At 49.7% G+C, this 57671-nt stretch carries 52 protein-coding genes and 1 pseudogene (1 of these 53 running past the window's edge); 40 read left to right on the top strand and 13 right to left on the bottom strand.

Features of this window, described 5'->3' with window-relative positions; genetic code table 11:
- From nuoK to NT002_13590, 6 genes are all read left to right on the top strand, one after another.
- Positions 1-217, top strand: the 3' portion of a protein-coding gene (gene nuoK, locus NT002_13615; protein MCX6830297.1) for an NADH-quinone oxidoreductase subunit NuoK. 86 nt of this gene lie to the left of the window's left edge; 217 of the gene's 303 nt are visible here — the last part of the coding sequence; the start codon falls outside the window, past its left edge; the stop codon is at positions 215-217.
- 1 nt (position 218) lies between these two features.
- Positions 219-2285 carry an NADH-quinone oxidoreductase subunit L gene (gene nuoL, locus NT002_13610; GenBank protein MCX6830296.1) on the top strand — a complete coding sequence of 689 codons (2067 nt, stop codon included), beginning with the start codon at positions 219-221 and terminating at the stop codon, positions 2283-2285.
- A gap of 17 nt (positions 2286-2302) precedes the next feature.
- Complete coding sequence (locus tag NT002_13605; protein ID MCX6830295.1) at positions 2303-3784, top strand: NADH-quinone oxidoreductase subunit M; 1482 nt, start codon at positions 2303-2305, stop codon at positions 3782-3784.
- A gap of 13 nt (positions 3785-3797) precedes the next feature.
- Positions 3798-5261 (top strand): NADH-quinone oxidoreductase subunit N, encoded by a 1464-nt coding sequence (locus tag NT002_13600; GenBank protein ID MCX6830294.1) that lies wholly within the window; start codon positions 3798-3800, stop codon positions 5259-5261.
- A 91-nt stretch (positions 5262-5352) separates the two neighbouring features.
- Entirely contained in the window at positions 5353-5994 is a 642-nt protein-coding gene (locus tag NT002_13595) for a DUF502 domain-containing protein (GenBank protein ID MCX6830293.1), read from the top strand.
- Between the two features lie 7 nt (positions 5995-6001).
- Positions 6002-6907 (top strand): PTS sugar transporter subunit IIA, encoded by a 906-nt coding sequence (locus NT002_13590; protein ID MCX6830292.1) that lies wholly within the window; start codon positions 6002-6004, stop codon positions 6905-6907.
- A gap of 47 nt (positions 6908-6954) precedes the next feature.
- Here the strand turns inward: NT002_13590 and NT002_13585 are convergent, their stop codons facing one another.
- From NT002_13585 to NT002_13555, 7 genes are all read right to left on the bottom strand, one after another.
- Positions 6955-7950 (bottom strand): TerC family protein, encoded by a 996-nt coding sequence (locus NT002_13585; protein MCX6830291.1) that lies wholly within the window; start codon positions 7948-7950, stop codon positions 6955-6957.
- A 102-nt stretch (positions 7951-8052) separates the two neighbouring features.
- Positions 8053-9135: a hypothetical protein gene (locus NT002_13580; protein ID MCX6830290.1), complete on the bottom strand. Its 1083-nt coding sequence runs from the start codon at positions 9133-9135 to the stop codon at positions 8053-8055.
- Positions 9136-9203: 68 nt separating this feature from the next.
- Positions 9204-10088 (bottom strand): hypothetical protein, encoded by an 885-nt coding sequence (locus tag NT002_13575; protein ID MCX6830289.1) that lies wholly within the window; start codon positions 10086-10088, stop codon positions 9204-9206.
- Positions 10089-10153: 65 nt separating this feature from the next.
- Positions 10154-10843, bottom strand: coding sequence for an ABC transporter ATP-binding protein (locus NT002_13570; GenBank protein ID MCX6830288.1), 690 nt, complete (start codon positions 10841-10843; stop codon positions 10154-10156).
- A 25-nt stretch (positions 10844-10868) separates the two neighbouring features.
- The gene (locus NT002_13565; GenBank protein MCX6830287.1) at positions 10869-12116 is read right to left on the bottom strand and encodes an ABC transporter permease; all 1248 of its coding nucleotides are present in this window, start codon (positions 12114-12116) and stop codon (positions 10869-10871) included.
- 3 nt (positions 12117-12119) lie between these two features.
- Positions 12120-13355 carry an ABC transporter permease gene (locus tag NT002_13560; GenBank protein ID MCX6830286.1) on the bottom strand — a complete coding sequence of 412 codons (1236 nt, stop codon included), beginning with the start codon at positions 13353-13355 and terminating at the stop codon, positions 12120-12122.
- Positions 13356-13370: 15 nt separating this feature from the next.
- Positions 13371-14459: an efflux RND transporter periplasmic adaptor subunit gene (locus NT002_13555; GenBank protein ID MCX6830285.1), complete on the bottom strand. Its 1089-nt coding sequence runs from the start codon at positions 14457-14459 to the stop codon at positions 13371-13373.
- 187 nt (positions 14460-14646) lie between these two features.
- Here NT002_13555 and NT002_13550 point away from each other — a divergent pair, with 187 nt between their 5' ends.
- The 21 genes and pseudogenes from NT002_13550 (at position 14647) to rplS (ending at position 34244) form a co-directional block, all read left to right on the top strand.
- The gene (locus NT002_13550) at positions 14647-15009 is read left to right on the top strand and encodes a DUF4430 domain-containing protein (protein ID MCX6830284.1); all 363 of its coding nucleotides are present in this window, start codon (positions 14647-14649) and stop codon (positions 15007-15009) included.
- 19 nt (positions 15010-15028) lie between these two features.
- Positions 15029-15850, top strand: coding sequence for a 3-deoxy-8-phosphooctulonate synthase (kdsA, locus tag NT002_13545; protein MCX6830283.1), 822 nt, complete (start codon positions 15029-15031; stop codon positions 15848-15850).
- A gap of 2 nt (positions 15851-15852) precedes the next feature.
- The gene (locus tag NT002_13540) at positions 15853-16392 is read left to right on the top strand and encodes an HAD hydrolase family protein (protein ID MCX6830282.1); all 540 of its coding nucleotides are present in this window, start codon (positions 15853-15855) and stop codon (positions 16390-16392) included.
- A gap of 9 nt (positions 16393-16401) precedes the next feature.
- Positions 16402-17361 carry a KpsF/GutQ family sugar-phosphate isomerase gene (locus tag NT002_13535; protein MCX6830281.1) on the top strand — a complete coding sequence of 320 codons (960 nt, stop codon included), beginning with the start codon at positions 16402-16404 and terminating at the stop codon, positions 17359-17361.
- Positions 17362-17367: 6 nt separating this feature from the next.
- Positions 17368-18291, top strand: coding sequence for a hypothetical protein (locus NT002_13530; GenBank protein ID MCX6830280.1), 924 nt, complete (start codon positions 17368-17370; stop codon positions 18289-18291).
- The gene (gene lptC / locus NT002_13525; protein ID MCX6830279.1) at positions 18278-18853 is read left to right on the top strand and encodes an LPS export ABC transporter periplasmic protein LptC; all 576 of its coding nucleotides are present in this window, start codon (positions 18278-18280) and stop codon (positions 18851-18853) included. Before NT002_13530 ends, lptC begins: the two co-directional genes overlap by 14 nt.
- Positions 18854-19147: 294 nt before the next feature.
- Positions 19148-20377 carry a DUF1028 domain-containing protein gene (locus tag NT002_13520; GenBank protein MCX6830278.1) on the top strand — a complete coding sequence of 410 codons (1230 nt, stop codon included), beginning with the start codon at positions 19148-19150 and terminating at the stop codon, positions 20375-20377.
- Between the two features lie 398 nt (positions 20378-20775).
- Positions 20776-22743, top strand: a complete 1968-nt coding sequence (locus NT002_13515) for an FG-GAP-like repeat-containing protein (GenBank protein ID MCX6830277.1) — start codon at positions 20776-20778, stop codon at positions 22741-22743.
- Between the two features lie 227 nt (positions 22744-22970).
- Entirely contained in the window at positions 22971-23855 is an 885-nt protein-coding gene (locus NT002_13510; GenBank protein ID MCX6830276.1) for a DUF4388 domain-containing protein, read from the top strand.
- A 228-nt stretch (positions 23856-24083) separates the two neighbouring features.
- Positions 24084-24518, top strand: coding sequence for a hypothetical protein (locus NT002_13505; GenBank protein MCX6830275.1), 435 nt, complete (start codon positions 24084-24086; stop codon positions 24516-24518).
- A complete protein-coding gene (locus tag NT002_13500) occupies positions 24508-24756 on the top strand; it encodes a hypothetical protein (GenBank protein MCX6830274.1) in 249 nt (82 codons plus the stop codon). Before NT002_13505 ends, NT002_13500 begins: the two co-directional genes overlap by 11 nt.
- A 247-nt stretch (positions 24757-25003) precedes the next feature.
- Positions 25004-27502, top strand: a complete 2499-nt coding sequence (locus NT002_13495) for a TIGR03960 family B12-binding radical SAM protein (protein ID MCX6830273.1) — start codon at positions 25004-25006, stop codon at positions 27500-27502.
- Between the two features lie 3 nt (positions 27503-27505).
- Positions 27506-28873 (top strand): 16S rRNA (cytosine(967)-C(5))-methyltransferase RsmB, encoded by a 1368-nt coding sequence (gene rsmB / locus NT002_13490; protein ID MCX6830272.1) that lies wholly within the window; start codon positions 27506-27508, stop codon positions 28871-28873.
- 32 nt (positions 28874-28905) lie between these two features.
- Positions 28906-29706: a PASTA domain-containing protein gene (locus tag NT002_13485; protein ID MCX6830271.1), complete on the top strand. Its 801-nt coding sequence runs from the start codon at positions 28906-28908 to the stop codon at positions 29704-29706.
- 37 nt (positions 29707-29743) lie between these two features.
- Positions 29744-30451, top strand: a complete 708-nt coding sequence (locus tag NT002_13480; GenBank protein MCX6830270.1) for a ribulose-phosphate 3-epimerase — start codon at positions 29744-29746, stop codon at positions 30449-30451.
- A gap of 94 nt (positions 30452-30545) precedes the next feature.
- Positions 30546-31880, top strand: a complete 1335-nt coding sequence (ffh, locus tag NT002_13475; protein MCX6830269.1) for a signal recognition particle protein — start codon at positions 30546-30548, stop codon at positions 31878-31880.
- 18 nt (positions 31881-31898) lie between these two features.
- A pseudogene (gene rpsP, locus NT002_13470) lies at positions 31899-32147 on the top strand (30S ribosomal protein S16).
- Between the two features lie 184 nt (positions 32148-32331).
- Positions 32332-32562 carry a KH domain-containing protein gene (locus NT002_13465; GenBank protein ID MCX6830268.1) on the top strand — a complete coding sequence of 77 codons (231 nt, stop codon included), beginning with the start codon at positions 32332-32334 and terminating at the stop codon, positions 32560-32562.
- Complete coding sequence (gene rimM / locus NT002_13460; protein MCX6830267.1) at positions 32563-33090, top strand: ribosome maturation factor RimM; 528 nt, start codon at positions 32563-32565, stop codon at positions 33088-33090. It abuts the gene before it with no gap.
- A gap of 20 nt (positions 33091-33110) precedes the next feature.
- On the top strand, positions 33111-33860 hold the full coding sequence (gene trmD, locus NT002_13455) for a tRNA (guanosine(37)-N1)-methyltransferase TrmD (GenBank protein ID MCX6830266.1): 750 nt from the start codon (positions 33111-33113) through the stop codon (positions 33858-33860).
- Positions 33861-33875: 15 nt separating this feature from the next.
- On the top strand, positions 33876-34244 hold the full coding sequence (gene rplS / locus NT002_13450; GenBank protein MCX6830265.1) for a 50S ribosomal protein L19: 369 nt from the start codon (positions 33876-33878) through the stop codon (positions 34242-34244).
- Positions 34245-34561: 317 nt separating this feature from the next.
- On the opposite strand, the gene NT002_13445 is transcribed toward rplS, so the two are convergent.
- Both NT002_13445 and NT002_13440 read right to left on the bottom strand, forming a co-directional pair.
- A complete protein-coding gene (locus NT002_13445) occupies positions 34562-36865 on the bottom strand; it encodes a dockerin type I repeat-containing protein (GenBank protein ID MCX6830264.1) in 2304 nt (767 codons plus the stop codon).
- Positions 36866-37240: 375 nt separating this feature from the next.
- Positions 37241-39520: a dockerin type I domain-containing protein gene (locus tag NT002_13440; protein ID MCX6830263.1), complete on the bottom strand. Its 2280-nt coding sequence runs from the start codon at positions 39518-39520 to the stop codon at positions 37241-37243.
- Positions 39521-39754: 234 nt separating this feature from the next.
- Between NT002_13440 and pgsA the strand changes: the two genes are divergently transcribed.
- The 6 genes from pgsA to NT002_13410 all read left to right on the top strand — a co-directional run bounded on the left by pgsA (position 39755) and on the right by NT002_13410 (position 44454).
- Entirely contained in the window at positions 39755-40336 is a 582-nt protein-coding gene (gene pgsA / locus NT002_13435) for a CDP-diacylglycerol--glycerol-3-phosphate 3-phosphatidyltransferase (GenBank protein MCX6830262.1), read from the top strand.
- Positions 40333-40797, top strand: a complete 465-nt coding sequence (locus tag NT002_13430; protein MCX6830261.1) for a phosphatidylglycerophosphatase A — start codon at positions 40333-40335, stop codon at positions 40795-40797. Before pgsA ends, NT002_13430 begins: the two co-directional genes overlap by 4 nt.
- A 24-nt stretch (positions 40798-40821) precedes the next feature.
- Positions 40822-42063, top strand: coding sequence for a competence/damage-inducible protein A (locus NT002_13425; GenBank protein ID MCX6830260.1), 1242 nt, complete (start codon positions 40822-40824; stop codon positions 42061-42063).
- Complete coding sequence (gene thpR, locus NT002_13420) at positions 42063-42626, top strand: RNA 2',3'-cyclic phosphodiesterase (GenBank protein MCX6830259.1); 564 nt, start codon at positions 42063-42065, stop codon at positions 42624-42626. Before NT002_13425 ends, thpR begins: the two co-directional genes overlap by 1 nt.
- Positions 42627-42825: 199 nt before the next feature.
- A complete protein-coding gene (recA, locus tag NT002_13415) occupies positions 42826-43845 on the top strand; it encodes a recombinase RecA (GenBank protein ID MCX6830258.1) in 1020 nt (339 codons plus the stop codon).
- Between the two features lie 147 nt (positions 43846-43992).
- A complete protein-coding gene (locus NT002_13410; GenBank protein MCX6830257.1) occupies positions 43993-44454 on the top strand; it encodes a transposase in 462 nt (153 codons plus the stop codon).
- Between the two features lie 197 nt (positions 44455-44651).
- Here the strand turns inward: NT002_13410 and NT002_13405 are convergent, their stop codons facing one another.
- Complete coding sequence (locus tag NT002_13405; GenBank protein MCX6830256.1) at positions 44652-45584, bottom strand: DNA/RNA non-specific endonuclease; 933 nt, start codon at positions 45582-45584, stop codon at positions 44652-44654.
- A gap of 531 nt (positions 45585-46115) precedes the next feature.
- Between NT002_13405 and NT002_13400 the strand changes: the two genes are divergently transcribed.
- Positions 46116-46268 (top strand): hypothetical protein, encoded by a 153-nt coding sequence (locus NT002_13400; GenBank protein MCX6830255.1) that lies wholly within the window; start codon positions 46116-46118, stop codon positions 46266-46268.
- Positions 46269-46284: 16 nt separating this feature from the next.
- The gene (locus NT002_13395) at positions 46285-48054 is read left to right on the top strand and encodes a dockerin type I repeat-containing protein (GenBank protein ID MCX6830254.1); all 1770 of its coding nucleotides are present in this window, start codon (positions 46285-46287) and stop codon (positions 48052-48054) included.
- Between the two features lie 201 nt (positions 48055-48255).
- On the opposite strand, the gene NT002_13390 is transcribed toward NT002_13395, so the two are convergent.
- Positions 48256-49239, bottom strand: coding sequence for an HD domain-containing protein (locus tag NT002_13390; protein ID MCX6830253.1), 984 nt, complete (start codon positions 49237-49239; stop codon positions 48256-48258).
- 136 nt (positions 49240-49375) lie between these two features.
- Positions 49376-49996 (bottom strand): hypothetical protein, encoded by a 621-nt coding sequence (locus tag NT002_13385; GenBank protein MCX6830252.1) that lies wholly within the window; start codon positions 49994-49996, stop codon positions 49376-49378.
- Between the two features lie 471 nt (positions 49997-50467).
- Here NT002_13385 and NT002_13380 point away from each other — a divergent pair, with 471 nt between their 5' ends.
- Both NT002_13380 and NT002_13375 read left to right on the top strand, forming a co-directional pair.
- Entirely contained in the window at positions 50468-50899 is a 432-nt protein-coding gene (locus NT002_13380) for a hypothetical protein (protein ID MCX6830251.1), read from the top strand.
- Between the two features lie 367 nt (positions 50900-51266).
- The gene (locus NT002_13375; GenBank protein MCX6830250.1) at positions 51267-52517 is read left to right on the top strand and encodes a hypothetical protein; all 1251 of its coding nucleotides are present in this window, start codon (positions 51267-51269) and stop codon (positions 52515-52517) included.
- A 103-nt stretch (positions 52518-52620) separates the two neighbouring features.
- Here the strand turns inward: NT002_13375 and NT002_13370 are convergent, their stop codons facing one another.
- A complete protein-coding gene (locus NT002_13370; protein MCX6830249.1) occupies positions 52621-53379 on the bottom strand; it encodes a porin family protein in 759 nt (252 codons plus the stop codon).
- 309 nt (positions 53380-53688) lie between these two features.
- Here NT002_13370 and NT002_13365 point away from each other — a divergent pair, with 309 nt between their 5' ends.
- The 3 genes from NT002_13365 to NT002_13355 form a co-directional block, all read left to right on the top strand.
- Positions 53689-54111: a hypothetical protein gene (locus NT002_13365; GenBank protein MCX6830248.1), complete on the top strand. Its 423-nt coding sequence runs from the start codon at positions 53689-53691 to the stop codon at positions 54109-54111.
- Between the two features lie 155 nt (positions 54112-54266).
- A complete protein-coding gene (locus tag NT002_13360) occupies positions 54267-56420 on the top strand; it encodes a hypothetical protein (protein MCX6830247.1) in 2154 nt (717 codons plus the stop codon).
- Positions 56411-57671: sodium:proton antiporter (locus tag NT002_13355; protein ID MCX6830246.1), on the top strand; the 1261-nt coding region annotated here is incomplete at its 3' end. The genes NT002_13360 and NT002_13355, both read left to right, overlap by 10 nt.

Below are 57671 nucleotides of genomic sequence, written 5' to 3'. Positions count from 1 at the left end.
CCTGATGTCTCTGGAATTGATGTTTAATGCGGCCAATATCAACCTGGTCACTTTTAATAAATATATCGGCCCGGATAATCTGACCGGTCAGATTTTTGCGACATTTATCATTGCGGTGGCGGCGGCGGAGGCGGTGGTCGGACTGGCCATTGTCCTGCTGTTGTACCGTAACTGGCACGGCATCGATGTCGACCGGATTAATATAATGAAGTGGTAATATGCTTGAGACTGCTTATTTCATACCGTTCTATCCGCTTCTGGCGTCTTTGCTGATAATATTCTTCACCCGCTGGAACGAGAAACTGTCGTCATATCTGTCGATTGGGATGGTGCTAACCGGCTTTGTCCATGCCATTTTTGTCATGGCGGCCATGCTCTCCCGGGGCGGGCTCCCACTGGAAAAGATTATTCCTTTCGTTTCGCATCCGTCACTGACCCTGGAGCTGGGAATGTATATCGACTCGCTCACGGCGGTGATGCTTCTGGTGGTGACCATTGTCAGCGGTTGTGTGCAAATCTATTCCATTGGATATATGCACGGCGACCCGCGGTACAGCCGGTACTTTGCCTATTTATCGCTGTTCACTTTTTCGATGCTTGGTCTGGTTATCGCCAACAACTTTTTCATGATATTCATTTTCTGGGAACTGGTCGGTCTGACAAGTTACCTTTTGATCGGCTTCTGGTTCGAGAAAAAGTCGGCCTCCGATGCCGGTAAAAAAGCTTTTATAACCACGCGTGTGGGGGATCTGGGATTTATCGTCGGCATTCTGATTCTGGCCTCATATGCGGGAACTCTGAATTACCAGCAGGTTTTCGAGAAAGTATCTTCGGGGGCACTTGCGCCGGGGATGATTACGCTGGCGGGCATCTTTATCTTCTGCGGTGCGGTCGGTAAATCGGCCCAGTTCCCGCTGCATGTCTGGTTGCCCGATGCCATGGAGGGCCCGACCCCGGTTTCGGCCCTGATTCATGCCGCAACCATGGTCGCGGCCGGTGTTTATCTGGTGGCCCGCGCCATGTCGCTTTTTGTCGGTTCGGCCGAGGCTTCAATGGTCGTGGCCATTATCGGTGTCATCACTTCACTCATGGCGGCAACCATTGCACTCGTGCAAAATGACATCAAGAGAGTACTGGCCTATTCAACCGTCAGCCAGCTTGGATATATGATTATGGCGCTGGGCCTGTACGGCGTTGATTTTGCGCATGGGCATCATTCGGCGGGATTTACCGCCGGGACATTCCACCTGATGACCCACGCCTTCTTCAAGGCCCTGCTTTTTCTCGGCGCCGGTTCGGTGATTCACGCCGTCCACACGAATGACATTCAGGAAATGGGCGGCCTGTCGAGAAAAATGAAAATTACGTCTATTACATTCTTCATCGCTTCACTTTCCATCGCCGGGATTTTCCCGCTTTCGGGATTCTGGTCAAAGGATGAGATCGTGGCGACCACGCAGGGACATCCGATTTTTATGGTGCTGACTCTGCTTATCGCCTTCATGACCGCTTTCTACATGTTCCGCCTCTGCTTTTTGACTTTCACCGGCCGGCCGCGCAATGAGGAAAAATATCATCACGCCCATGAATCGCCGCGGAGCATGACCTGGCCGCTGATGTTTCTGGCCTTTCTGGCGATATTCGCCGGCTGGGTCGGGCTTCCCTGGCTCTCGCACGGATTCTCCTCGTTTGTTTTTCATGAGGAAGTGCATCATGCCGGCCCGCAGTACCTGTTGATGCTGATCTCAACCATCGTGGCTGTTTCCGGCATCGGGCTGGCTTATCTTATCTATTACCGAAAACAGATTTCGGCTGATGCTCTGGCCGAGAGGTTTAAGCCGATTTATACCACCCTTTATAATAAATATTATATCGATGAAATCTATGATGCCGTCATCATAAAGCCACTTCTTGGTTTGACCAATGTTCTCTGGTGGTTTGATGCCAACATTATCGACGGGCTGGTTAATTTTGCCGGCTGGCTAACGGTCAAATGGGCCGATCTCAAACAATGGTTTGATCAATATATTGTCGATGGCGCGGTCAACGGAGTCGGCTATGTCTGCATGGCCGGGTCATGGTTGTTCCGCTATCTGCAGAACGGTTCGGTGCAGTTTTATACGCTGGTTGTTATCGCCGCGGCGATCGGTACGGTCATTTACCGCGCCACCCCGACTGGATTCTATTATTATCTGGCGGGTCTTGTGATCGTCGCTCTGGCGAGACTTCTGCCCAGAATTTTTGATATCCGCGATATTGATACCGAGCCGAAAGCTGAAAATTAGGAGGATGGAGTAAATATATGAGTTTGCTGAGTTATACGATATTCCTGCCGATGGCGGGATTTCTCGCGATACTTTTTATTCCAAAGGAAAGGGTCTGGGCGGTCCGCTGGACGGCGGCGATATTCTCGTTTGTGCCGATGATTCTTTCTTTTATTCTGACCTACGACTATTTCTTCAATTATGCTTCCTCCTCCGCAATGGCTTTTGTTGAGGGTCCGTTTGAGTGGATTTCGGCCATTGATGCGCAGTATTTTCTGGGCGTTGATGGTATTTCGGTCCCGATGATATTTTTGACGGGACTGCTCTCATTCCTTTCGATTATCGCTTCGTTTAATATCTCCAATCGCGTAAAAGAATATTTTGCCTTCTTCCTCCTGCTGGAAACCGGCATGATGGGCGTGTTCAGCGCTCTCGACTTCTTCCTTTTCTATGTTTTCTGGGAAGTGATGCTGGTTCCGATGTATTTTTTGATCGGCATCTGGGGCGGGCCGCGTAAAGAGTACGCGGCGATCAAGTTTTTCCTGTATACCCTCTTCGGCTCCGTCTTCATGCTGGTGGCGATACTGATTCTCTATTTTACGAGCAATCCGCACACCCTCAATATGATGGAACTGATCAAAACCGCTCCGGGTATGACTCATACGCTGCAGATAATGAGCTTTGTCTTTTTCTTCATAGCCTTTGCCATCAAAGTGCCGGTCTTCCCGTTCCATACATGGCTGCCGGATGCGCACGTTGAGGCGCCCACGGCCGTATCGGTTATTCTGGCGGGCGTTCTGTTGAAAATGGGAACATACGGTATGCTCCGCGTATCCTGGCCGATGTTCCCCATGGCCGCTCGATACTTCGCCATACCGATCGCCATCCTCGGCCTGATAGGTATTATCTATGGTGCGCTGGTCTCGATGGCCCAGAAGGATTTGAAAAAGCTGGTGGCTTATTCCTCGGTTTCGCATATGGGATATTGCATGCTGGCGCTGGGCGCTTTTGGTTCGGTGACCGCTCTTACCGGAGTGATGTTCCAGATGGTCAGCCATGGTCTGATTACCGGGGCGCTATTCCTTATGGTGGGCATGCTCTATGACCGGGCCCACACCCGCGAGATTGCGGCCTTCGGTGGTCTGGGTGTCAAGATTCCGATCTATACCGGGCTGATGGTGCTTTTTTCGATGGCTTCGCTGGGCCTGCCCGGAATGTCCGGCTTTGTGTCCGAATTCATGGTCTTTGTCGGCTCGTTCGGCAGTTTCAAGATCATCACCGCCGTGGCCGTTTTGGGCGTGGTGTTGACCGCCGCCTACATGCTCCGCATGGTGCAAAAGATGTTTCTCGGTGAATTTAATATGGCCAAATGGGGTGCATTGACGGAAATCAATGTCCGCGAAATTTTGACCGTTGCGCCGCTGGCGGTGTTGACCATTATCATCGGGATTTATCCTTCGCCTCTGTCCAACCTGATGCGGGCGACCCTGGAAAACCTGGTTAACTTGATGGCGCGATAGGCATAGAGATATTATGACCGATGTAAATCTGAGAATATTGATTCCGGAAATTTTCCTTTTCCTCTGGGCGCTCTTTATCATTACCTATGATCTGGGGACCAAACGGAAGAATCCGGGACAAATCGGTTATCTTACTCTTTTCGGCATCGCCGTGACCGGCGTGCTGCTGGCCCTTTTCCACGGCGGCAATTCATTCAAGGCGATGTTTCTATCGGATGAACTGGCCCTCTTCTTCAAAATCATTTTTCTCGGGTCGGCGTTCATGGCTGTCGGTTCTTCCTTCGAAATCGCTTCCGACAAGATTCGCCATCACCGGGGGGAGTACTATGGATTGATCATGCTCTCGACCGTGGGAATGATGTTCCTGTCATCGGCCGGTGAACTGCTGACTCTGTATGTCGGGCTGGAATTGACAACCATACCTTTGTATGTGCTGGTGGCTTATTTTAAGGATGATCGCCTTTCGGTTGAGGCGGGGCTGAAATATTTCATTGTCGGCGCTTTTTCCTCGGCCATCCTGCTTTATGGTCTCTCGCTTCTCTACGGTCTGACCGGAACCACCGACATTGTCCTTATGAAAATAAACCTCTCGCTGGTCTTTCTGTCCAACGGAAAAATCGGGCCGGGATTTATTCTGGCCACGGTCATGGTTATTGCCGGAATCGGCTTCAAACTGGCGCTGGTGCCGTTTCATATGTGGGCGCCCGATGTCTATCAGGGGGCGCCGACCCCGATTACCGCTTTCCTTTCGGTCGGTTCGAAAGCGGCCGGAATTGTCGCCTTTTCCCGAATCTTTGTCAACGGCATGATCGGCTTTGCCACCGATGTTATGAAACCGCTGGACTGGGGTATAATCGTGGCGGTGCTGGCCGCCGCGGCCATGATTCTCGGAAATATAACCGCGCTGCGGCAGAAAAATATCAAGCGTATGCTGGCTTATTCCTCCATCGCACAGATTGGTTATGTTATGGTGGGGATGGTGGCCGCCTCCGAGCGGGGTATTACCGCCGTTGCCTATTATATGTTTATCTATCTGTTCGCCAACATGGGGGCTTTTGCAATCGCCACCGCGTTCAATGAAAGAACCGGCTCGGACGGTATAATCAGTTACTCCGGGCTTTCAAAATCCTCCCCCACTTTTGCCGCCTGTATGGCGATATTTTTGCTCTCGCTTGCCGGGATTCCTCCCCTGGGTGGTTTTGCGGCCAAGTATCTGGTTTTTGCCGCCGGTATTCAGGCCGGGTACACCTGGCTGGTCATTCTAGCGCTTCTTACGGCCGTGGTGTCACTTTACTACTATGCCAATGTCATAAAGATGATGTATTTTGCCCCGGAGACACCGACCCTTAAGATTAATCCTTCCTTCCCCGCCAAGTTGGTTCTCCTGCTGGGCGCCGCGGGTGTCATAATATTCGGCATTTTTCCCGGGCCGATTCTCAATATGGCCGGAGAGGCCGCCAAACTTTTTGCCTTCTAAGGCAGGCCACCCACCAAAACTATTGACAGAAACGACTTATCAGAGTATATAATCTCTGCTTGAAGCCGGTGTTTTATTTGGCTGGAGAAAGATGTCTATTTTAAGAGTCATGCGGGATATCATCAAACGGCAGTTTCTTTCGGGGGTCCTGGTCGTTGTCCCTCTGATTCTGACTTATCTGGTCCTCCGTTTCCTGTTCGAAACTGTCGATGGCATTCTTTCCCCGCTGATCTTCAAGCTTCTCGGCTATTCCATACCGGGTCTGGGGATTATTGCCACAGTTCTGATCATCCTTCTTATGGGTATTGTGACACGCAATCTGGTCGGGGCCAAGCTATATGGCTATGGTGATAAGATGCTCACGAAAACGCCGCTTATTCGCATCATTTACTCGGCTGCCAAGCAGCTTATTGAGGCGGTCTCGGTCCCCAATATCAAGACCTTTAAAGAAGTGGTTATGATCGAATATCCCCGCCAGGGGCTTTATGCGGTCGGATTCGCGACCGCCAAGATCAAATTCCAGGGAGGAAAGGACGGCGACAAGAAACTGGTCGGCGTTTTTATCCCCTCCACGCCGACCCCGATGACCGGCATGGTCGTATTTATTGCTGAGGAAGATGTTATTTGCATGGATATCACGGTGGAAGAGGGAATCAAGCTGATAGTTTCCGGGGGCATTGTCTCGCCGCAAACCATTAATCTTCACGCACGTCGTACCATCGGGGAGGCTTAAGAAGATCATGCGTCTGGCCAATATGCTGAAAGAATCATTTATTCTGGATGATCTTAGGGCGACCACCAAAGAAGGCGCCATTGACGAGTTGCTGGAGCTCCTGAAAAAGGAAGACCCATCGGTCAATCTGGAGGTTATTAAAGAGCTCATTATCGAACGGGAGGAAATCGAAAACACCTCCTACGGTCGCGGTTTTGCCTTCCCCCATGCCCGCACTGATGAGGTTGATGACATGCAGATTCTTCTGGGAATTTCCAAGGTCGGTCTCAGGGACAGGACCCCCGATAATGTTCCGTTGGCGGTCATTGTCCTGCTTCTGACGCCGTCGAATATTTCCCGGTTGTATCTCCAGACTCTTTCGGCTCTTGCCACCTTCGCCCGGATAGAGGGCAATCTCAAGAAACTCACCGGGGCCAGGACCAATGTCGAAATGGTTGATATTATTTGGCAGAGCGGAGTGAGGGTAGAGAAAGAACTGCTGGTAAAAAATATGATGCGGCGGGATGTCGTGAACGTGACCGCGGAAGATTCGCTCAAGAAAGTGGCCAATTTGATGTTTAAAAATCGTCTTTCGGCGCTGGCCGTGGTTGACGACACCGGATATCTTCTGGGCCAGATTACCGACAAAGACCTGATTCAGGCCGCCCTTCCCGATTACCGTGCCATGATGGAAAACCTGAACTATACCATGGATGTGGAACCTTTCGAAGAACTTTTAAAACAGGAAGAAAAAATCAAGGTTTCTCAACTTTACAAAACCGACCATGTCACGACTTCCATGGAGACAAAACTGGTCGATGCAGCGGCGCTGATGATATATAAAGACCTGCGGCAAATTTTCGTGACCAAGGATGGTAAGCTTGTCGGCATTCTTGTCCGCAAAGATATTGTCAACATGATCATACGCGGCTAGGAGAGCCGCGCTCGCGATCTCACCCCATTCCTCCCGGGGCAAATCCTTCAATTTTTCTTGGGAGCTTTATCTATGGAAGCCGCCGGCCGGTCAAGAGCGCTGTTCGCCGGTTCGCCGCGGCGGAATATCAGCGAAAGAACGATGGCCAGCACGAAAATTCCGGCGATGATAATCAGGGCGAGGGCGGATGAGATATTGATGATATCGGCGAAAAGCATTTTTAATCCTACGAAAGCCAGAATCGCCGACAGAGCGTACTTCAGATAATAAAAAAGCTGCATCAGCCCGGCGATGGCAAAATAAAGGGCGCGTAACCCCAGAATGGCAAAAACATTGGAAGTGTAGACAATGAACGGGTCGAGCGTGATGGCGAAAATTGCCGGGATGGAATCAAGTGCAAAGACCAAATCGGTGGATTCCACAACCAGCAGCACGATCAAGAGAGGCGTTCCGTAGGTTCTCCCTTTCCTGCGTACCAGAAAATGCCCTTTCTCATAATTTTCGGTAATCGGCAGGAATCGACGCACCAGTTTCAAAAGCGGATTCTTTTCCGGCTGAATTTCTTTCTCTTTCCCGATTGCAAGTTTGATTGCCGTGATGATCAGAAAGGCGCCGAAGACATACAGTATCCAATGGAACTTGGCGATAAGGATGGTTCCGAGAACAATGAACAAACCTCGCAGGATCAACGCCCCCAGAATGCCCCAGAATAGGACCCGGTATTGATATCGTCCAGGAACCTGAAAATAGGTAAAGACGACCAGAAATACGAAAATATTATCGATGCTGAGTGCCCGCTCTATGAGATAGCCGGTCAGAAACTGCAGGCCGGAGTCATGCCCTTTCCAGAGATAGACGACAAGATTAAAAGCCAGGGCAACGAAAATCCAGATCCCGCTCCAGATAAGTCCTTCTCTGACCGTAATGACATGATCCTTGCGATGGAATATCCCCAAATCGATAGCCAGCAGAATCAGAATGAAAATATTGAAACCGACCCAGAGAATGATTTTGCTTGAAATAATTGTGGCGAGAAGCATCATAAGCTAAAATTTACTCTTCCTGATTCTCATCATTTTTGGAAATATAGCGGCGAGGTGTCATTTGTCAAGAAAATGTCCATGGCAGATGGCGGCAAGCTGAAATTATTTTTTTGAGGAACGAATCAGGAGGTCCTTTGTTTCGCCGTTTCTCACAATCACCAGAAAAACGCCGGTGGCGCCAAGCCCTTCAATCATTTTATCCGTGAGTTGGCGGGCATTGGTCACTCTTTCCCCATTTACGGTCTGAATCTTATCTCCGATACGGAGCCCGCCGATAAACGCCAGCCTGGTGGAATCGATGGAAATTACCTTGAGCAGTCCATCCGGATCTTTCGTCACGGTCAGACCGAGGCGCCCGCCTACTCCAACCGCGGAACTTTTCTCTCCCGTGGGTGCGGTGGCCCCGGCTTCTTCTTCGAGTGGAGCCGTGACCTCAATCAAAGGTGAATTGGGAGGCACTTCGGCCAAATAGGCCAGCAGGGGCTTTTCGGCAGAGAGTTTCCATTGCTGTCTGAAGTTGCTTCTGTAAATTTCCCAGCCGGGATTATAGCGGCGCCATTCATCCGAGGCAAAGATAACCCTGAGGGTATCAGCCGGGATGAATTTTTCGGCGCAGGCGACGGCCAGTGTCATGACCATAATATCCAATCGGAACGGCCCCGGTTCCATCAAGGGATGTTTCGATTCCTCCGGCTGCACGAGTCGGGGACAATCTGTTTGAAGAAGATTTCGTCCGCAGAGCACCTGTATTAATTTCAGCAGTTGATGTAAACCGGATGGTGCGGCAATTATGGCCGTTCCCTCCTTTATTCCTTCCACCGGCAAGACGGCTGGCTCATATAGAAGCGATACCGGAAGGTATTTCAGCAGATGCACCTTGATTCCCGGCTCCACCCAGCTGATACCGGATAGGTCGCTGATAGCGGTCATGATGGAATCCCCAAGAACACTCCACATCGCCACCAGGGGGCCGGCTTTTGAGTCTGTCATCATGATATCCTGACCGATTTCAAACCGTCCCGGATCATAATCAGGATAAAATGCTTTTGTCAGATAGTAATTATCTGAGGTAAACCTGACTATTGGCAGTGTCGAATCAACATCTTTCGGGGAGAGCGGCGCCGCTTCTGTTAACGGCTCCTGAGCCGAAGCAAATCCGATTATGAGAAAAAGCGGAATAAGCAAAGAAATAACTCGCATACCAATAGAATTTGGCGATAGTCAGCCTGAAAATCAAGTGATAAATGCAGAAGTCAGGAAATGAGGTCGGACGGAACCGGAACTGTTGCGATTGGCTGGTATGGAGTCAGCTTTCGCAATTCGAGATAAAAGAGTGTGAAAAAGGAGCTGAGCATCGCCCCGAAATAGCCGGTGACGACGATGGCCACGGAAATAAAAACAGGAACTTCAACAATCAAAAGAATTACCGCCGTGGTTGCCGAACCGAAACTTCCGAAAATCAGCGGCAGGGCAAAAACCAGCACCAGCATGGCATTCAGGGTGAAGAGGATCAATCCTATCGCAAGCGATATCAGGAAAACGACCAGATTCTTGCCGGGATGCGCCTTAAACAGATGAAAGCCCTCCATTATGGCATCGGCAATATCGCGGCCGCCGATGATTAGCTCCCGTTGAGAGAGGCCGTAAACAGAGGTAAACGCATAAAGGGCGACCATAAAAATCGGGATGACAAGAGCAAGTATCAGGAAACCGACTACTACCGAGGCGGCAAATATAACGGCCACTGGTACGGCCAGAAGGGCAATAATGGCGATCATGGTAAACAGGGCAATGAGCCACAAGCCGCCGAAACTCCAGAAATAGTGCGCCCCCACTTTGAAAGATTCCTTAAGACTGCATCGGGCTTCCCTTTCCACTTTCACCACGGCATCGGTCAGGCCGGCGGCGCAAATAAGGTGCATAATCAAGAAGAAGAAAACGAGAAGGAGAGCGTAAATAAGGATGATCATAATGAGATAGGGATGATCGCTCACCACACCGGCGACTTTAGCCTGATGCTCCTGGCTGATAAACATGCTGCTGCCGCCGAAAAATGAAGCGAAAAATCCGAGCACCCAGAGTAATTTGAATTCCCAACTGATGCTGAAAGAGCGGTTGAGTAGCTTTCCGTAATCCATATCTACCATTTATAGATTAAAGGACCGGGAATCAACAAAAAAATCCGAAGCGGCTGACTCCTTGATTATTTCGCCGAATGGCCGTTTCCATTCCCGTCATCGATTCGGCCGTCTTTCAGCCGGATTGTCCGTTTCGTCTGCCGGGCGATATTCGAGTCATGGGTGATGATAATAATGGTATGCCCTTCTTCCCAGAGCCGCATAAACAGCTTGATGATTTCGCCGCCGGAAAGGCTGTCAAGGTTGCCGGTTGGCTCATCGGCCAGAATCAAATTCGGTTTGTTGGCCAGCGCCCGGGCGATTGCCACCCGCTGCATTTCGCCGCCCGACATCTCGGTCGGCTTGTTGGCCATTTTATCGGCCAGGCCGACACTGGCCAGAAGCTCCACCACCCGCTCGCGGCGTGCTTTCCCCTTCATGCCGGCGAAAAGAAGCGGAATTTCAACGTTCTCGAAGGCGGATGCGTAGGGGAGAAGGTTAAAAGACTGGAACACAAATCCGACCTTTTGATTTCTGATTTCCGCCAGTGCGTTCGAGGAAAGGGTTCTGATATTGATCCCATCGAACAGATAATCCCCCGTCGTGGGGACATCAAGGCAGCCCATGATATTCATGAGGGTCGATTTCCCCGAGCCGGAAGGCCCCATGATGGACACAAATTCATTGCGCTCCACGGTGAGATCGATACCCTTAAGCGCCTCGAATTCCACCTTGCCGGTTATATATTTCTTTCGCAGCAGTTTCATTTGTATCATAAATTGAACCTCGTCATCTGATTTTCTATTCATAGCGGAGCGATTCCACCGGATTGACCGAGGCCGCCTTGGCCGCCGGAAAAATCCCCGAGACGAATCCGATGACGCCGAGCACGGCAACGACGATGAGACCGATTTCCGCCGAGACGGTGGGTCGGCCCATGAAATCGAGGACGTCGCTCTGAATCGGTATTCTTTTGAATGCTTCGGTCAGTATGTAACTGAGCGACATGCCGAAGAAGCCGCCGACCGCCGTGATGGAAAGCGATTCCACCAGAAACTGAATCAGAATGTACTTTCGCTTGGCGCCGACAGCCATCTTGATGCCGATTTCGCGTGTCCGTTCTTTAATCGAGACATACATGATATTGGCGACACCGACTCCGGCGATAAGAAGCGACATCCCGCCGATTAATCCCAGGAATATCTGGATTCCCATCATGATGTTACTGAACTCACGCGCCTCCTGGGCCACATCCCAGATTGAAAGAGCCCGTTCATCTTTCGGGTCGAATTTATGTTTGGCTCCCATCACCTCGTAAACGCGGGTTTCAACCGCCGCAGAAGTGGAGATGTCTTTCGGCTGGTATATCATGAGACTGAAATATTGATAGCCATAAATGGCCGCAAAAGTGGTCGCCGGGATGCTGGCGCAAGCCGCATCCGGGCCGTTATACATGGACATCTGGTTCTTCTTTTGCATCACTCCGATTACCATGAAGGGAATGGAATTTATCAGCACCTGCTTCCCGACAGCATCTTCGGCGCCGAACAGTTTTGTTTTCAATTCATCGCCCAGAAAAACCACTCGCCGTTTCTGCTCCATGTCAAGATTATTGATAAATCGCCCGCCCGACATCGGATAATGGGTGCGGATGTCTTCATAGCAGGGATAGACACCCGTCACACGTTCGGAGAAGATCTTATCTTTGTATTTGATATTTGTTCCCCAGGCCGTATATTCACCGGCAACATGGCGCAATTCCGGCATGCGCCGCTGGAGATACTCGACATCATCGGAAGTAAAACGGATCGGCCGCCCCTTGCCTAATCCCTGAAATGGAATCGAGGTTTGCCCGCCCCACATTATTGAGATCCCTTCTCCAAGGCCGCGCTGGTTATTCAGCATCTGACTCTTAAGCCCTTCACCGAAAGCCAGCAGGAGCATGATCGATATCGATCCCCAGGCGATGGCCAGGATCGTCAGCGTCATCCGCTTTTTCTGTTTGCGGAAATCGCGCATGAAAACGTTATATAGAAGTTTTGGATTCATATCTCAATACAGTTTCAGGGCCTGCACCGGTTGAAGATTGGCCGCCCGCCGGGCCGGGAAATATCCGGAGATCAGGCCGATTATGCCCAGCACACCCACCGCTACCGCCGTCCCCAGTACATCAACTTCGGGGATACCTATGAAGTCATCAAACTTGAAAAGTGGAACTATCTTTATTATCCCGATACCGATTAAATATCCGGCCAGCCCGCCGACCGTGGTCAGGAGCAGCGTCTCGAAAACAAATTGCAGCTTTATCATCGCTTTTTTCGCCCCCAACGCCATCTTGATCCCGATTTCCTTGGTCCTCTCCTCCAGTACCACATTCATGATATTGGAAACCCCGATGCCGCCGGTAATGAGAGTCGCCACGCCGATGCCGATCAGAAAAATTCTGAAAGCCCAGAAGAAAGTGCTCAGGAACTTCATCCCTTCGGTCGTGTCCCAAATCGACAGTGCTTCCTTATCGGAAGGGTCAAAGCGGTACTTATTTCCCAGCAGAGTGTATATTTCATCCTTCACGCTTTGCATGGAGCTGGTTTCTTTATGCTGCACCACAAAGTCGTTCAGATACCGCCGTGAGTACATCCCCTGGAAAGTGCTGGAGGGAATAACCCCTTTGTTATTATCGCGGCCGCTGTAGGAACTGTCCTGCTTTTTTGGTTTGAGGACGCCGATGACCTGAAAAGGAACATTGTTGACGAGAATATATTTCCCGATAGCCTCATCGGTTCCAAAGAGTTGTTTTTTCAGTTCATCACCGATGAAAATTACTCTTCGCTTCAAGCCGATATCATATGCGTTGATAAATCTTCCGCCGCTATCGGGAATCAGGTTGCGCATCTCACCGAATTCCGGCCACACGCCGATTATATTCTGAATCACTTCGTTCCGACCGTACTTAAGCCGTACGCCCCACTTGGAATATTCCGGCGAAATATAATTGATGCTGCCGATGCGGGATTTCATCAGGGCAACATCCTCTTCGGTGAAATTGATGTTCCGGCCCCGGGGCAGGCCCTGCCATGGCTTTGAGGTGATGTTGGGCCAGACGATGGCGATATTTTCACCCAGGCCGCGCTGGGACTTCATTTGTTGTTTGTGGATCCCTTTCCCGAAGCCGAAAAGAAGGACTATCGCCAGTGTGCCCCATAGAACTCCGCCCATGGTCATAAAGGTGCGAAGCTTCTGATTGCGCATGTCGCGCAGGAATTGCTTTACCGAAAGAAGAGGAATCATCGAAAGGCCATTTCCCTACTTTATTTCCTTGGGAGGACGTTCCACCAGCAATTCCCCTTCCGCCAACCCCTCGACAATCTCAATGTTGATTCCATCCGAGAGGCCGGTCTTGACATTTCTGGGACTAATAATTCCGGCAGAATCCTGCACCTCTACGGTTGAGGAAGTGTCGCTGATTTTCAGCAGCCTTTCCGGAACCAGGAGGATATCCTCTTTTTTATTGATAATAATATTGGCGTTGGCACTGTAACCGGCTCGAAGGAAGGATTTGCCGACTTCGGTCAGCTTTATTTCAATATCAAAAAGGGTGGAACCCTCTTCTTTATGCGCCTTGGGCGAAATTTTGTCGAGGATTCCCTTGATCGTGTCGCCCGGGATGGCTCCTATTTTGATTTCCACCGGGAGGTTGACCCGCAATTTCCCGACATCGATCTCGTCAACCGTTCCTTTAAAAATCAGGTCTTCCAGATAAGCCAGCGACATCAAGTCGGTTCCGGCCTGATAAGAGGTCAGCGGCACTACCGGGTCCCCCTCCTCGACCAGCTTGGCCAGCACCGTGCCATTGATAGGCGAGCGGATAGTATTATCGACCTTGATATCGGCAATCTGTGTCTGTCCCGATTGAATCAACGAGAGCTTTTCGCGGGCCAGCTTGAGGCGTAAGTCAGCTTCATCATAACCGGCTTTCTTTGATTCATATTCCTGATTGGAGATTAATTGCTTGTCGCGGAGAGACTGCACGCGGTCGAATTCGCGCTTGGAATTGTCGAAAGCCACTTCGTAGATTTCCACCTGACGTTTGGCCTCGGCGAATTCGATCGGGGTGGGGTCAGGAGCGACATCAATTATAGGATCGCCTATTTTGACCAAGTCGCCGATATCGACATAGATCTTTTTGACAATTCCGGAAATTTTCGACTTAACCGATATTTCTCTTTCCGGTTCGATTTTTCCGACCGCCAAAGCTTTGTCGATAATGGCGCCCTTTTCCACTTTAACCGTTTTGAAATCATTTGTTTTCTTGGCGGAGCCGTCAATGGCGAAAAACAGAACGGCCCCCACGACAATAACGGCGAAGGCAATGAGGATAATTTTTTTTACCATTTTATACTCTCTTTGATTTTTGTTTTTATTATGAGGTTCATCTGATAATAGTTTACGCTGGCTCGGCGAGTTTGTTTCGCGTCCCGTTTCTTTTACAATAGCCGCAATTCTAACCTTTGACATTGGTAATCAGATAATCTATCTTTGAGTCTGCCGGATTGAGAGACTATCTTTGGAGGTCTGTTTGTTGAGACATCGTTATAATATTTTCATGTCGATGCTTCTGCTAATTCCGATCATTATATGTTGTGCCGGGAAATCAGGTCCCCGGGAAAAAAGCGGGGCCGATACAACTGCCTCGCCCGATAGCCTGATCATCTCTCTCAAAGGGCAAACCGGCAAGTCGGTTTTCGAAATAACGAGAGCCAATCATAAAGTCGACTACCTGGATAGCCCGGCCGGAGTCTTTGTGAAAGCCATTGATTCCCTTGAATCGGGATATTATTACGGCTGGATATATTCTGTTAACGACACCGTTGGCCAGATCGCCTCAGACCGCTTTGTCACCAGAGGCGGCGATATAATCAAATGGCATTTCCGGAAATTCTAATGGGAAAGGTGGAATACTCATGTCCAAAAGAAATAATGTGGATAGCATAATCGATGGGAAATCCCTTTTCCTGATTGCCGGCCCCTGCGTTATCGAGTCGGAAGAGCTCTGCTTCCGGGTGGCGCATAAGCTAAAAGAGCTTTCGGAAAAGTATGATATTCCTTTGATATTCAAGTCATCGTATGCCAAGGCGAATCGTCTCTCGGGCGATTCTTTTGCCGGGCGGGGGATTGATTTTGGTCTGACCGTTCTTCAAAAGGTGGGGAAGGAGTTCGGCCTGCCGCTTTTGACCGATGTTCACGAAACGCCCGAAATAAATCTGGCCGCACAGGTGGCTGATATCCTGCAGATTCCGGCGTTTCTATCGCGCCAGACGGAGCTGGTGCGGCAGGCGGCCGCCACCGGCAAATGGATCAATATCAAAAAGGGCCAGTTCCTTGCCCCGGAGGATATGGATAAAATTGCCGCCAAAGCTCAGTCGGGAAAAGTGATGCTGACCGAAAGAGGCTCCTCATTCGGCTATCATAATCTGGTAGTCGATTTTCGCTCGCTTCTCATCATGCGGAAATTCGGCTATCCGGTTATTTTTGATGCCACCCATTCCCTGCAGCTTCCCGGCGGCGGCGGAAAGATCTCCTCCGGCCAGCCGGAATTCATCATTCCCTTTGCCCGGGCGGCGGTGGCCATCGGGGTCGATGGTCTCTTTGTCGAAACGCATCCGGAGCCGGCCAAGGCGTTGAGCGATTCGGCTACCATGCTTCCTCTGGCCAGCATGGAGATGCTCGTGTCCGAGGTCTGGAAAATCAGGCAACTTCAGGAAATGACCGGAGATAAATTATAAACATGGCACTAAAGAAATATCTGACCTTTGACCAGTTGGCCGGGAGGATAAAAAATATAAAACTCCTTGCTCTTGATGTTGACGGTGTTCTGACCGATGACAGTATCTTTTTCGGCCCCGATGGATTTGAGTTGAAAAAATTCAATATATCCGATGGCTTCTTCATAGTCCTGGCGCTTCGGTCGGGATTGGAAATTGCGGTGGTTTCCGGACGTCCGTCGGCTGCAACCACTACCCGCATGAAAGACCTTGGCGTGAAATATGTTCTTCAGGAAATGAAAGACAAGCGGAAACAGATTATCCCGTTGCTGGAAAAACTGGGAATAGACCTTTCGCAGGTAGCCTTTGTCGGTAATGAGATTCTGGATATCGGGCTGGCGCGCGAGGTCGGCTTGGCTATCGCGGTGGCCGATGCGGCCGAGGAATTGAAAAGGGAAGTGGATTACGTTACTTCCGCCAAAGGCGGCTACGGGGCGGTTCGCGAAATTATCCGGGCCTATTTTCAGGGAAATAATCTTGACCCGGCCGCCTATTTGATTTAGGTTCTGAATATGATTTTGGAAAATGGACGGAAAGTAATTAGGAAAGAGGCCGAGGCGATTGCCGAACTGGCCCAAAGGCTGGATGAGAATTTTGTCAGTGCGGTTCAACTGATATTGGAATGTAAGGGGAGAGTCATTATCACCGGCATGGGGAAATCTGGTCTGGTCGGTAAAAAAGTTGCCGCCACTTTTGCTTCCACCGGTATTGCCGCCTTCTTCCTGCATCCCGCCGAGGGTGTCCACGGCGATCTCGGCCTGGTTCGTTCCGACGATATAATGATTGCCATCACCAAATCGGGTGCAACTGAAGAGCTTTATCAAATTCTTCCCGCTGTCAAAAGGCTGGGGGTGAAAATAATCCTCATGACCGGACAGGTCGATTCGCCTCTGTCGGCCAAGTGTGACATTGTGCTGGACTGCTCGGTCAGATCCGAGGCCTGCCCCAATAATCTGGTGCCGACCTCCTCGGCGACTGCGGCGATGGTAATGGGTGATGCTCTGGCCATTGCCCTTCTGGAAGAACGTGATTTTTCTCCCGAGGATTTTGCCTTTCTGCACCCCGGCGGGTCGATCGGACGGCGTCTATTGATGACAGTCGAGGAACTGATGCACACCAACTCGGAGATCCCCATTGTCCACCCGGAGACGATTGTTCGCGATACGATTCTGGAGATTACCGGGAAACGGCTCGGCACGGCTCTGGTCGTGGATAATAACAATATGCTTCTGGGGATTTTCACCGATGGCGACCTCCGCCGGCTGGCCGAAAAGGATGACAATTTCTTTATTCGTAAGACCGGTGATGTTATGTCCAGAAATCCGAAAACCATCGGCCCGCATGCCATTCTCGATGAAGCGCTGGCGGTGATGGAAAGATTCTCTATTATGGTTCTTCCGGTTGTCGATCAGAATCATCAGCCGGTCGGCATTATCCATCTGCATGATATTCTCAAATCCAAGCTGGTATAGTTATCCGTGGGGAGATTCAAGAAAGTCAAGAATGACATCATCTATTACTTTATCCGAGCAATAGTTGCTTTTCTCAATATTATGCCGCGTTCACCGGCTCTTTTTATAGGCTCCCTGCTTGGATTTGTCGCCCATTTGCTGATTCGGAAAGACCGTCTTAAAGCCTACCGGCACCTTGATTTCGCTTTTGGCGACAAGCTGAGCCATTCAAAGCGCAAAAGCATCGTCCGGAATCTTTTCCTGAACATCGGCCGAAATGCAGTCGATGTCATCCGCCTCAGGAAACATTATTATGAAATCTCCCCCCTGGTTGCCATCGAAGGGCGGGAGCATTTCGAGCAGGCGTATCAGCGGGGGAAAGGAGTCTTAATCATCACCGGGCATCTGGGGAATTTCGAACTGCTGGCCATTCATCTGGCCAATTCCGGCTATAGTGTTGCGGCTATCGCCAGAGAGCTGTATGATAAAAGGCTTAATATCCTGCTCAATGAGAATCGGGAGGCGATGAAGGTGGCGATGATCGATACCCGGCAGTCGCCGCGGCGGGTAGTGCGCCTGCTCCATCAGGGGTATGCTATTGCCGTCCTGATCGATACCGATTCGATGCGAATCCGGAGCATGTTTGTGCCCGCGTTTGGAAGGCTCTCCAATACGCCGGTGGGGCAATCGGTGCTGGGATTGCGCACCGGGGCCGCCTTTATCCCCATGGTCTGCGTGCGCCGGGGGAAAAAGTATCGGCTGATTATCCGGCCGGAAATTGTTATTGAAAGAAGTGATAATTTCGAAAAAGATGTGTATAATATGCCAAAGAACTGCACTGAGGTCTTGGAGGAGTTTATAACCGAGTTCAAGGACCAGTGGATTTGGATGCATAACCGATGGTTAACCAGGCCTGAAAAGCCGATAGACATTAAATATGAGCCGACTTGAGATTCTATATACAATTTTGGTCTTCGTTCTGGCTGCCGTGCTTATAAACTGCGGCAGCAAGAATGAAATCAAGGCGCCTGCTTCGGGACCTGACAGCACCTCCGCCCATAAGATTCGCCCCGACCAGCAACTGCGCAATGCCCGCATCTTCCTTTACAACAAGGCCACCCGCACCACCGATATCCGAGCCGATTATATTGAGAAATATGACAAGTTCGATTCGACCCTGGCCTGGAATCTGAAAGTCGATTTCTTTGATTCCGCCGGCAATGAGATTTCCAACCTCACGGCCGACAGCGGACTGGTGCGGGAACGGACTAATTCAATGGTGGCCAACGGTCATGTGATCGTTGTTAGTGCGGATAGCTCCCGCCTGGAAACCGAGCAACTTCTCTGGAACGCCCGCGATAACAAGATCGAGACCGATAAATTCGTCCGGATAATTCAGAAGGGGGATACGACTACCGGTTATGGTCTTGAGGCGGATCAGAAATTGACTCGAATAAAAATCAAGAAGCAGGTCAGCGGGGCGCTTAAGAGCACCGAAGGAGTCGAGCCGTAAATCCCCGCGGTATTATTTTTCATCCGTTGCCCAGATAGCCTCCCTTCTCTTTGTCATGTCATAAAGTCGATAAGCCCTGAAGGTACTGATACTCTGGCTAATTGAGGGCCGTCTATTGCCGATGGTCAAAAATGTCTTGACAGAATTTGCGAATAGATTAACTTATTGTAAGACATAGAAAACCATAGATTACTCGCCATTATTCCGGCAGGCAGGGTCTGAAAGTAAATCGAATTAAAGAGGAAGAATCTGCCGCAAAATTATCACTCCTTAGTCCAGAAGGAGAAATCTGGTATGAGACTTATTAAAGAGAGCTTATTGCATAAGGCACCGATTATTTGCCTTTTGTTGCTTTTGCCCACGGCGGCCCTGGCCACATTTTCCATTGTGGCGGTTGACACCGAAACCGGCGCCGTCGGCGGGGCCGGTGCCTCCTGCATCGCCAACTCAAGAATTATCAACGATCTTATTGAGGGGATCGGTGCGATCCACACGCAGGCGTACTATCTGGTGCAAAATCAGAATAATGCTCATAATCGTATGCTGCAGGGACTGACACCGGATTCGATTATCGGCTGGCTGGCGGCAAATGATGTCGAGGGTGATCCGGGGTACCGCCAATATGGAGTGGTCACCCTGGCCGGGTCGGGAGCTTCGGCGGGGTACACGGGAACTATCAACTCACCATGGGCCGGACATCTGACCGGAATAGGATACTCCATTCAGGGGAATATCCTTCTCGATGGCTGGATACTTGATTCGATGCAGGCGGCATTCCTCCGGACAACCGGGCCGCTCGAAGATAAATTAATGGCGGCATTGATGGCGGCCAATACGCCCGGCGCCGACACTCGCTGCTGGTCGTGCGACAAACCGGCTATTTCCTCTTTTATCAAAGTGGTGCATATCGGCGACGGCGCGACACCATACCTCTGGGAATATGTCGACAATACACTCTGCTCCAAGAATCCCCTTGATTCGCTTTTGGTGCGATTCAATGCCTGGAAAGCACTGCGTTATGCCGATCCGAATATCTCGACCGTGACGGTCGATAAGACAATTCTTGCGAGCGGCGGGCAGGATTCGATACGTATCACCGTGACACCGCTCAACAACCAGGGGCAGCCGCCGGTGATGGGCGCCGCAGTGGCGATAGCCCACAGCGGAGGTGGAATCCTAACCCCGGTGGTCGATAATGGCGATGGGACGTTCTTGGCTTTCATGAAAGCCCCGGCGACAGCAGGCAGCGATTCGATAAAAGTGACGGTTACAGCCGGCGGGCAGGAGACGCTTCTCACCCAGAAACCGGTGCTGCAATATTATCTCTGCGGCGATGTTGATGGGGACGGGAAAGCGAGTATCCGCGACATAACGTTTCTTATCAATTTCCTCTACAAAGGCGGGCCGGCGCCCGATCCCCTCGCGCGCGGGGATCTCAATAATGACGGCAAAAGGAACATTCAGGACATAACCTATATGATTGCATTTCTTTACAAAGGCGGGCCGCCGCCGATCTGTCCGTAGCGTTGGAAGAGCCTTGTACAAGCATTTGGGCGACTTTCGGGTCGCCCTTTTTTATTGCAGTGTATAGTAATGTGTCGCTTGATTAAACCATACAAAGGCACGGCACCGCTGTGCTTATACCGCGGAGGGCGGGCAGTTTAGGAGTGGCATCCGGTTGATGAACGGTACTAACTCACAGCGAGCGGTGAAGCACGCAGGCATAGGTCCAATTGGAGAAAAAGGGGAGTGATTTGCTCCCGTTTCTGCGTCCAATTGATGGTCTAAATGGCCTCAGGCCATTAATTCCCTTGACAAAAATGTAATTTTGATAGATATTTAGATATTGAAATCAAGACCATAGCTACTATTACGTGTACCTGTATAATAGGTCGTTAACACTTTTAGAAACGGAGGGAGTCATGAGGAAAGTTGCTTCCCCTCAAATGGCGATAGGATTGTCGGTGATTTTCTTATTGCTCTGGCTTTCGGTTCCGACCGGAATCGCGCTGGCTCTTAACCCGGCCGACAGCCTTTATTTCGAAATCGTCAAAACACATCCCGGCAGTATTTTTGGTGTGCAGACTGCCGATATCGACCGTGATGGAAATATGGATATAATCTTTGTCGGCGATATCAACGCTAATATAAGAATTATGTATGGGATGCCGGATGGTCATTTTGAAACGCCGGTGGTCTATGGATTTGAGGGGACGACTTTTACCATCGGCTATATCAACGGCGACACTCTTCCCGATATTGCCACCAATTTTGTGTATGATATCATGGTAGCTGTCAATGATGGTAGCCGCAATTTTGCAGTCGATTCAATATCTCAACCCTACAGTAACCTGCAGGGTATCGCTACCGGTTATTTCAATAGCGACCAATATCTTGATATAGCCGCTTCCGGAAATATCTATCTCGGTGACGGAAATGGAAATTTTCCGACCATATATGAGGGGCGCATTCCCGCGCAGACGGTCTATGTCAGTGATTTTAACGGTGATGGCATCGATGACATTATCGGCATCGATTGGGCCGGCCTGGCAGGAATTTTTTTGAATGACGGCAACACCAATTTCACTCAGTCTTATTCTTTCAATCTGGGGAATTTTACTGCGGCCGTCTCGATTACCGAGCCGTTCGCCGATTTCAACCACGACGGCAACGAGGATTTTGCTTTCATCACGGCGATGATCCCGAGCAGCCTGGCTTATGTGACGATTGGGTATGGCGATGGCGCCGGTGGCGTGATTCACATGGATACGTTGAGTATATATGGTTATGCCTGGGGGATGGCGATTACCGATGTCAACCGCGACAATAACCTTGACCTGATTGTCATGGATCCGACTAACAGAGAGATGGTCTTCTTTCTGGGAGACGGCCAGGGATATTTTAGCAACTCCCTTCAAGTCTCTTTCACTACCGAACCTTATGCGGTGGCACTGGCGCCGGGAGACATCGACCGCGACGGTAACCCCGATTTTGTCTCTGGTTCTACTGGTGAGGATAGTATCAAGCTTTTCATGAATCAACTTCCCGACCGGCCGATTCTCGATAATCGTATGATTACCACCGTTTATTCCAATGCCTCGGTTGCTATCACCAACCCGGATAATTTCCGTCTCTCCCGAGATTTCACGACTGTCGCCGGTGCCGCTTTCTGTCGCCTCGATGCCAACCAGGACAATCTGATTGATCAGCAGTCGATTGACTATAACCTCCAGAACGGAGAATACAAACTGGTCTTCAGGAAGAAACCGAATGCACCGGCCGGATCCAAATTCTCCGGTGATATCAATATCGGCAATATTAAGGCGACGCTGTTTAAGGACTATGATGTGCCGGGCAGCGCTTCCGACAGTCTCGTTTTCTACTACAAAGTCGAACCGACCTCTTCGATACAGCCGGCCAACGGCCAGACCATGGCGGCCGGGAGACCCAGTTTTGACTGGACCGGCTTGATCGCCAATCCGCAACCCGGTTACCGGTACCAAATCCAGCTCGACCGCTATTATGATTTTCGCGCCCCGATTATCGATGTCGGCGGGCTGGTTTCCCCGAAATACATTTCCTCCGCTCCGCTTAGCCCGGACATAGTGTACTATTGGCGGGTGCGAACTTTTGACGGTGCCGATTGGACGGAATATTCCCACGCTTTTGCTGTAACGGCGGTTACCTATATTCCGGGTGATGTCAGCGGTGATGATATTGCGAATATTCGTGATATTACTTACCTGATCGATTTCCTCTATCGCGGGGGACCCAGCCCCATTCCGCCCGAGGCGGGAGACATCAACTGCAACGGGCAGACCAATATTCAGGATATAACCCATTTGATTAAATTCCTGTATTTGGGCGGTGCGGCCCCCTGCGGTTGGTAGAAGTTGAAGCTATTAATTGATAGCAGATTACGGAATAGGCGACAATTTGGTCGCCTATTCCAATCTTTCATCTTTTTGTTTCGATGTGAGCGCCTTTTTATTGAACTAAATGACAGCAATTTCATGTTTTCGTCCGCCTGCCGAACTTCCCGGCCATAAAAAATTAACTCATTGACAAAAACGCGCCGCCGTTTATATTCATAGCCAAACCTTAATTTGGAGAACCAATGGACCAGGATTTACAGGGTAAAATCGGCCGCTTTACATTGCCCGAGATATTCCAACTTATCGCCAACAGCCGCAAAACCGGCACCCTCGGAATTCAGAAAGACGATGATATCGTCATGGTCTATTTCAAACAGGGTCAGATTGTCTACGGCTATGGGCCGCGCCAGACCTATCATCTGGGGGAGCTTCTCCGCGAAAAGGGGAAAATCAGCGCCGAACAGCTCAATGATGCGGTCAATGTTCAGGCCAGAACCGAAAGCTCCAAACGTCTGGGGCGGATTCTTATAGAAAAAGGATATATCAAGCGCCAGGATCTTGAGCAGGTGGTCAAAACGCAGGTCGAAGAACTGATTTTTTCGCTTCTCTCATGGGAGAGCGGGTCGTTTAAGTTTTATGAGAATCAATATCCCACCGAAGAGGAAATAACGGTCAATATTTCGGTTGAAAACGCCATTCTGGAGGGGATGCGCCGTCTGGATGAACAAAATCATGTCAAAGAGACGCTTCCGGATATAAATGCCGTTCTGGCAATCGCTTCGGCGCCGCCGGAAAAACATACCAATGTCTCGCTTCAGGCCGATGAATGGAACCTTTTGGCCCTGGTTAACGGCCGCCGGACTGCCGGCGAGATTTCGGATCTGTCGAAAATGCCGCGTCAGGATGCGCTTCGCAAGTTAGGCGCGCTGAAACTGGCCGGACTGGTAACGGTCGGCGGAAAGAAAGAGGCGGAAGCGGATCGTTTGGCCGCCATGGTTGACCGAGTCGCGGGCCTCCTCGAGGAATACATTGCCGGTAAGAAAAAAGCGGCACCCAATGAGCGCACCACAGTGCAGGTCCTGAGAAACAACATCGAGACGGTTCTTAAAGATTCGGACGAGATTTAAAGCAGGGAAGAGCTAGCCTTGACACGCCTGGAGACATTGAAAAAGCTTGAATCGGTTCTGGAGCGGTTTCTGGCCGTGGTGGTGTAGACCGAGACCGAGCAGATTGAGGCGTTCCGCGGGATTGACACTCTTGATGATATCGCCAGGGATTCGTTCAAGGGACGGTTTATCAACAATCAACTCGGTAACTGGTTTGCCCGCTACGGCCGGGTTGTAGATGGAGGGCGCTTGAAAGAAGATGAAGTCTCGACTATTGCCAATATTCTAAGCGAGATAAAAAGCGGTTTGGACAGTTCCGACCCGGAAACTAAGAAACTATCCGATGAAATTGAGCGCTGGCGCGAAAAAGGAGTGGTTCCCAAGAGAAAGCTGGTGCTGAAAATCAAAGGGGAGGGTGCGGAGCAAAATATTGCCGAGAAATTTGTGGCGCTTCTGAAACAGGAGAGCGAACATCTCGAATTTGAGCAGAAAGGGAGCGCCCATCTGATATCGATTCTTGATGATATTCTCAAGTCGGCGGAAGCCAAAGAGGACCGGATGTTTATGCATCTGGCGGGGTCGGTAATCTATTATCTCAAAATCAACGGATATAAGGTGGGGCCGTTTGTCAGACGATTGAAAGAGATTGAGAAGAACAAATTCGGGGTAAAAGATGTTGTCTAATGCGGAAAAGGCCTATATGCGGGCGCTTCTGGCGCTGAAAAAGCAGGATTATGCCTCAGCTTCAGGTTTTTTTCGGAGCGCCGAAAATCAGTTTGCGGAATCGGCCGATTTTCGTATATTAAAGGAAACGACCGAGCTGCTTCTGGCGGTCAAAGAAGATATTTTTGAACTGGAAAATGGTCGAATTGAGATAGAGGAGATAATAAACCATGGCAAAGAAACAGAGTTTCGCCGATAAAGCCTCGAAAAAGAAACACCTTACTCTCTGCCCGGTCTGCGAACAGCCGATGAATTTTGTCAAGTATGTGAAAGCAGAGCGTTCGGAGAACGGTTGGAGGTTCAAAAGCACCAATGTCGGCGTCTGTAAATGTAACCATTCTGAAGTATATGGTTGATTGAATAAGGTTTATCATTAAAACCCGCTTGAAAAAAGCGGGTTTTTTTGTATCTTAGCGCAAATGCGGCAACTTCTAGAAGAAAAACTCTTGCCCTTCGTCATTAAACCCGGGCGGTACACCGGTGGCGAATTGGGGCAGATTGTCAAGCCCCCGGAAAATCGGCTGAAAGTGGCGATTGGCTATCCCGATATGTACGAAATTGGGATGTCTTATCTGGGGACACAGATTTTATATAATATTATCAATTCCGACGACCGCTTCCTCTGCGAGCGGTTTTATGCCCCCGATATAGATGCCGAGGCGATTCTCCGCCGTGAGAAAATTCCATATTTCAGCCTGGAATCCTTCCGGCCGCTGGCGCAATTTGACCTGGTCGGTTTTACGCTGGCCTATGAGATGGTTTATACCAATCTGCTCAACATTCTCGATCTTTCGGGGATACCGCTCCGGGCGGCCGACCGCGGGGAGGATCATCCGCTGATAATTGCCGGCGGTCCGGTGGTGCACAATCCCGAGCCGACCGCACCTTTCATTGATTTATTTTACATCGGTGATGCCGAGGATAATATCATCAGGTTGCTGGAAATAATCAGTGATAATAGGAATCTGTCCCGTGTAGATAAGCTCGAGAGAATAGCCCGTGAGATTTCGGGAGTATATGTTCCGCGCTTCTACGACCCGATAACCCATAAACCTTTAGTAGATTTTGCCCCGGCCAAGATCCGGAGCCACCGTCTCAAACAGCTCAAGGAAGATTATTATCCTGCTCAGCCGCTGGTGCCATTTGTAGAGACGGTGCATGACCGTCTGGCGGTGGAAATCATGCGCGGCTGCCCCCGCGGCTGCCGTTTCTGCCAGGCCACCGCCATCTATCGCCCATTGCGTTTGCGTTCCAAAGAAGAAATTATTGCGCAGGTGCACCGCCAGATCGAACGCAGCGGCTTTGATGAGGTGACACTGCTATCGCTCTCATCAAGTGATTATCCCGATATCCTTCCTCTGACCGCCCAATTATCGCGCGAACTGCTGGGGAAAAAGGTGGCCTTATCGCTTCCCTCACTCCGCCCCGGCACTCTGACCCCGGAATTAATAACGGCTATAAAGTTGACCCGCAAGACCGGTCTCACCTTTGCCCCCGAGGCGGGCACCGAGCGGCTGCGGGCGTTGATACGAAAAGATATTACCGACAAGGAACTGTACGATACTATTCGTCTCGCTTTTGGAAACGGCTGGAATCTGGTTAAGTTGTATTTCATGGTCGGGTTGCCGACCGAAACGGATGACGATATAAAGGGGATCGTGCAGATGATCCAGCAGGTCAGTCGGATAGCCCGCGAGATTAAGGGGAAAAATGCCATCAATGTGACCATTTCACCTTTTTCCCCGAAATCACACACGCCGTTCCAGTGGGACCGGCAGCCGGCGCCGGATGATGTGCGGCAGAAGAGTGAATATATTCGGAGGAATGCCGGCAGTTCCTTTGTGAACATAAAGCTGCGTGACCAGGAGCTATCTTTTCTGGAGGGTGTTCTGGGGCGCGGCGGACAGGAGATGGCCTCGGTGGTAGAAACGGCTTTCCATGACGGCGCCCGTTTCGACGGCTGGAGCGAGGGATTTGATTTTGGGCTCTGGCAGAGAGCTTTCGAGAAAAATAATCTCAATCCCCATGACTACTTGAAAGAAAAACCCTTTTCCGAAATTCTGCCCTGGTCGCATATCGAGCTTGATATTTCAGTGGAGCATCTCATCCACGAAAGAAACCGCACCTCAACCCTTCTTCGGGAGTCAACCAAAGGATCGACGGCGCCCATACCGGCCATTGAGAATGGCGATGAAGAAGAAAGCGGTTTTGGCCGCTCCCGCAAGAAGGGGGTTCAGAAAGCGGGGGTCGCCCCCACCAAAGGGCAGGTGCGGGTGCGCTGGGGAAGAAAAGGACTGACCCGATTCCTTTCCCATCTCGATAATCTTCGCGTCATGGAGCGGGCAATCCGCCGGTCGGGACTGCCGATTGAATATTCCCAGGGATATCACCCGCACATGAAAGTATCGTATGGCCCGCCCTTGCCGCTCGGATTCACCTCGGATGCGGAATATTTCGACCTGTCGCTGGAGAGGCCGTTTTATCCTCCTATGGCCGGTCGGCTCAGCGAGTCACTCCCGCAGGGGTATTTTCTGGTTATGGCCAGGCCGGTTATCGGCGGTAAGGAGTCTTTATCCAGCAAGCTCAACCGGGCCGTATATGAGGTTGTTATAGATAAAAGTATTGATTGCCGTGATAAATTAGCTTATCTACTGTCTCAAGAGAAGGTTGAAGTAAATCGTACCGCCAAAGATGAAATCAAAGTTGTGAATATTCGCCCGGCCATTTATGAGCTTTCTTATCTGGAGGAAAGCACCCTTGCGCCGGAAAAGGCGGTGGTGGTGATGGAACTGGGTGTTGGTTCGGCGGGGTACGTGCGTCCGCAAGAGGTCATTCTGGCGGCGGGGTTGGGCGACGAGAAAACCGTTCCCGCCCTGATTATTCACCGTCGGGATTTGCTCTATATCAATCCTGATGGGGCAAGAATTTCGCCAATGGAATTTTGATTAATGGCTGATAAAGAACATAAGATTGATCCGGTTCGGGCGCTGGCGGTGGAGGCGATCGGTCTGGTAGAGGCCGGCAAGCATACGACCGAAGAGGCGATAGCCGGGGTCATCCCGGAGAAGAATCTTTCTCCTCTGGATATCAGATTTCTGCGGCAGCTGGTCAACGGAACAGTCAAATTGAAACGGCGTCTCGATCATGACATGCGATTTTTTCTGGCCAAACCCTCCGAAAAAATGCCCCGCAAATTGATTGATATTCTTCGCCTCGGATTTTTCCAGATTTTTTTCACGGATAAAATTCCACCGGCGGCGGCGGTCTCCGAGGCGGTCAATCTGGCGCATTATTTCTGTGATTCCTCGAGGGCCAGAGTAGTCAACGCTGTCTTGCGTGCCGCGGTGCGTAATCCGGAGAAAATTTTTTTCCGAAACAAGGACGAGGACCCGGTCAATTATCTGGCCAACTATTACTCCTATCCGGACTGGTTTGTCGCCTATTGTCTCGAGGAATTCAAGCTGGAGCAAACCGAAAAGCTTCTCAGCGGCATGAATCGTCCTCCCCAGATTACTTACCGGGTTAATCTTCTTAAGGCCAAGCCGGAAGAAGTGAGCCGGCTGCTGGATAAAGAAGACATCAAATATCATGCGGGGAAATATCTCCCAGAGTTCATTCATCTCGACAACGGCGGTTTTCCGTTGGAAAATGAGCTGGTCAAGAGCGGTAAAGTCTATATTCAGGATGAGTCAGCCGGAATGGCAGTCCGTTTGATGAATCCCAAGATGGGTATGCACGTGCTCGATATGGCCGCGGCGCCGGGCGGTAAGACCACTTATGCTGCGATCAAGATGCGCAATAAGGGAATGGTAACGGCGGTTGATCGTTCCCGGCCCCGTCTGGAAATGATGATGCAAAACTGCCTCCGTCTGGGAATCAAGATTGTCAATCCGGTCGTGGCCGATATACTGGAATTTCAGACGGAACCGTTTGACCGCGTGATTCTCGATGCGCCTTGTACCGGGTGGGGCAACGCCGGCAAGCACAGCGACCTGCGTTGGACCAAAGAGCCTGGGGATGTGGAGAAACTGTTCAAAGTGCAGAGCATGATGATTGATAAGGCGGCCAAACTGGTCAAGCCGGGGGGGATCCTGATTTATTCCACCTGTACTATCATTCGGAAAGAGAATGATCAGGTGGTGGAGGAATTTCTAGTGCGCCGGAGAGACTTTGAACTGGAATCAGCCGGGGAGTATTTTGATAATGAGGTGGTTTCGGAACGCGGTTTCCTGAAAATCTATCCCAACAAACCCGACCTTTCCGGTGCTTTTGCCGCCCGCATGAAGAAAGTAATTGCGGCAAAAAATGATAAATAATTCCGCCTGTTTCGGCGGTATAATGTGGTGATATGGAATTTACACCGAGACCCAAAAGCCAGAGACCTAAGAAGCCTTTCTGGGAACGGCTGGTACCTAAAGAAATATGGGGACGGATTCTCATTTATTATATGGCCATCCCGCTGGTCAGCCTTCTCCTGGTATATATCCTCTTCGACCGGATTGTGATGCCGATCACGACCCGCCACGGTTCCGAGTTTGCACTCCCCGATGTCAACGACAAAAGCGAGGAAGCGGCCAGAAAGATTTTGAATGAAGAGGGATTGGGGATGGAAGTAACCTCCCGGGAGTACCGTCCGGGGATACCGGAGGGAGTGGTTGTCTCGCAGTATCCACCGGTCGGGACCAAAGTCAAGTCCGGTCGAATTGTGAAGGTATCGACTTCAATAGGGCAGAAAATGGTCCGGGTGCCGGCTCTGGCTGGGTTCTCCGTCAGACAGGCCCAGCTTTATATCGAAGCGACGGGACTTCTTTTGGGTGATATTGCCTGGACATTCTCCGATTCGCTTCCGGAAAATGTTGTTGTTTTCGCCTACCCGGCGACCGGCACGGAAATACCGAGCGGATCGGTGGTAAACCTGATGGTCAACCGTGGGCGCTTGGTGGCGGGAATTCTGATGCCGAACCTGATTGGTCGTCAACTGGAGGAGGCCCAGAGAATGATTGAGGAGGCCGGTCTGAAAATTGGTCTGGTCAAGCATGTTCACGACAATAACTATCTCCCTGAAACAGTAATGGAGCAATCGGTGGAAGCATCGACCGAATTGCAGCCGGGGGAAGAAATAGACTTGGTAGTTTCGACGACAGATTAGTTCGAAAAATCGAGCAATTTTGTATTCGGATGACGTTATGACAAAAATAGCCCCTTCCATTCTGGCCGCCGATTTCGCTCGTCTCGGCGAGGAAATCAAAGCCGCCGAAACGGCCGGCGCCGATATGATTCATCTGGATATCATGGATGGCCACTTTGTTCCCAATCTCTCCCTTGGTGAGGCGATTGCGGCTATGTCGAAAGCGGTCTCAACTCTGCCGCATGATGCGCATCTGATGGTGACCGACCCGGAATACTATATCGGTTCATTTGCCAAAATTGGCGTGGAATATATCACATTTCACCTTGAAATCGAAGGTATCAGACAGGATTTGGGGCCCGGACGATGGGTGTATGTGACAGACAAAGTTGTTAATGTGGAACGGGTGAGGAAGATAATTTCGGCCGTAAGGAAAGCGGGATGCAAACCCGGATTGAGCCTTAATCCCCCGACCAAAATTGAACTGGTTTTCCCTTTCTTAAGTGAAATTGACCTTCTACTTCTGATGTCGGTTAATCCCGGTTTTGCTGGGCAGAAATTTATTGATAATGTCTATGACAAAATATCCGCAGCCGCCGGGTTCAGGAAAGAAAAGGGGCTAAATTTTGAGATTATGGTTGACGGTGGGATCGGCTTGGATAATGCCGCCCGGCTGGCCGCTGCCGGCGCCGATATTCTGGTGACCGGGTCCTCTTTTTTTAAAGCGCCGGACTACGGGGAATTTATCCGAAAGATGAAGACTTAGAAAAGGCTTGCCATTCGGGGGCATTTGTATATATTTATAAGATTCCTCAAAAGGGAATTTTTGCCTTTTGGGATTTTTGAGCTATTGAGAAATTATGTTTGGCGAACTGATAGACAAATTTGACGACATTTTCCGCAACCTTCGCGGCGCCGGAAAGCTGACCGAGAAGAATATCCGGGATTCACTGCGCGAGATTCGGCGGGCGCTGCTCGAAGCCGATGTCAATTATAAGGTTGTAAAAGATTTTATTAAGACGGTTGAGGATTCGGCCATCGGCGAGAAGGTCCTCAAATCGATCGAGCCGGGGCAGCAGGTCGTAAAGGTTGTCCACGATGAGCTGGTCAAACTGCTGGGTGAGAAAGCGGAAGCCCTGGCACCGGTCGATAAGGCCCCGACTATTTACATGCTTTGCGGCCTTCAGGGTTCCGGTAAGACCACTCTGGCGGGCAAACTGGGTCTTCAGACTAAGCGGAAAAACAAGAAGGTTCTTCTGGTGGCCGCCGATATTTACCGCCCGGCCGCCATTAAGCAATTGCAAGTCCTCGGCGACTCGATTGGCGTGGAGGTTTTCCAGTTGGCCAATGAAAAGCCGCCGACAATTTGTTATGAAGCCAAAAAATATGCCGAGAAAAATTTCTTCGATTTGATGATTATAGATACCGCCGGCCGGCTCCATATCGATGAAGAGCTGATGGTGGAGCTGGAGCAGATAAAGGCGAAAGTCGCCCCTGATGAATTGCTTCTGGTGGCCGACTCGATGACCGGGCAGGATGCGGTCAATCTGGCCGAGAAATTCCATCAGCGGCTGAAACTAACCGGCGTGGCGCTCACCAAGCTGGATGGCGATGCCCGCGGTGGCGCGGCGATCTCGATTAGAGCTGTCACCGGCTGCCCGATTAAAGTGATTTCGACCGGAGAGAAGCTGGCCGATATCGAGCCATTCCACCCCGACCGGATGGCCTCCCGGATTCTCGGTATGGGGGATATTGTCGGTCTGGTCGAAAAGGCGCAGGAATCGGTCGACCTCAACGAGGCGGCCAAATTTCAGGAAAAGCTCAAGAAAAATGCGTTCACCCTCGAGGATTTTTACGATCAGATGCAGCAAATCAAGAAAATGGGGCCGCTGGAGTCCATCATGGGAATGATCCCCGGGATGGGGAAAGCTCTCAAGGGGATACAGATAGATGAAAAGGGGATGGCCCGGGTGGAGGCGATGATTCAGTCGATGACCATTCAGGAACGGCAGAATCCGGGGATTATCGATGGTTCCCGCAAAGTGAGGATTGCCAAAGGTTCCGGCAATTCGGTGCAGGATATCAACCTTCTTCTGAAGCAATTTGTTGCCATGCAGAAGATGATTAAAAACGTAAGTAAATTTAAATTAAAAGGTTTGCCGAAAGGCGCCTTCCCTTTCCAAATGATTCTCTAACTGTTGGAGGTAATGAAATTGGCCGCACGGATCAGATTAAGACGCTTGGGCGCAAAGAAAAGACCTACTTACCGCTTTGTGGCAACCGATTCACGCATGCCCCGAGATGGACGCTTTGTGGAAATTCTGGGTTACTATAACCCCATTGAAAGACCGGCCCGGGTGAAAATCTTTGAGGATAAGATGACCTACTGGCTCAACCAGGGAGCGCTTCCCTCGGATACGGTCATGACCCTGCTCAAGCAGGTCGGTTTTCTCAAAAAATATGAGACCCTGAAAAAGGGTGGTGATGTTTCCACCATGATAGTGGCCGAAACCATCACCGAGCGGATAAAGAAGCGCAAAAAAACCAAAGAAGCTAAGGAAACCAAGGCTGAAGCATAGGTTGCTTTCCCCTAATTGCCTGATAGTTAAGCAAACCAGAAACTGATTTCTTCAAAAGGAGACTGCGGTGAAAGAATTCATCGAGACTATTGTGAAAGCGCTGGTTGATAATCCCAATGAGGTTAACCTGACTGAAGTGCAAGGTGAGCGAACTACCGTTTATGAGCTGCGCGTGGGCGCGGGTGATTTGGGTAAGGTTATCGGCAAACATGGACAGACGGCGAAATCGATTCGGATCCTGATTTCCGCCATTTCCGCCAAAAAGGGGAAAAGAGCTGTCCTGGAGATTTTGGAATAGTTGACAGATAAACCGGAATATATCGTCGTCGGCCGGTTTGGACGGCCTCGCGGCGTGACCGGAGAGATATATATAAATCCTCTGACAAACAATCCGGAAAGGTTCAAGAACAAAGAACCGCTCTGGATGGAAACCGCCGGCGGCTGGAAAGAGCTGGAGGGATGTTCGGTCGAGGAGATCTCCGGTCGGCTGGTAGCAAAATTGAAGGGAATAGATAGCCCCGAGCAGGCACGACTTCTCACAAATCAGTACTTGTATGTAGGAAGTCAGGCTCTGGGAATACTTCCGGAAGGACATTACTATCATTTCGACCTGATCGGCTGCCGGGTTGTGGATACTGCCGGCCTTGAGCTGGGTCGGGTAACCGATATCGAGGAGTTCCCCGGCCAAGACCTTCTGGCGATACAATCGGCCGAAGGGAAAAGATATTCGCTGCCGCTGGTGAAGCAGTTCTTGAAAGAAATTGATATAGAGAAGAAACTGATAGTAATTGACCCTCCGGAGGGGATATTTGATTTGCCGGCTTGAAACCGGCGGTCTTGAACCGGATGAAAATTGAAATAATTACCCTTTTCCCGGCTTATTTCGACTCGGTGATAACCCAGTCGATATTGGGAAAAGGTTTGGAAAAGAAGCTCTTTGACATCAGAATAATCAACCTGCGGGATTTCACGACCGACCGTCACCAGACCGCCGATGACAAACCGTTCGGCGGCGGGGGTGGCATGGTGATGAAAATCGAGCCGCTTTACAACTGTCTGAAATCATTGGGATATGGCTCGGCCACTGCCCCCACCGAACGCCTGATATTGACTTCGGCGGCGGGGAAACTGTTCTCGCAGGAAAGAGCGGTACAATACTCGCTTCTGGAGCGGGTGACAATTATCTGCGGCCATTATCTGGGGGTGGATGAGCGCATACTGACGCTGTTCGAAATCGAGGAAATCTCGGTTGGCGACTATGTGATGACCGGAGGTGAGGCGGCCGCGGCGGTGATACTCGATGCGGTGGCCCGGCTGATACCGGGGGTGCTGGGTAATTTTGAGTCGGCCTTGGCGGATTCGCACACCGAAAAACTTCTGGGCGCTCCGGTCTATACCCGCCCCGAGGAGTTTATGGGATTGAAAGTCCCGGCCCCGCTTCTGGAGGGAAACCATGCCCTGATAAAGAAGCATCGCCGGTTGGAATCGATCAGGAAAACATTCCGCAACCGCCCGGAGCTTCTGCAGGATGAGGAATTGGATAAAGAAGAATTAAAATATTTGGATAAATTGAAAAAAGGTGAAGATAATATTTAACGAGAGGATAAATTTATGAAACAGATAGCGCAACTCGACAAGCTTTCGATGAAAGAGCATGTCCCGACTTTCAAATCGGGAGATACGGTCAAGGTGCATGTGAAAATCAAGGAGGGCGATAAAGAGCGGGTGCAGGTTTTTCAGGGGACGGTTATCAGCCGCCGCGGCGGCGGCATGGGCGAGACGTTCACGGTTCGCAAGATGTCCTCCGGAATCGGGGTAGAGAGAATATTTCCATTGCATTCCCCCAATGTTTCCAAGATTGAGCGGATCCGGCAGGGGAAAGTTCGCAAGAGTAAGCTTTATTATATGCGCAAATTGACCGGCAAATCGGCGCGTATTGACGAGATGCTGAGCGAGAAAGAGCAGCCGCAAAGCAAGTAGGAAGGGACAGATATCTCTTCTTGACTAAATTTCGCAGGCGATTTGTCAGGAATCCACGCAGGCAGTATGCCTGAAACGAACGCGGGCAGGAACCCTTTCCTGCCCGTTTTTTGTCTCCATTCGAACCTCAGGAAAAATAATGCGGCATCGGGAGACTCCCGACACCGCATAGGTCAAAAGCAGCTAAGTCCGGCTGCGCGTTTTCTCAGGTTTCACTAGAATTCTCTGCAGCCGATTCCAACCATTCTTTAGTGCCAATTCGCCGGAGGGGTCTGTTTATTCAGACCCCTCTTGCGAGATGTGATTCCATCTTAATATTATGGGCAAACAGGCGCCGGTCCTTGTCTATAGAGATAGTTAATCAGATACGTGATATCGCGAATGTTAACAACTCCGTCGCCATTAGCATCGCCCTCAGCCGCACATGGTGGCAGGGGGCCACTCCTGTACAGGTAGTTGATTAGATAGGTAATATCCCTGATGTTGATAAGCCCATCATTATTGGCGTCACCCGGCATATCACAGCACGAAAGCGGCGTGGAAATTATATCCACCTCCACCTTTTCCACATGCCAGCAATATAGAGTGGTGGAGTCCAGCGGATTGATCCTCTTAAATGTCAGATAATCACAGGAATCAAGTTTCCCGGAGCCATTATCATCCCACCATTCCAGACGATACAGCCGCGAATAAACCGGGTAGACTTCGTGCCATAGATCTCCGGGCTCGGGTATTATCGGACCCATGTCGGGATTGCCATACCAGAAGTCGGCGTAGATTGTATCACTGGTCGGCGGATTGTATTGGGTGACGGTGATGGTCGTGGTGACCTCCTCGATATGTTCGATAGACCTCGCATGAGTCTGGTCATCAGTAAATTCCACGGTGTCGCAGTAGCTGAGCGTGCTGTCGCCATTGTCATGCCATTTGTCGAGGGTCCAATTTCGACAGTAAGCCGGATATAATTCGTGCCAGGGGGAACCTTCAGGATTACCGCCGTTATACTTATTAGTATTGTCTCTATTAGTACCCGGGGTCTCCTCAGTTTTGGGACATTCCACAACGCCGTAGAGTAAAGATGAACCATCGAAGAAGCCGGGGCTGCCGCTTAACTTTCCCGTTGTAGGGTCATAAACGACCGGTTCAACCACCATGCCGCCACCATGCCCTTGTTGTTTATCATGAGCAACCAGGATTACATATCTGCCGTCGGCCAACCTGATTATCCCCACGATAGCGGCGCAATGCCATTCGCCCTCCAATTCGACGTCCTGACCCTTTTCAAGCTCCTCCTTTAGTTTGGATATATCGGTTTCTTTTCTGGTGGTAATAGGAATCTTCTTTTCTTCCAAGTATGCTTTCTTATCTTTCCACCACTCGTCTGCATCGCATCCCCAGCCGGGAATAAATCCACAGCCCCTCTTCAGGCTGTCGATTGAAATATCGTCGTCTTTAATGTCCAGGTTATATTTCTCCTTCAGGAATTTAAGGCTATTGGAGACAGCGGTTGGAACGCATTCCATCAGCCCGGCCTCCTGATTGGGGAAATTGGGATGTACCGGATTAACAACCGGCGGCAGGAAAATGGGTCCCAGTATGATTGGGCCGGCCGGACCGGGTAAGGGGACGGGGACTCCGCTTATGCCGCTGTAGCATATTTCTGGACAGTCCGTAACAGCGGCAGTGCCGCTGATCGGCGGTTTTGTGCTCAATGCGGTCGCGGTTAGCGAATACCCGTATTGAATGCTGGTGATGTCGGTTCCTGCCGGGACTCCGAGGTCGAATACAAAAGCTATCGACTGTACTACGTCTTGTTCTACACTCACTATCGGAATATTCTGCAGTGACCATATCCCGTCGACATTCAAGTTGAAATATCGGACATCGTCGAAACCATCATGGGTCAAGATTGCTTTTCCCCAATCGGAATTGGCATATGTAGAACCATCAAGAACAAAATCGATTTGGCAGAATGAAACGCTGGGGAGGTTTACGATGTCGAAGCAGACCGGCGGGGCATCGGGGTTACTCGAACTGGCATTGGGATTGCCTTGATATGTGGGCGGATAAGTGGATTGGTCTTCCTCGACAAAGGTCCACTGTCCGGCGGGAGGGGAAAATATATTATCGATGCATAAGCCGTCGGGGAGGGGATTTTGGCCGGGCGGGATAAAGAGCTTCATGGTATAGCAGAGTGCAAGAGTCATATGGACAGGCAATCCGTTAAACTGAGCGACTCCTCCAAACAACACGCTGTCAGGGGTCACATTATCTATTCGTTTGTTTTCCTGATGCCCGCCCATGTCGAAAGCGTCGACGGCGTCTCCGACCGGCCTGACATATCCCTTAGGCCCGTGCGTTGGATCAAAGTAATAGCTCCTCCCGATTGTGAATTCAAAGGCAATCGACATGGCCATTATTTTGGCATCATTTCTTATCCAGAATTCAATTGTGTTTGTGTCGCCGATATAGGCGACATCAGCACCCCCATTAAGATGGATGGTTACATCGCCATTAGGGACAGGGCTTGCCGGATTCTGTGCCGACAAGTCGGGTGAGCTTGCCAGCACAAGCATTAGAACCATGTAAACCATTCCGAGCCTTTTCCATTTGGTACGCATTTCTCCTCCTATGATTTCATTATGTTGGAGTCCTCTCTTATTTTAAGTATTTACTATGCTTGTCATCACCTCCTTCTTGAAGGAAAGGATGAGTTCCGCGGCAATCTCACGATTGGAAATCACCGCGTTACACGAAGATGTCTATCAATGTCAGATAAATATTCTTGACTGACCAATAGGCTGTACGTGATGCGAATTGCGCTGATCCTCAGTAATGTCAAGAAAAATCTTCAAATAAGCTATATATAGAAGAACCGGATGTCAAGGGATTTGCTGAAAAATTTAGATTTAACGCCAAGCTTCGAAATTTCGACAATTCAAACAAAAAGGGCGGGAGCAATAATCTCCCGCCCGAAGTCGCTAAATATATTCGGATTACTTCCCGGCCACCCACGGCAACCAGGGACGATCCACACAATAATACCCGACCGGATTCAGATTCAAATCAATGGGAAACTCCAGAACCGGATCGCCCTGCGGCACATACGGCTCAATTACCCGTATCGTATATTGCCCCGCCGGAAGATTATCGATCCGGTAGTCCATATCGAACGGGCAGACACAATCACAGCCGCCGTTGTCAAGCGAATCAAATTCCTCGACAATTATCTCATTCCCCTGAATATAGACATTGGCAATAAACAGCGGACAGCAATTAAAGAGGGCGTTGATATGCTTGAGAATGAGAGTGCCAAATCCGTCATATTGATAGGTCAGGCAGTCCTCGTTCAATGAATCGGCGAGCGCTTTGGCCGGGCCGGGCGCTTTGCAGTCGCTGTGCCCGGTCAGATAACCCATGGGGGGATTCTCGGATGGACATCTCGGCGCCGCCCCGTTTTTATAGAGGTAATTGATCATATAGGTGATATCCCGGATATTGATCAGGCCGTCACTGTTGACATCGGCTACCTCCGGCACCGGCAGAGGAGCCGGTCCATTCTTATAAATGAAGTTGATATCATATGTAACATCGGCGATATTAAGCACCCCGCTGCTGTCGACATCGCCAAGCAACGGCGGCGCGGAATCGACTACAATCCGGACAAAAGCATGAAGATTGCTATCCGGCTGAGGGCAGGGGTGGGCAATATCGGAAGCGCATAACTCAAGCATCAGCGTTGTCCCGCTATCAAGACAGAGTGGGTAATAGAACCACTTGCCGGTAAGAGGATTTATCTCCCCCGGGCCCGAGACAATATGATATTCAATCAAGTCAGGCGGGGTGTTCTGGTCCTGCGCCGTGAAAATATAATGGAATCCGCCAGAGAAGTCGTTTCTCAGTTCCTCCGGCGGGTTGACAAAAACCGGCGGGTTATTCGGCAGGGCGGCTACGATGAGATTAACATGCTGGGCCCAGAAACCGGCGGCAGAAGCATGAACAAAGACCGGCTTCGGGCCGGTATAAACCAGTTCCAGAACATTGAGAATACCGGTATCCAGCACCGTGGCATGGGCAGTTTCAAGCGAGTCGGCAATAAGTATTTTGAGCGAGTCATCGGTAAGATTTCCGGCCACCAGCGTACTGTCGATATCAGAGAAGAATTTTATTCTGTAACCGCTCAATCCCGGGGCGTAGAAACAGATTTGCATGGCCGAAACCGAATCATCGAAATCGGTGCGGATAATGAGTGAGGAATCGGTCTCGGTGATGGAAAGCAGACCGTTGAATTTCTCGGTAGTCATCGGCGGCGGGCCGGAATACCAGGGAGGAAGGACGCCGTTGATGACCCGCAGGAGATAAACATAATCTTCCAGAGTTAACGGAATTTGATCTGTCTTGATATCGGTGGCGGCGATCTGAGCCTCAAGGTCAATGGTGAATACCGACTGACCCTTCAGGAAATAATCGGCGAAAAGCACGCCATCGCCAACCTCATAGGCAAGTCCATTGAGGTTGATATCTCCCTCCGATGGCGGATTAGGGCAGTAAACACTCACTCCGCCGTTGACAAAGTCTGTGAATCTTTTCGCCGGATGAGGCGCGGAAGTTACAATACAGGTTTCCGGTGCACCGTACAAGGTAGGAAAATCTACTAATGAATCGGTAATATTGATCCCCTGCAAATCGGTAATGATGTTGGAGACAGAAAATCTTTCAAAACCGCTATCGGGATAACTGATTCCATTGTCACCGCAGTCATGCCAGAAAAAGCGGAGCGGAAATTTGGTGCAGTTGAGAGCCGGATCGCTGGGAACAAGAAACTTCATGGTAAACAGGATTGTCCCGTCGATAATATTCTCCAGAACCGGGTGATGCGACCCGTTGAGCATATCCGAAAGACTGACCGCCCGAATCACGCCCGAGGGGCAGATGGTATCGGGACAACTGGGGACACCATTGCGGTAGCTGAAATACTCCCATTCGTATGGACCGGGAATATCATAAAGCACCCCGGGGACAACCTCGACAAAAGTCAGGATATTGAGATCATATCCGATGAATAAATCGTATCCATGGATATCCTGATCTCCTCCCGTTTTGATGACATTGACCCGGGCGGTATCGCCGGGCATGATTTCATAAGCCTTGCCGATTTCAATTCTGAACGGGATTGTTTCTGCGCGGGACAGCCCGGCCAGCGCCAGCATGGACATGGCGAGGCCAAAAATGACAATAAGTAAACCGTACCGCGAAGGGTTAGGGCGGACAAACATAGCATCCTCCTTGAGGTTTGAGAACTGGTAATGTTAAATCAATCCCTTAGCGAAGTAACGATTCTGTTGCCTTCAAGTGGGTTTTGAGGGTAACTCCTTGTATCAAGTATAATTATAATAATATTCCATGGTTTTGTCAAGTATTTTGTGGCCATTGTTGATGGTTTTTTTCACTCTATTATTTGTAATTGACAGCCATAATTTGAGTCCGTACATTCCTTTCTTAATATGAATATGCCCAACAAATTAACCCTTCTGCGGATCATTCTCTCACCCCTTTTTATGATATTTTTCAATCTTCAGAATCCATACTGGCGCATCTTTGGCTTTGCGGTCTATATCTTTGCGGCCCTGACCGACCTTTTTGACGGCCACTATGCCCGCAAATACGGCATTGTGACCGGATTTGGGAAATTCATGGACCCACTGGCCGATAAGATTCTGGTGACTTCAGCCCTTATCGCGCTGGTCGGTCTCGGATATGCCCGCGCCTGGATGGTGGTGCTGATTGTCGGGCGGGAATTCTATGTTACCGGCATTCGCTCGCTGGCCGCCTATAAAGGGGCGGTAATTGCTCCCTCCACCTGGGCCAAAGCCAAAACGGTCCTGCAGATGAGCGCCATCACTTTCATCCTTCTCATGGTCACAATTGATACGGTATTCGTGAGTTCAAGTAATCCGGCGCGATTGCTCCTGAATTTCAACCGCCAACTGGTTTATGATATCGTCCTCGGCGCCACCACCCTGATCACGCTCTACACCGGCTTTGATTATAGCGTGAAATATTACTCCATGATAAAGAATTTGCTGCGATGAAAAGAGCCTTTCTCATAAAGTTCTTCGCCTCGGGTCTTTTCACCGGCTATAGCCCGATCGTGCCGGGTACCACAGGTACAATTCCGGCCTGGCTGCTTGCCTATTTCATGCTGGGACGGAATCCCGACCTGATTATTATTTTTTCAGTGGCATTTATTATAATTTCCGTTTTTCTGGCCGGCAAAGCCGAGCCGCTTCTGGGGCATGATGCAAAGAAAATTGTGATTGATGAATGGGCCGGGATGATGATTTCTTTGATTATGATACCATATTCGCTGACGAATTATATTCTGGCTTTCCTGGCGTTCAGAGCGCTTGACGCGGTCAAATTTTTCCCGGCCAATGTGGCCGAAAGACTGCCGCGCGGCTGGGGCGTTACCGCTGATGATGTTGTCGCCGGAATCCAGGCCAACCTTCTAACTCAGCTTTTGATATATGTCGGTCATTTCGTAACCAAATAAGGGAAATTTCTCGGCGGAGGAAATATGGATGTGGAACTGGTTATTATAGGCGATGAGATTATTTCCGGCCATACGATCGACACCAACTCCGCCTATATCGCAGGAAGATTGGCTGAAATAGGTCTCTGGGTAACCTACAAGACCGCGGTCGGTGATGACTTGAAACGAATGGAGGAGGTAATCTCGCAGGCGCTGAAACGGGCCGATATCGTTATCGCTACCGGCGGCTTGGGGCCGACCGATGATGATATCACCAAGAAAGCGATTGTCAGAGTCTTCAAGCGGAATCTGGTCTTTCAGGAGGACGTGCTTGAGGATATCAGAAAGCGATATGAAGCCCGTGGGATTAAGATGCCTTCGATAAACCAGAATCAGGCGCTGCTTCCCCAGGGGGCGGTATATCTTCCCAACCGGGTCGGCTCGGCGGTCGGAATTGTAATTGTTGAGGGAGGAAAGATTTTCGCCTCGTTGCCGGGGGTACCCAACGAAGTCGAGATTATGGTTCCCGAGCAGTTGATACCATTTCTGGAGGCGCGGGTACGGCCGGGATTTATCCGCGTGATAAAACTTCGTACCACCGGTATTATCGAATCGGCCCTGGCCGAGAAAATTCTTCCCGCACTCAAGCTTCCCGAGAACATTCATCTGGCCTACCTGCCATCATACAGCGGGGTGGATCTTCGCATCGTTTCATTCGGTTCGACCAGAGAGATGGCCGACACCTCCGCCGAGAATCTGGCCGGCCAACTGCGCGCCACTATCGGTAACTATATCTACGGCGAGGGTGAAGATACTCTCGAAAGTGTCATTGGACGATTACTCAAGGAAAAGAAGCAGACTCTGGCCGTGGCTGAATCATGTACGGCAGGCCTTCTGGCCGGGCACATAACCTCAGTGCCGGGATCATCGGAATATTTCGAGCGGGGCGTGGTGACCTATTCCAATCGCTCCAAAATAGAGCTTCTCGGTGTTTCTGAGAAAACTCTGGTCGAATTCGGCGCCGCTTCGAAAGAAACCGCCGAAGCGATGGCGTCCGGTATCAGGGAACGGGCCGGGGTGGATTTTGGCGTTTCGGTCACTGGTATCGCGGGGCCTGATGGCGGCACTGCGGATAAACCGATCGGCACCGTATTTATTGCGGTGGCATCGGCCCGCGGTATCCGGTCGCGGAAATTTTCTTTCGGCCGAAGCCGCGAGAGCAACCGCGGCCGCTCGGTCTATGCCGCGCTGGAACTATTGCGAAAGACTATTATGGGGATTGAGTGATGCGACTCTTTATTGCTTTACCATTGCCGAGGGAAATTGAGGAGGAATTGGGCAGGATCATTTTCATTCTTAAGCAGAAAGGTGGCGGGGGAAGAATCAAATGGGTCGCGCCGAAAAATATTCATATGACGGTGAGATTTTTGGGAGAGACTGATGACGACAAATTGCCCGCAATTAAAGAAGCAATTCATCGGGTGGCCTCCCAGTACCGGGTGGTCGAGAGCGTTATTAATAGTCTCGGTGCCTTTCCCGACCTGAAACGACCCCGGGTCTTTTGGGCCGGGCTGAGCGGCGGCATCGAGCTTCTGGATTCTATCGCCGGGGAAATGGAAGAGGAAATGCGGCGGCTCGGATTTCCGCCCGAAGACAAAAAGTTCAAGCCGCACCTGACCCTGGGGCGGGTAAAAGAGAGTTATGGTCTTGATGACCTGGCCGGATATATAAGGAATTATCAGGTTGCCGCTAAGCCTTTCCGATTGGACAAACTGGTCTTATTCAAATCCATTCTCACCCCTCAGGGACCGATCTACAGCCGCCTTCTGGAAGCAAACCTGAAAAGCTAAGCTGTTTTTCGGTTTTTCATGGAAATTTCAATATAAAGTGAATGATTATCATTTTTACTGCCAGCATTTGACACCGGCCTTTTTTATCATAAATTAATCAAAATGTGATATTCAAATCTGCTGAACCCGCTTAGATTGGCATAAGATTGAATTTCAAGCAGATGGGAAAGTAATTAATTCTCTAATAGATGAGGTCAAAATGTCCATTACGCTACCTGACCGGAAAAAAGCTTTAGATAGCGCTCTTCACCAGATTGAAAAATCTTTCGGCAAAGGGTCGATTATGCGGCTGGGCGATAGTGCCGTGCAGGCGATTGAGGTTATCCCGACCGGCTCGCTCGGGCTTGATTTTGCGCTCGGTGTGGGGGGTATTCCCCGCGGACGGGTGACCGAGGTTTACGGCCCGGAAAGCTCCGGCAAAACGACGCTGGCGCTGCATTTTATTTCGGAGGCGCAGAAACTGGGCGGAATCGCCGCTTTTATTGATGCCGAGCATGCTCTTGATGCCGCCTACGCCAAGGCGCTGGGGGTGGATGTTGACAATCTTCTTATCTCCCAGCCCGACACCGGCGAACAGGCGCTCGATATTACCGAGACATTGGTTCGTTCCAGTGCCATAGATATTATAGTCATCGACTCGGTGGCGGCGCTGGTGCCGCGGGCTGAGATAGAAGGAGAAATGGGCGACCAGCATATGGGGCTTCAGGCGCGGCTGATGTCGCAGGCGCTCCGGAAGCTGACCGCAATCATCTCCAAATCGAAAACGGCGGTCATTTTTATTAACCAGATAAGGATGAAAATCGGCGTCATGTTCGGCAATCCCGAGACCACCACCGGCGGCAACGCCTTGAAATTTTACGCCACCATTCGTCTTGATATCCGCAAGATCGCCTCGATAAAGGAGAACGAGGTGGTCGTGGGGAACCGCACCCGGGTGCGGGTGGTGAAAAACAAAGTGGCCCCGCCGTTCCGCGAGACCGAATTTGATATTACCTACGGCAAGGGGATTTCGCAATCGGGCGAGCTTTTGGATTTGGCCACCAATCATGAAATTGTTGAGAAATCGGGGGCTTGGTACAGTTACGGCAGTGACCGTCTGGGACAGGGTCGTGAAGCGGTCAAGCATTTTATCGAGGAAAATCCCGATATCGCCCAGCGGATAACAGTGGCGGTGCGTGAAAAATTGGGGTTTGCGCCAAAAGAAGTAAAAGAATCCTAATTGTGCGCGGCAGATGTCCACATCTGCCCGTGGGCTGATTTCGAGCTTGGCCATAACTCTTGCAAAAGCAAGATTATTATATAATCTAAAAGCATGGTGGTGCGCAGGAGACTAAAGATCACCGGGCGGGCTGCCGGGTTCGTGACCATGACGGTTGTTAGATGGAAACCGATTTTCGCAGACGAGCGCTTCGCCATGGCCATGATTGTTCAACTCGAGGAAACCCTTAGATATCATACTGCCGGTTTAATTGGCTATGTCTTGATGCCGACGCATCTGCATCTCTTAATGACGCTGCCTAAAATTGAGCATTTGTCCCAATTTGTACAGGGATTCAAGATTCTAAGTGCCAAGCGAATTAAGGAAGTGATGACGGTTGAGGAAAAAAGCCCTTTAATCCAGCGAGGGCGATTTTCTTTATGGAAACCAAGGTTCGATGACGTTATAATCATATCGGAAGAGCAGATGCGCACTAAGTTGAATTATATTCATAACAATCCGATTAAAGCCGGTCTGGTGTCCAATCCAGAGGATTATAAATATACCAGCGCTGGGGATTGGCTGGATAACCGACCAGGATTATTGCCGATTGACAAGAACTGGTTATAAAGATGGAAGAGAGCGTTATCTACAAGCTGGGGCAGATGTGGACATCTGCCGCCCACAAATACTTGCACTTAAGTTTCCGTTTTCTGGATCCTGAATCAAGTTCAGGATGACAATTCTTGTGTCTTTCTGCCCAGGGGCATGCTTCTTCCCTTTTTTGAGGCTTTTTCAACAAGCCCCAAGGCTGGAGGTTGGCCGTTTTAATTGGAATGTATCCTGCTGCTCTTACGCAGCGCATGAGTGACCTGTTGCTTCTGTGGCAAATCGTCGGGGATTTTCCTTTCCAGAGAATTCTCCAGGCTGTCATCAAGTTTTGGGAAAAAATCAAATCCAGTTATCTGTTCCAAACGATCCACGGTGAGTTTATATTTGTCGGGCGGACCCGGGATTTTCTCAGGCTGATTCATGATCAAAAAAGAGTACATATCGTAAGTTCCGTCTTCTTTTTGCGTGAGAATAGCTTTGAAACAGTGTGTCGGCACCGCCACCCTACCCTTTCCGATAAACTCTGATGGTTTTTCCAGTTGGCTGTCGGCTCTCATAAAGATGTTGCCGGTAATAATCCATGCCTTGCCATCTATTTCGACAAGTTTTCTCACCGCTTTTTCCAGTTTATTCCAGATGCCACGGTTCAGCGCGCGCGTTTGAGGAGAAATATTCGACATAAGGAAAGTGGAATCCATCGCCTTTTGATTGCGCTTAAAATCGGCCGCCGGGGCGTTGTGTCCCTGATCATAGTTTGTGTCTGCATAATCCGATACCTTAGACCTAAATTCTGGAGGCAATGCAGTATCTTCCGTAAAGCGATTTCTTCGTTTTGCCGTACCTTCCAAGTCTTTTTCAGTGATGTAATAGGCGACCCAGTATGGTATTTTATATGCCGTATCATAATTAATGATGAAATATTTCTTATCGAGCATAATTCCTTTGGGGCCGTCTATTTCCAGAAGCAGTTTCGTGCTGTCGTGTGTGACCATCGAACTATCAGCAGGGTGCGATTTGCCCTGATGATATGCGAGAGGCTTACTGGCTGCCTCTCCTGCCATTTGCAGGGGACGGTCTTGACCGATAGCAAGATTTGTGACAATAGATGTGCACAGGGCTATCAGGAATATGCGGGAGATTTTGGGCATAGCGACTCCGACCGGGGTTTGAAAGTTATCTTTCGGTGCGAGAAGAGAACTAACTTGATAAATCTAAGAAGATTAAGGCGCACAAGCAAGCCCTGACACAATCTGGCAGTGAAATATTTCAATGCCAGCTTTTGTCATGGCCTAATCTCAAAAAGCGCCAATTGTGTTGGTTTTTTTCCGGATTACAGGCAAAATGCGGGCACAGGCCCGCCAAACCCAACCGATTTACTCGTCTTTTCCCTCGGAAATGGCTTGCATTACCTGTTCCGTCAGTTCCTCAATTCCGCCGCACTGGCGGAGGAATGGTGACCTGACGGCTTTTTGAAGATTTTCTGAAAGCGTCAGGTCTCGCTTCCGCCAATGCGGAATCCAGGACCCGACGCAACAGAAAAACTGGAACACTGGGCGGGTGATCTCAAACCCGACCAATTGACTCATCTATCCGGCAGAAATTGCTTGCGTTGTGCCGGTTTGGGCTTATATTGATTACAGGTTAATATTTACCTGCAATTTCTCGTACGAGGGATTAATATGGGCAAGATATCAATTATTGGGATAGTGCTCGGGCTTTTGTTATTGGGCCTGAACAATGTTTTTGCGGCGACCATACATGTTCCCGCTGACCAGCCGACGATTCAAGCGGGGATTGATGCCCGGTTAATTCAATACGGTATTAAATTATGATCGAAGGAATTGAGCTATGAAACATTCAAAACTATTGATATCGTTGATTCTGGTCACGATAGTATTTGCATCGGCTAATGCCGGTCTTGTAATTCGCTATGATATTTCCGGGCCCGGTTCTTCAGAGCAAAACGGCATCAAATATATTATACCCAATACGCAATTCTTTGTTGATGTCTATGCGGCTAATACTGACAGGCGAACGGTTCTCAATCTGCCACTTGTATTTTCTGGAACCGGCGATGTAACAAACGCGCAGTGGTACTGTGAAGGTGGGGAAGTGCAGTGTTACAATTGGATTGACCCGGAATTTAGGGGGAGGCTTGACTTATTTTCGTACACACTTTGCGTTAGCTGGGATGGGGATTTGACCGATGAAATAATCCCTGGAGAAGTGGGCGATTTTTTTAATCTTGTGGGAGTTTCTGGTGAAAATGATAGTGACTGTTTCAATTTGGATGGACAGTATCATCGTATTCTGCACTGTGGGGTCAAAATACCGGCGGATTCGGGCGCTTTCTGCATCGATACAGGTTCATGTGGTAATCCGGTTTATAATTGGTATTTCGAGGATCCCCAGCCTACCTTTGAGGGGGGAAATTCAAAGGCCTGTTGGGAATTGGCAAATATACCTACAGTCATATCAATTGCGATAGACGGTCATGCTGATACTATGCATCTAATTAATCATAATCCCGAAATTGGGTGGAGTTATCTTGATCTCAAAAATGAACCTCAACGTGAATTTCAGATTCAATTTGGTATAGATACAAATTGGAGCGTGGCGGAATTATGGGATCCGCTGCCATTTCAATCTTCTGATTCTGCGGTTGCCTATGCTGGTGCCGTCTTAGGAGACGGGCTTACTTACTTTTATAGACTACGCGTAAAAAACAATAATTTTTGGTCAAACTGGTATCAGACCTCATTCAGGATGAATAGTGTGCCGTCCGTGCCGACGCACGCATGGCCGGAAAATAATGCGGTGTCTAATATCGCTACTCCGATTCTCTGCGTTCATAACGCCACCGACGCTGAAAATGATAACCTGACCTATGATTATGAAGTGGTCAATGACAGCGCTTTCGGCGATCTGATACTCATATCCGATTCCAATATCGCCCAGGCGTCCGATTCGACCGGTTGGACAGTTAATGAGCCCCTCATGGAAAATTGGAAATACTGGTGGCGAAGCCGCAGTTTCGATCAGTTCGAAAAATCAAATTGGTCAGACAATCAATCGATCTGGGTAAATGAGTTTGAAGAATCGCCATTGCCTTTTGACATAGTCCCACTGGCTGATATTGGAGGCAAAGTGTTCAATATGTTACCCCAGTTCTCATGGGGCTTATCATTCGACCCCGACCCGTTGGATAGCATTCATTATTGTCTGGAGGTCGCAATAGACAGCAATTTCCATTTTGCATATCAGATCGATAGCATTTGGATAAATCAATATAATCTTGCTGACAGTTTAGAATTTGGCATGCATTATTGGTGGCGGGTCGAGGCAGTTGACAACACCGCTCTACCTATATATAGCACCAGCATCCATAATTTCCGCACCTGGAAGCTGGGTGATGCCAATGGCGATTGGCTGGTCAATATCCAGGATATAACCTTTGTCATTAACCATCTCTATCCAGAAGGAAGCACGCCGCCCCCACCGGCACCTATTTATGTTGGCGATGTCAACGGCGATTGCCTGATAAATATTAGAGACATAACCTATCTGATAAATTTCTTATATAAGGCCGGCCCGGCGCCGAAGATTGGGTGCATGTAAGGAGCATCGTGCGTTAGGCAAAGTTGTCAAAACCCCGCTCGGTCGCTTGCGGCGCCCGAGGGGGAATTTTGACCTACTCAAAAACTACGACTACCGCGCAGGTCAGTTTCGCAATACCCTTCGGGATTTTGCGCTACTAGCGGATCATATTTTTGGGAAATCAGTCTTAGAGGTGATAAGCGCGCAAGAGATTGATAGAGTTTATTCCCGCGACAGCCCCTCAGGGCCCATCAGTTCGGCAAATGTGATCAGCATTTCATAATCGTAATCGTTCTTCAAGGCGAAAATGACCTTGAGAGCCGGGAAAGTATCCATCGCCCCCTGATATACCCGCTGGGTGGTCATGGCATCGAAAGTATCGACAATGGCCACGATGCGGCTGTACTCATGCATTTCATCCAGCCCCAGCCCGTTGGGGTATCCGGTCTTGGAGCCCCGCTCGTGATGCTGCAGGACCGGGTAGTATGAGGCGGCATCGATCATATCGGTGCCCGTCAGAATCTCGACGCCCCATTTGGGGTGTTTTTTCATCAGCTCAAATTCCATGGTGGAAAGGCCGGTGCGTTTGTTCAGAATCCGCTCCGAAATTTTGGATTTGCCGACATCATGGAGCAGGGCGCCGATTCCCAGATTGTGAAGGTATTCCTCATCCTTGCGGCCGATCTGCTGCGCCAGGGCGATGGCAAAAGTGCAGACATTGACCGAATGGGTGTAGGTGTAATAATCGAAAGAACTGATTTTGAGAAGATTATGAAAAGCCTCCTGCCCTTTCAAGATAAAGCTCACCTGATTTTCGACCATTTTCCTGGAGCGCTGAATATTCTCGCCATAGGAGGGATTCTCCAGAACATCTTTCATCAGAGCTTTTGAGGTTTCATAGAGTATTCCGGCTTTTTTCTCCTCATGGATTTCCCGGTCGGTCAGGATTTTGTCCAGATTTTGCTCAATATATTTCTGATATTTGGCTCTCGCCTTGGCGCTGACATAGAGCCGGAGGACCTTGTTGCCCAGGAGCTTTTCTTTGGTTTTTTCGGTGAAGGGGAGATCGGCTGAACGGTAAAGAACCATTTCGCCGCTGAATTTGATGTACAGATCAAAACTGAGAATGGTATCTACGCGGAGAGACTCCAGATAGATGGGCAGATATTTAGTGTCTGTCTTTGCTTTCGGTATCAGTAGCGACATAAATCGATTTTTACTCGAGCCAAATGTCTTAATTGTTTATCGGCTGAAGAGGGGGAATTCATCATATAAAAACCCCCGGAAGGGAGGAATTCCGGGGGCAACCTATAGGAGGGAGGAAATGAGCCTGCAGGGTTAATCAGGCACCATAATTTTTTATCAGCAAAAGGACCGAATTGAGGGATTGCGTGATATTGGTCAAAACCTTGGAATACCGCTTCAGCAGTTCGCTGTATTGCCAGCGCATTTTGAACGCTTCTTCGGGGAAATCGAACAGGTCGAGAAGCGCTTTCTTGTAAATTTCGTCCATATATTTGATTACATAATATGGATATTCCGGGACATTCTGGTCGTTGACCTCGCCCCGGGTCAGCCGTTCCCGGTAGATTTCGACTTTCTCGAGCACGACCGTGCCGAAACACCAGGGGGTCATAATAACGCCGAGGTTGCTGCCATCGACATAAAAGGCCCGCGCCGTTTTAAGGGCCAGATCGACCACGATCATCCGGGCGCGGAAGTATGAAGAGGTTTCGGTGCATTCCGCCGCCGTCTGGGAGAGCTTATTCTCGATTTCGGCCACTTCCGCGGCGCATTTATCATAGACTTTTTCAAGGAAAAGATAATAGTCGTCAAAATAGACTTTTACATTCTCGGAGAGGGTGCAGATATAGTACCCACCGGAATCATGGTGGATTTTCGGTTCGGCAACATTTCTGAGTCTTTCAAGGGTGAAACCGCGCTGAAATTTTCCATCCAACATATTCTCTCCTTCTAGTTGCTCTCTTTCTATCTTGTCCTTTGAGCAAAGGGTATGCCTTTCGGCGGGTTCATTCTCAGACCATTTGCGGCAGATTAGTCCGGTTCCCTTGTTTTGGTGGAACTTGTTATCAGCATTGGAATTACCGTATCTATTATGGGGGTGAGGCTTTATCAGGTTAAATCCATCATCGGAAATGACCATTGTCGTCTACCCCGTGGCGGGGCAAATAATATGAACCGAATTTCACAATCTGAAAGATATGAAGCCAATATGGATCCCGGATAGATACGGAGGATTCCAAATAGTGTTATCCTGAGCTGTTGAAATCCTGGACAGTGCCGGCGAGTCTTTCTTTGGTTCTCATCCTGATAGCTAAAATAAATCTGATAGGTGTCGATAAGAAAAATGATTAACCAAACCAATCTTTCAGGTTTGAAAACATTCACCCGCATGTCGAAGGGAGGAGAGTCAATGCCCAACCGGACACGCAAAACCAATCGGTGGACCCCCAAAACAAAGAAGACCACGACCAAAAAGAAAACCACGAAAAAAAATCCTACGTGGAAAGCGGCACCCCGGAAGAGGTATAGCGCGAAACCGACCATGCGTCGGACAACCAATACCCCGACCAATCACAAACCGGCCGTGAAGCGGATGGCGAAAAGCACGCCCAAGCCCACAACTCGTGGAACTTATTCCCGTGCCAAGAATTATACCTGGAATTGGAACCCTGTTTGGACTCCGACCAAGGTCATGAAGGCTAAAGGGACCAATAATCCCCGCAAGACCTATAATGCCACTCCGAAGAAGACCAAGAAATTGGCCGCCAAGCCGACCCGTAAGGCCTATGCTACCCCGCGCCGGACCAGAGTCACCCAGACTCCCAGCCGCAGGAAATGGTAAGAATAAGCCGATTTTTCTTTCTCGAAACCCCGGATCCGCTCGACGGCCCGGGGTTTTTTATTTTTCCCCCGCCATTTTTTTATTGTTGACAATAAAAACCGATTTGCTTATAAATTTCCTCAATTATTAGGATTAAGAGAAAGGTCGGCATGGCTGTTTCTGTGTCGTCGTTTTTTTATTGACGTAACAGGGAGAAGAAACTATTTATTGAAGTGATAATTAAGCAAAACAGCAAGTAGAAAGGTGCATGACAAAAAATGTCTGAATGCCTGCAGGGAAGGAGGTAAGCCTATCGGAGGAAACTGTAGGATTAATTTTGGAACTTTGAATTCAAACAACTATTTGAATTTAAACTAGAGGAAATTATATGAAAAAACTGATACTCTTAACCGCTTTGATTTTTGTGGTCGCGTTCTCGGCAGGCAATGCCACCTTGACCCGGACGCTGACCATGGGTGACAACAACAATATCATGATTGATGACGCCAACGTCCGGCTATACCCGAGCCGGGTGAGCAACTATCCGAATATTGGATCCGGCGAATTTTGCGAAGGCGAAATGTACTACTTTGGCGTGAATTGGAAATTCAATGAGAATAATCCGTGGTTTCTTGGCACTTACTTCTCTACTGAATGGGCCGAGACGCCGTACTCTTTTCGTGGGAATAGGTACTTTGGGACGGAATTTGAGTCATTTCCGAGCAATCGTCGCGTTGACTTGCTTCTTGGCCATAAGCTTGGATCATTGAACATTGGACTAGGATTGACCTATGTCAACAGCAGCCAGTCACCGGAAGACACAGCCTACAACTACGATCACAGCTACTCCAGGTATGGATTCACACTTGGTCTGACCCCAGACAACGGAGTCTGGGACTTGGCGTCCTATCTATCACTTGCTACATGGAAGGAGAATTACACGTTTAGCGAGGATGGGGCGGCAGTAGTTTACCTCGCAGAGCCGGACGGCTATAATGACATTGAGATCCGGGGTCGCTATTTCTTCGAGATGAACCCAACCATTACATTGGTGCCGCATGCCGACCTTGCTTTTGGGGAACATACTGGATTAGCAGCAGCAGCCGCCACCGACGGAGCGGAAATTTATGCCGAGGCAATCGGTTATTCCAGCAAGCTCTTTTCTTTCGGGGCTGGTTGCGGTATGAACTACACGCCCGTTAAGAATGTCCTGGCTGTTCTTGACGTTGGATTCACCAACAGGAACGTCAAGGAAGATACAGCGTGGTTGGCTGTCTTAACGGATATTAATGGAATAGTCATCGATGAAGAGTCAGGTGAAGGCCAATGGAAGCAGAGTACAATGATCCTTCCTTATTGGAAACTCGGGCTTGAGGGTGAAGTATTCTCATGGCTGGATGTTCGGTTTGGTGTAACCTCCAATTGGACCGCGACAAAGATCGAGAATATATCTAAAACCAATTATGCAGCTAACACATCGTATCTCGGTTTGGGATTCAACTGGAATCGCTTGCACATCGACACCTATACTGATCCTGAACTGTTCCTCAGGGGATTTGATTTCATCTCAGGACGTGGTAACAACGAAGGTGGCACGTACATGAACTGGCAGTTGTCGGTTCGGTATGAGATGTTCTAACGCATTATTTGGCTAGATTGGTCATAAGAGCCCGGTCTTGCGGCCGGGTTCTTGCTTGTTGTTGAATATTGGGATTAGGAAGGGCGTCTCGCCCCGCGTGCAACTAGAATGAAAGGCCAAACATCAAACTGAGAGCAGCATTACTCACGTCGGGCGCTTTCCCGGTTTCCGGATCAAATATGAAAAGAGAATTCGCGGCCATATTATGATTGTAGGGATTGCCGCCAAATTCGAAACGGGCATCCATGTAGATTTTGGTTGTCCGTCCGGCTCTCCAAGACGCATCAGCTCCAATCACCCATCCCAACACCACAGACTTCGCATTGCCGATCTTAAAACTAGTACCTGAACCCTTCACTTCTGACGCCAACTTGATGCCAATGACCGGACCAATTAAGAACATCCGCTGGCTTTTATCCTTATTGCCAAACCATTCCGGGAGCGGATTATGGAACTTGAAAAGCAGCGGCACATTTAAATAACTAAAACTGAAGGTTGCATCCAATCCGTAAAGCTCTCCATCACTTAAAATGTAGAAAGGACCCTTGCAGCCATTCTGGGCATACCAGATTTCCGGCTGAAAAGCTATCATATCTGAACCGTACTTAAGAAAGCCGGCAAGAGCAAACGAAAGCCGTGGGTCCATCGTAGCTTGCCCGTCAGATGGCAAATTGGAAATTCTGAGCCCAGCCTTGACTCCGAATTCGGCTCTCGCTCTCTTGGGATTGCTGGAATCGCTCTGAGACGACTGCTTCGTGCCTGGCTGCTCAGCGGATTGAGCAAAAGAAATCGCATAGATGAGTAGCTGACTTAGAACCAGGGCCAGGACAAACACCGTAGATCTTCGCTTAATGAATGTCATTCAATCCTCCTTCAAACGTCTGCTGTGAACATGCATTTACACTAATTGACAGATGGCCTGATTCGCCAAATCCTCAGGATGTTCTTGCTTCCCTATGCGTTGCATCCTCCTTGTGAGTAAGATATTTGAGTTAAAACTAAAGAAAGGAAAGGAAAGGAGACATTCTTGTCAAGTTATTTCTTGACAATTTTAATATAGTGAGAAGGGGCGGCGAATGGCCAGTAACGGCGATGCTAATATTTGTCAGTATGCGACTTCCGGTTCCTGTGTAGACTGGCCGGGAAAGGAGCGGTGCTTTTGGTTGGTCACGTGGACGAAAGTGCAATAAAACAATCCAGGCACGATGATCGCAGCAACTTGGGTAATAATTATGAGCCGACCGGCGATAGGGAAACTGTTCATAAGGGCAGATGCACTTACGCAACGATTCCATATTTCAGGATTGGTCTTGAAGCCAACGTTCTGAAGTGGGTGGATTTCCGTATGGGCGGAACCTCATGCTGGGAAAAGGATAAACAAGAAAATCTCCATACTGGCGGCCAGACCTATGAATACCGGTATCACTATAACTATGTCAGCAATGACTTTTATCTCGGCGCCGGTCTTCACTGGGGCAATTTCAGCGCCGATCTCTATGTCGATCCGATGCTTGTAACCGACGGCCCGTATTTCCTTTCGGGAAACAGCACCGATTGGTCTTATCAGGTTTCACTGAAGTACAAGATGTTCTAAGACATCACTTGATTGAGTTGAAAAAAGGGTCCGCCGAAGGCGGACCCTTTTCCATTTCTCCAAAGCGCTTGTCTCAAGAAATATGGGCCTACAAAATTCCTTTGCATAAGCCGGAGAATTTCTTATCATGGCAGAAATTATCTCTGGAGGCGAAGATGATAAAGGGTTTTAAATTTCTTTTCTTAATATTGGCTCTGACGACGGCTCCCGTCACGGCGCAGAATAATGGTGACATTCTGAAAATGGTTTTCGATTCGGTCGGGCTTACCCGGGCTGATATTGGTTTCCAGCCGAAAGGGTATTGGAACCGCTTTCCCCTCGATATTCCTTACAAATTGACCTCTTTTGATGCTCTCTTTGCCGAACCTTTCAAACTTTATGACTATGGCAAAACCATGGCCAATGCCGTAGAAAAATATTTTGACCCGAAGTTTCTCGATACTACCTCAATCTCCCTTTATCTCATGACATATTCCCTGGGGGTTGACCGCAAGCTGGGCGGTTTCCGCAACTATTCGGCCAATCTTATTCCGGTTGCCGATTCGATCCGACCGCTGGAGAAGGCGATTGATAATCTATTTCTTCTGGCCGGTCAGCAATCGATTTATTATTCTTTCGGCAATAAGGCAGAATGGCCCGAATACAAGCCCAAAATCAGAGAATTCGCCGGTAAACTCTCCGGCCGTGCCGAAACCATTCTTGCGGGAGCGATAATCAACATTATCGATATTATTCGCTGGCGAAATCTTGCTTTCCGCAATTGCCCTCCGGCGGCGATGGAGAAGGTTTTTGAAATTCGGGATTTGGCCTCCAACCAGGCGGATGGGACGGTTTATTATCCTGAAATGGATGATATTGCCCGTACCATTGACTGGCCGTCACTTCATTATGCCGCTCTTAAGGCGACGGCCATTGCAGAACTGACCGCCGATTCGCTGACCTATTATGGCGGCCTTCCACCGGAAATCTTTTTTGAAATGATGACGCCCTTTGGAAGAATAATATTGATTGGCGCCAAGGGGTTGAATGAAAATAGAATTTCCTCGGTTGACTGTAATAATACCCTGCTGGTGATTGACATGGGGAACAGCGGTCTTTTCACCGGAACCTGCGGGGCCTCTTTCAAGCTATCGAATCCGATTTCAATTTTTATCGATCTGGGCGGCGATGACCAATACCGCTCTGCCACGGAACTCCCGGCGCAGGGGGCCGGGATTCTTGGTGTCGGCGTTCTTTATGAAGATGCCGGGAATGACTTATATGACGGCAAAGATTTTTGTCAGGGGGCGGGATCATTCGGGGTTGGTCTTCTGATGGATAAAGTGGGAACCGACCGGTATAAGGCGGCCCTTTCGGCACAGGGGTGCGGGTATTTTGGAATCGGGCTTTGTTTGGACGCGGCGGGGGATGATAACTATTACCTTTATGGTGACGGTCAGGGGTTCGGCGGAGTCGGCGGTGGGGTCGGCGTTCTGGCCGATTATTCGGGGAATGATTTCTATAAAGCCGAACCGGATCCGAAAGTTGTCGCTCGCGGCGATTATCACTCCAATTTGAAAATCAACGGAAATTCGGTGCAGGGGTCGGGTTTCGGGCGGCGGGGCGATGGCACCGACGGTCATTCCTGGGCCGGAGGATTGGGCGCTATAATTGATATTTCCGGCAACGACCATTATCTCTCGGGCAACTGGTCGCTGGGATGCGGCTACTGGTTCGGCACGGGTATCGCCTATGACGGTAGCGGCGACGATACCTATGAATCATGCTATTTCACGCAGGGGTCGGGCGCTCATTACTGCAACGGCATTCTTATTGATGAGGGGGGTAATGACAAGCACGAGCTCTATGAGACGGCCGGAGCGGGACTCGGTTTCGGCTGGGACTATACCAATGCTTTTCTCATCAATATCGGCGGCAATGATTCTTATAAGGCCAAAATGATTTCCATGGGACTGGCGCAGATACGGTCGAATGCCTTTCTGATCGATATCGGCGGTGAAGACACCTATATGCTCGGTTCCGGAACGCCCGGTTTGGGGGAAGCGACCTGGCGTGATGATTACGGAAAACCGTCGAAACTGACCCCTTATTACACTTACTGCAATTCGTTCGGCGGCTTTATCGATATCGGCGGCAAAGACGGCTATTACTCTTTTACCGATAGCAGCAAATCGGCTCATTCCAGGGCGGGTGACAACCAGATGTGGTATGCCCCCGCCAAAACCGACAGCACTTTCGGCGCAGGCAATTTTGGTGTGGGCGTTGATATAGAGAACGGCTTTATCCCGGAGATTGAAAAATGGAAGTGACTGTTATGGAAAACTCTGTTCCCATTTATGCCGGCGCACCTTTTGTGATACTTTTGCTCCTGATAGCGATTATGCCGCTGGCCCTCCCGAAATTCTGGGACAAAAATCGCAATAAGGCGATGATTGCGGCGATTGTAAGTCTTCCTATATTGTTATTGTATTTTTTGATTATTAACTCACCTCAGGAACTGATGCTTACTCTCAAGGATTATTTTTCATTTATAGTCCTGCTCGGTTCGCTTTTCATAATTTCGGGCGGAATTCTTCTGACGGGTGATTTGAAAGCCACTCCGGCCACCAATACTCGGCTCCTGTTTATTGGCGCGGTCCTGGCCAATTTTATCGGCACAACCGGGGCCAGTATGCTTCTCATCCGGCCGATGCTCCGAACCAACAGCGAGAGGAAAATAACCAATCATATTCCGGTATTTTTCATATTCGCCGTTTCCAACATAGGTGGATGCCTCACTCCGCTGGGCGACCCGCCTCTTTTTCTGGGATACCTTAAAGGTGTTCCTTTCACCTGGACTTTGACTTTGTTCCCGGTCTGGGTAGTCACCCTGGGGTTGGTGCTGGCGATATTCTATTTCTGGGATTTGTACTGCTATAGCAAGGAGACTCCGGCCGCCATAAAAAAGGATATTCAGAAGGCCGTTCCGATTGGCATTTCCGGCAAGATCAATATTCTTTTTCTTATAGGAGTAATCCTGGCGGTCTCCTTTCGGACACCGACTCCTTATCGGGAAATGATTATGGCCTTGATGACGGTTTTGTCTCTTAAATTCACACGCGAAGAATTCCGGAAGAAAAATAAGTTCAGTTATCATCCGATTATCGAAGTGGCGGTTCTTTTCATAGGGATTTTTATCACGGTCGTGCCGCTGTTGGTTCTCCTTAAGACGCGCGGGGCGGAACTCGGTATCACTCAGCCCTGGCAGTTTTTCTGGTGGACCGGTGGATTAAGCTCATTTCTGGATAATGCCCCCACTTATTTGACCTTCTTTACGCTGGCCGAGAGTGTTACCAGAGCAGCGGGAAATGTGGATCCTGTCACAATTGCGGGAGTCCATGTAGACCTGCTTCGTGCCATAAGCTGTGGGGCGGTTTTCATGGGAGCCATGACATATATCGGGAACGGCCCCAATTTTATGGTAAAATCGATTGCCGAGGAAATGAAAATCAAGATCCCACACTTCTTTGGTTATATGGTATATTCAATATTAATACTTATTCCCATTTTCATAGTGGTGA

This window comes from Candidatus Zixiibacteriota bacterium (assembly GCA_026397505.1).
In the GTDB taxonomy this organism is placed as follows: domain Bacteria; phylum Zixibacteria; class MSB-5A5; order GN15; family PGXB01; genus JAPLUR01.
Note: the sequence above shows the minus strand (reverse complement) of the source record. Positions and strands in the feature narration are given on the sequence as shown.

Coding starts and splice junctions, on each gene's coding strand:
- nuoL (MCX6830296.1), top strand. CDS start 219: ATGCTTGAGACTGCTTATTTCATACCGTTCTATCCGCTTCTGGCGTCT.
- NT002_13605 (MCX6830295.1), top strand. CDS start 2,303: ATGAGTTTGCTGAGTTATACGATATTCCTGCCGATGGCGGGATTTCTC.
- NT002_13600 (MCX6830294.1), top strand. CDS start 3,798: ATGACCGATGTAAATCTGAGAATATTGATTCCGGAAATTTTCCTTTTC.
- NT002_13595 (MCX6830293.1), top strand. CDS start 5,353: ATGTCTATTTTAAGAGTCATGCGGGATATCATCAAACGGCAGTTTCTT.
- NT002_13590 (MCX6830292.1), top strand. CDS start 6,002: ATGCGTCTGGCCAATATGCTGAAAGAATCATTTATTCTGGATGATCTT.
- NT002_13585 (MCX6830291.1), bottom strand. CDS start 7,950: ATGATGCTTCTCGCCACAATTATTTCAAGCAAAATCATTCTCTGGGTC.
- NT002_13575 (MCX6830289.1), bottom strand. CDS start 10,088: ATGGATTACGGAAAGCTACTCAACCGCTCTTTCAGCATCAGTTGGGAA.
- NT002_13570 (MCX6830288.1), bottom strand. CDS start 10,843: ATGATACAAATGAAACTGCTGCGAAAGAAATATATAACCGGCAAGGTG.
- NT002_13565 (MCX6830287.1), bottom strand. CDS start 12,116: ATGAATCCAAAACTTCTATATAACGTTTTCATGCGCGATTTCCGCAAA.
- NT002_13560 (MCX6830286.1), bottom strand. CDS start 13,355: ATGATTCCTCTTCTTTCGGTAAAGCAATTCCTGCGCGACATGCGCAAT.
- NT002_13555 (MCX6830285.1), bottom strand. CDS start 14,459: ATGGTAAAAAAAATTATCCTCATTGCCTTCGCCGTTATTGTCGTGGGG.
- kdsA (MCX6830283.1), top strand. CDS start 15,029: ATGTCCAAAAGAAATAATGTGGATAGCATAATCGATGGGAAATCCCTT.
- NT002_13540 (MCX6830282.1), top strand. CDS start 15,853: ATGGCACTAAAGAAATATCTGACCTTTGACCAGTTGGCCGGGAGGATA.
- NT002_13535 (MCX6830281.1), top strand. CDS start 16,402: ATGATTTTGGAAAATGGACGGAAAGTAATTAGGAAAGAGGCCGAGGCG.
- lptC (MCX6830279.1), top strand. CDS start 18,278: ATGAGCCGACTTGAGATTCTATATACAATTTTGGTCTTCGTTCTGGCT.
- NT002_13520 (MCX6830278.1), top strand. CDS start 19,148: ATGAGACTTATTAAAGAGAGCTTATTGCATAAGGCACCGATTATTTGC.
- NT002_13515 (MCX6830277.1), top strand. CDS start 20,776: ATGAGGAAAGTTGCTTCCCCTCAAATGGCGATAGGATTGTCGGTGATT.
- NT002_13510 (MCX6830276.1), top strand. CDS start 22,971: ATGGACCAGGATTTACAGGGTAAAATCGGCCGCTTTACATTGCCCGAG.
- NT002_13500 (MCX6830274.1), top strand. CDS start 24,508: ATGTTGTCTAATGCGGAAAAGGCCTATATGCGGGCGCTTCTGGCGCTG.
- rsmB (MCX6830272.1), top strand. CDS start 27,506: ATGGCTGATAAAGAACATAAGATTGATCCGGTTCGGGCGCTGGCGGTG.
- NT002_13485 (MCX6830271.1), top strand. CDS start 28,906: ATGGAATTTACACCGAGACCCAAAAGCCAGAGACCTAAGAAGCCTTTC.
- NT002_13480 (MCX6830270.1), top strand. CDS start 29,744: ATGACAAAAATAGCCCCTTCCATTCTGGCCGCCGATTTCGCTCGTCTC.
- ffh (MCX6830269.1), top strand. CDS start 30,546: ATGTTTGGCGAACTGATAGACAAATTTGACGACATTTTCCGCAACCTT.
- trmD (MCX6830266.1), top strand. CDS start 33,111: ATGAAAATTGAAATAATTACCCTTTTCCCGGCTTATTTCGACTCGGTG.
- rplS (MCX6830265.1), top strand. CDS start 33,876: ATGAAACAGATAGCGCAACTCGACAAGCTTTCGATGAAAGAGCATGTC.
- NT002_13445 (MCX6830264.1), bottom strand. CDS start 36,865: ATGCGTACCAAATGGAAAAGGCTCGGAATGGTTTACATGGTTCTAATG.
- NT002_13440 (MCX6830263.1), bottom strand. CDS start 39,520: ATGTTTGTCCGCCCTAACCCTTCGCGGTACGGTTTACTTATTGTCATT.
- pgsA (MCX6830262.1), top strand. CDS start 39,755: ATGCCCAACAAATTAACCCTTCTGCGGATCATTCTCTCACCCCTTTTT.
- NT002_13430 (MCX6830261.1), top strand. CDS start 40,333: ATGAAAAGAGCCTTTCTCATAAAGTTCTTCGCCTCGGGTCTTTTCACC.
- NT002_13425 (MCX6830260.1), top strand. CDS start 40,822: ATGGATGTGGAACTGGTTATTATAGGCGATGAGATTATTTCCGGCCAT.
- thpR (MCX6830259.1), top strand. CDS start 42,063: ATGCGACTCTTTATTGCTTTACCATTGCCGAGGGAAATTGAGGAGGAA.
- recA (MCX6830258.1), top strand. CDS start 42,826: ATGTCCATTACGCTACCTGACCGGAAAAAAGCTTTAGATAGCGCTCTT.
- NT002_13410 (MCX6830257.1), top strand. CDS start 43,993: ATGACGGTTGTTAGATGGAAACCGATTTTCGCAGACGAGCGCTTCGCC.
- NT002_13405 (MCX6830256.1), bottom strand. CDS start 45,584: ATGCCCAAAATCTCCCGCATATTCCTGATAGCCCTGTGCACATCTATT.
- NT002_13400 (MCX6830255.1), top strand. CDS start 46,116: ATGGGCAAGATATCAATTATTGGGATAGTGCTCGGGCTTTTGTTATTG.
- NT002_13395 (MCX6830254.1), top strand. CDS start 46,285: ATGAAACATTCAAAACTATTGATATCGTTGATTCTGGTCACGATAGTA.
- NT002_13390 (MCX6830253.1), bottom strand. CDS start 49,239: ATGTCGCTACTGATACCGAAAGCAAAGACAGACACTAAATATCTGCCC.
- NT002_13385 (MCX6830252.1), bottom strand. CDS start 49,996: ATGTTGGATGGAAAATTTCAGCGCGGTTTCACCCTTGAAAGACTCAGA.
- NT002_13380 (MCX6830251.1), top strand. CDS start 50,468: ATGCCCAACCGGACACGCAAAACCAATCGGTGGACCCCCAAAACAAAG.
- NT002_13375 (MCX6830250.1), top strand. CDS start 51,267: ATGAAAAAACTGATACTCTTAACCGCTTTGATTTTTGTGGTCGCGTTC.
- NT002_13370 (MCX6830249.1), bottom strand. CDS start 53,379: ATGACATTCATTAAGCGAAGATCTACGGTGTTTGTCCTGGCCCTGGTT.
- NT002_13360 (MCX6830247.1), top strand. CDS start 54,267: ATGATAAAGGGTTTTAAATTTCTTTTCTTAATATTGGCTCTGACGACG.